This is a genomic window from Hydrogenophaga palleronii, assembly GCF_031457455.1.
Lineage (GTDB): Bacteria > Pseudomonadota > Gammaproteobacteria > Burkholderiales > Burkholderiaceae_C > Hydrogenophaga > Hydrogenophaga palleronii_A.
The window spans coordinates 56,584-114,254 of record NZ_JAVDWU010000013.1; the positions used below are offsets into that span (position 1 = coordinate 56,584).

Annotated in this window: 48 protein-coding genes (2 of these 48 only partly in view); 3 read left to right on the forward strand and 45 right to left on the reverse strand. The window is 63.1% G+C overall.

From position 1 onward, the window contains the following. The 26 genes from J2W49_RS23220 to J2W49_RS23345 form a co-directional block, all read right to left on the reverse strand. Positions 1-37 carry the start of an MmgE/PrpD family protein gene (locus J2W49_RS23220; protein ID WP_310321716.1) on the reverse strand. Its footprint begins 1,319 nt before the window's first position, so 37 of the gene's 1,356 nt are visible here — the first part of the coding sequence; its start codon is at positions 35-37; its stop codon lies off the left edge, out of view. A gap of 11 nt (positions 38-48) precedes the next feature. Next, complete coding sequence (locus J2W49_RS23225) at positions 49-1,227, reverse strand: CaiB/BaiF CoA transferase family protein (RefSeq protein ID WP_310321718.1); 1,179 nt, start codon at positions 1,225-1,227, stop codon at positions 49-51. Between the two features lie 447 nt (positions 1,228-1,674). Next, positions 1,675-2,835, reverse strand: coding sequence for an acyl-CoA dehydrogenase family protein (locus J2W49_RS23230; protein WP_310321721.1), 1,161 nt, complete (start codon positions 2,833-2,835; stop codon positions 1,675-1,677). A 182-nt stretch (positions 2,836-3,017) separates the two neighbouring features. Further along, complete coding sequence (locus tag J2W49_RS23235; protein ID WP_310321724.1) at positions 3,018-3,902, reverse strand: HTD2 family dehydratase; 885 nt, start codon at positions 3,900-3,902, stop codon at positions 3,018-3,020. 99 nt (positions 3,903-4,001) lie between these two features. Further along, positions 4,002-4,949 carry an NAD(P)H-dependent flavin oxidoreductase gene (locus tag J2W49_RS23240; protein WP_310321727.1) on the reverse strand — a complete coding sequence of 316 codons (948 nt, stop codon included), beginning with the start codon at positions 4,947-4,949 and terminating at the stop codon, positions 4,002-4,004. 22 nt (positions 4,950-4,971) lie between these two features. Beyond that, positions 4,972-5,427, reverse strand: coding sequence for a PaaI family thioesterase (locus tag J2W49_RS23245; protein ID WP_310321730.1), 456 nt, complete (start codon positions 5,425-5,427; stop codon positions 4,972-4,974). Beyond that, positions 5,424-6,956, reverse strand: a complete 1,533-nt coding sequence (locus J2W49_RS23250) for an AMP-binding protein (protein ID WP_310321733.1) — start codon at positions 6,954-6,956, stop codon at positions 5,424-5,426. Before J2W49_RS23250 ends, J2W49_RS23245 begins: the two co-directional genes overlap by 4 nt. A 19-nt stretch (positions 6,957-6,975) precedes the next feature. Next, positions 6,976-7,434 (reverse strand): PaaI family thioesterase, encoded by a 459-nt coding sequence (locus tag J2W49_RS23255; RefSeq protein ID WP_310321735.1) that lies wholly within the window; start codon positions 7,432-7,434, stop codon positions 6,976-6,978. A 20-nt stretch (positions 7,435-7,454) separates the two neighbouring features. After that, positions 7,455-8,462 (reverse strand): tripartite tricarboxylate transporter substrate binding protein, encoded by a 1,008-nt coding sequence (locus tag J2W49_RS23260; RefSeq protein ID WP_310321737.1) that lies wholly within the window; start codon positions 8,460-8,462, stop codon positions 7,455-7,457. A 161-nt stretch (positions 8,463-8,623) separates the two neighbouring features. Beyond that, positions 8,624-10,147, reverse strand: a complete 1,524-nt coding sequence (locus J2W49_RS23265; RefSeq protein WP_310321740.1) for a class I adenylate-forming enzyme family protein — start codon at positions 10,145-10,147, stop codon at positions 8,624-8,626. A 4-nt stretch (positions 10,148-10,151) separates the two neighbouring features. After that, positions 10,152-11,180, reverse strand: coding sequence for a Bug family tripartite tricarboxylate transporter substrate binding protein (locus J2W49_RS23270; protein WP_310321743.1), 1,029 nt, complete (start codon positions 11,178-11,180; stop codon positions 10,152-10,154). Between the two features lie 163 nt (positions 11,181-11,343). Next, positions 11,344-12,315 carry a Bug family tripartite tricarboxylate transporter substrate binding protein gene (locus J2W49_RS23275; protein WP_310321745.1) on the reverse strand — a complete coding sequence of 324 codons (972 nt, stop codon included), beginning with the start codon at positions 12,313-12,315 and terminating at the stop codon, positions 11,344-11,346. Between the two features lie 57 nt (positions 12,316-12,372). Then, positions 12,373-13,539: an acyl-CoA dehydrogenase family protein gene (locus tag J2W49_RS23280; protein WP_310321747.1), complete on the reverse strand. Its 1,167-nt coding sequence runs from the start codon at positions 13,537-13,539 to the stop codon at positions 12,373-12,375. A gap of 19 nt (positions 13,540-13,558) precedes the next feature. Then, positions 13,559-14,737, reverse strand: a complete 1,179-nt coding sequence (locus tag J2W49_RS23285) for a thiolase (RefSeq protein ID WP_310321749.1) — start codon at positions 14,735-14,737, stop codon at positions 13,559-13,561. After that, positions 14,734-15,123: a Zn-ribbon domain-containing OB-fold protein gene (locus J2W49_RS23290; protein ID WP_310321751.1), complete on the reverse strand. Its 390-nt coding sequence runs from the start codon at positions 15,121-15,123 to the stop codon at positions 14,734-14,736. The genes J2W49_RS23285 and J2W49_RS23290 overlap by 4 nt, the downstream gene beginning before the upstream one ends. 11 nt (positions 15,124-15,134) lie before the next feature. Beyond that, positions 15,135-16,040 (reverse strand): SDR family NAD(P)-dependent oxidoreductase, encoded by a 906-nt coding sequence (locus tag J2W49_RS23295; protein WP_310321826.1) that lies wholly within the window; start codon positions 16,038-16,040, stop codon positions 15,135-15,137. A gap of 766 nt (positions 16,041-16,806) precedes the next feature. Beyond that, positions 16,807-17,610 carry an enoyl-CoA hydratase/isomerase family protein gene (locus J2W49_RS23300; RefSeq protein WP_310321753.1) on the reverse strand — a complete coding sequence of 268 codons (804 nt, stop codon included), beginning with the start codon at positions 17,608-17,610 and terminating at the stop codon, positions 16,807-16,809. Continuing rightward, on the reverse strand, positions 17,607-18,401 hold the full coding sequence (locus tag J2W49_RS23305) for an SDR family oxidoreductase (protein ID WP_310321756.1): 795 nt from the start codon (positions 18,399-18,401) through the stop codon (positions 17,607-17,609). Before J2W49_RS23305 ends, J2W49_RS23300 begins: the two co-directional genes overlap by 4 nt. Beyond that, on the reverse strand, positions 18,398-20,125 hold the full coding sequence (locus J2W49_RS23310; protein WP_310321757.1) for a long-chain-fatty-acid--CoA ligase: 1,728 nt from the start codon (positions 20,123-20,125) through the stop codon (positions 18,398-18,400). Before J2W49_RS23310 ends, J2W49_RS23305 begins: the two co-directional genes overlap by 4 nt. A 29-nt stretch (positions 20,126-20,154) precedes the next feature. Then, entirely contained in the window at positions 20,155-21,291 is a 1,137-nt protein-coding gene (locus J2W49_RS23315) for an acyl-CoA dehydrogenase family protein (protein WP_310321759.1), read from the reverse strand. Positions 21,292-21,323: 32 nt separating this feature from the next. After that, positions 21,324-22,151 (reverse strand): SDR family NAD(P)-dependent oxidoreductase, encoded by an 828-nt coding sequence (locus J2W49_RS23320; RefSeq protein WP_310321761.1) that lies wholly within the window; start codon positions 22,149-22,151, stop codon positions 21,324-21,326. Between the two features lie 23 nt (positions 22,152-22,174). Beyond that, positions 22,175-22,594, reverse strand: coding sequence for a MaoC family dehydratase (locus J2W49_RS23325; RefSeq protein ID WP_310321763.1), 420 nt, complete (start codon positions 22,592-22,594; stop codon positions 22,175-22,177). A gap of 142 nt (positions 22,595-22,736) precedes the next feature. Continuing rightward, a complete protein-coding gene (locus tag J2W49_RS23330; protein WP_310321764.1) occupies positions 22,737-23,177 on the reverse strand; it encodes a MaoC family dehydratase N-terminal domain-containing protein in 441 nt (146 codons plus the stop codon). An 11-nt stretch (positions 23,178-23,188) separates the two neighbouring features. Beyond that, complete coding sequence (locus J2W49_RS23335; RefSeq protein ID WP_310321828.1) at positions 23,189-24,373, reverse strand: lipid-transfer protein; 1,185 nt, start codon at positions 24,371-24,373, stop codon at positions 23,189-23,191. A gap of 142 nt (positions 24,374-24,515) precedes the next feature. Beyond that, a complete protein-coding gene (locus tag J2W49_RS23340) occupies positions 24,516-25,586 on the reverse strand; it encodes an AraC family transcriptional regulator (RefSeq protein ID WP_310321767.1) in 1,071 nt (356 codons plus the stop codon). 40 nt (positions 25,587-25,626) lie between these two features. Further along, complete coding sequence (locus tag J2W49_RS23345) at positions 25,627-26,838, reverse strand: CaiB/BaiF CoA transferase family protein (protein WP_405001075.1); 1,212 nt, start codon at positions 26,836-26,838, stop codon at positions 25,627-25,629. 344 nt (positions 26,839-27,182) lie between these two features. Between J2W49_RS23345 and J2W49_RS23350 the strand changes: the two genes are divergently transcribed. After that, positions 27,183-27,770: a DUF4148 domain-containing protein gene (locus J2W49_RS23350; protein ID WP_310321770.1), complete on the forward strand. Its 588-nt coding sequence runs from the start codon at positions 27,183-27,185 to the stop codon at positions 27,768-27,770. Between the two features lie 125 nt (positions 27,771-27,895). Continuing rightward, the gene (locus J2W49_RS23355; RefSeq protein ID WP_310321772.1) at positions 27,896-28,894 is read left to right on the forward strand and encodes an aldo/keto reductase; all 999 of its coding nucleotides are present in this window, start codon (positions 27,896-27,898) and stop codon (positions 28,892-28,894) included. Between the two features lie 124 nt (positions 28,895-29,018). Here the strand turns inward: J2W49_RS23355 and J2W49_RS23360 are convergent, their stop codons facing one another. Then, entirely contained in the window at positions 29,019-29,441 is a 423-nt protein-coding gene (locus J2W49_RS23360) for a MarR family winged helix-turn-helix transcriptional regulator (RefSeq protein ID WP_310321774.1), read from the reverse strand. A gap of 128 nt (positions 29,442-29,569) precedes the next feature. Between J2W49_RS23360 and J2W49_RS23365 the strand changes: the two genes are divergently transcribed. Continuing rightward, positions 29,570-31,477: an FAD-dependent monooxygenase gene (locus J2W49_RS23365; protein WP_310321778.1), complete on the forward strand. Its 1,908-nt coding sequence runs from the start codon at positions 29,570-29,572 to the stop codon at positions 31,475-31,477. A 267-nt stretch (positions 31,478-31,744) separates the two neighbouring features. Here J2W49_RS23365 and J2W49_RS23370 read toward each other — a convergent pair whose 3' ends face one another. The 18 genes from J2W49_RS23370 to J2W49_RS23455 form a co-directional block, all read right to left on the reverse strand. After that, complete coding sequence (locus J2W49_RS23370) at positions 31,745-32,623, reverse strand: transglutaminase-like domain-containing protein (protein ID WP_310321779.1); 879 nt, start codon at positions 32,621-32,623, stop codon at positions 31,745-31,747. Positions 32,624-32,646: 23 nt separating this feature from the next. Beyond that, positions 32,647-33,609 carry a rhodanese-like domain-containing protein gene (locus tag J2W49_RS23375; RefSeq protein WP_310321782.1) on the reverse strand — a complete coding sequence of 321 codons (963 nt, stop codon included), beginning with the start codon at positions 33,607-33,609 and terminating at the stop codon, positions 32,647-32,649. Continuing rightward, the gene (locus J2W49_RS23380; protein ID WP_310321785.1) at positions 33,602-34,192 is read right to left on the reverse strand and encodes a type II secretion system protein; all 591 of its coding nucleotides are present in this window, start codon (positions 34,190-34,192) and stop codon (positions 33,602-33,604) included. The genes J2W49_RS23375 and J2W49_RS23380 overlap by 8 nt, the downstream gene beginning before the upstream one ends. Beyond that, a complete protein-coding gene (locus J2W49_RS23385; RefSeq protein ID WP_310321832.1) occupies positions 34,186-34,614 on the reverse strand; it encodes a type II secretion system protein in 429 nt (142 codons plus the stop codon). Before J2W49_RS23385 ends, J2W49_RS23380 begins: the two co-directional genes overlap by 7 nt. 39 nt (positions 34,615-34,653) lie before the next feature. Continuing rightward, positions 34,654-35,148 carry a prepilin-type N-terminal cleavage/methylation domain-containing protein gene (locus J2W49_RS23390; protein ID WP_310321788.1) on the reverse strand — a complete coding sequence of 165 codons (495 nt, stop codon included), beginning with the start codon at positions 35,146-35,148 and terminating at the stop codon, positions 34,654-34,656. Next, positions 35,145-37,475, reverse strand: a complete 2,331-nt coding sequence (locus tag J2W49_RS23395; protein WP_310321790.1) for a cohesin domain-containing protein — start codon at positions 37,473-37,475, stop codon at positions 35,145-35,147. The genes J2W49_RS23390 and J2W49_RS23395 overlap by 4 nt, the downstream gene beginning before the upstream one ends. A gap of 179 nt (positions 37,476-37,654) precedes the next feature. Beyond that, positions 37,655-38,188 carry a hypothetical protein gene (locus J2W49_RS23400; protein WP_310321793.1) on the reverse strand — a complete coding sequence of 178 codons (534 nt, stop codon included), beginning with the start codon at positions 38,186-38,188 and terminating at the stop codon, positions 37,655-37,657. Further along, positions 38,185-38,868: a hypothetical protein gene (locus J2W49_RS23405; RefSeq protein WP_310321795.1), complete on the reverse strand. Its 684-nt coding sequence runs from the start codon at positions 38,866-38,868 to the stop codon at positions 38,185-38,187. Before J2W49_RS23405 ends, J2W49_RS23400 begins: the two co-directional genes overlap by 4 nt. Continuing rightward, positions 38,856-40,313, reverse strand: coding sequence for a hypothetical protein (locus J2W49_RS23410; protein WP_310321797.1), 1,458 nt, complete (start codon positions 40,311-40,313; stop codon positions 38,856-38,858). Before J2W49_RS23410 ends, J2W49_RS23405 begins: the two co-directional genes overlap by 13 nt. Before the next feature lies 1 nt (position 40,314). Further along, entirely contained in the window at positions 40,315-42,021 is a 1,707-nt protein-coding gene (locus tag J2W49_RS23415; RefSeq protein WP_310321800.1) for a GspE/PulE family protein, read from the reverse strand. Next, positions 42,018-43,292, reverse strand: a complete 1,275-nt coding sequence (locus J2W49_RS23420; RefSeq protein ID WP_310321801.1) for a type II secretion system F family protein — start codon at positions 43,290-43,292, stop codon at positions 42,018-42,020. Before J2W49_RS23420 ends, J2W49_RS23415 begins: the two co-directional genes overlap by 4 nt. 19 nt (positions 43,293-43,311) lie before the next feature. Then, on the reverse strand, positions 43,312-43,746 hold the full coding sequence (gene gspG, locus J2W49_RS23425; protein WP_310321835.1) for a type II secretion system major pseudopilin GspG: 435 nt from the start codon (positions 43,744-43,746) through the stop codon (positions 43,312-43,314). 65 nt (positions 43,747-43,811) lie between these two features. Continuing rightward, positions 43,812-47,810, reverse strand: a complete 3,999-nt coding sequence (locus J2W49_RS23430; RefSeq protein WP_310321803.1) for an RHS repeat domain-containing protein — start codon at positions 47,808-47,810, stop codon at positions 43,812-43,814. A 68-nt stretch (positions 47,811-47,878) separates the two neighbouring features. After that, positions 47,879-48,175 carry a hypothetical protein gene (locus J2W49_RS23435; protein ID WP_310321805.1) on the reverse strand — a complete coding sequence of 99 codons (297 nt, stop codon included), beginning with the start codon at positions 48,173-48,175 and terminating at the stop codon, positions 47,879-47,881. A 194-nt stretch (positions 48,176-48,369) separates the two neighbouring features. Continuing rightward, positions 48,370-48,807, reverse strand: coding sequence for a hypothetical protein (locus J2W49_RS23440; RefSeq protein ID WP_310321808.1), 438 nt, complete (start codon positions 48,805-48,807; stop codon positions 48,370-48,372). Between the two features lie 20 nt (positions 48,808-48,827). Next, positions 48,828-53,312: an RHS repeat-associated core domain-containing protein gene (locus J2W49_RS23445; RefSeq protein ID WP_310321837.1), complete on the reverse strand. Its 4,485-nt coding sequence runs from the start codon at positions 53,310-53,312 to the stop codon at positions 48,828-48,830. 836 nt (positions 53,313-54,148) lie between these two features. Next, positions 54,149-54,703 (reverse strand): hypothetical protein, encoded by a 555-nt coding sequence (locus J2W49_RS23450; RefSeq protein WP_310321811.1) that lies wholly within the window; start codon positions 54,701-54,703, stop codon positions 54,149-54,151. A 5-nt stretch (positions 54,704-54,708) separates the two neighbouring features. Beyond that, positions 54,709-57,671 carry the 3' portion of an RHS repeat-associated core domain-containing protein gene (locus J2W49_RS23455; RefSeq protein ID WP_310321813.1) on the reverse strand. It continues 1,609 nt past the right edge of the window, so 2,963 of the gene's 4,572 nt are visible here — the last part of the coding sequence; the start codon falls outside the window, past its right edge; it ends in the stop codon at positions 54,709-54,711.

Below are 57,671 nucleotides of genomic sequence, written 5' to 3' on the forward strand. Positions count from 1 at the left end.
CGGCAAAGGTGGCCAAGGTGGCGGAGGGTGTGGTCATGTGGAGCAGGTTCAGATGGCGCCAGCGGCGCGCAGGGTGGCAATGTCGGCCTCGCTGCGGCCGAGCTGGCGCAGGATGGCCTGGGTGTGTTGGCCCACGGCGGGCACCGGGTCCATGCGGTAATCGAAACCGCTGTGGCGTCCCGGTGGCAGCAGGGCCGGTACCGTGCCGGCGGGCGTGTCCACTGGCTGCCAGCACCCGCGCGCGGCCAGCTGCGGGTGACTCCACACACCGGCCATGTCGTTCATGCGGGCGTTGGCGATCTGCGCACGGTCCAGTCGGGCCACCACGGCTTCCGTGTCCAGCATGGCAAACACGGCGAGGATGAGGGCACGCAACTCGCTGCGGTGCTGGTTGCGCTGCGCATTGCTGTGAAATCGTGGGTCGGTGGACAGGTCGGGCTGTTCCAGCACGGTGTCGCAGAACAGCTTCCATTCGCGTTCGTTCTGAAGGCCCAGCATCACCGTACCGCCATCGCCAGCAGCGAAGGGGCCATAGGGGTAGATGCTGGCATGCGAGGCTGCGGTGCGCGGCGGCGGGCTGGCACCTTCAAAGGCGTAGTACAGCGGGTAGCCCATCCATTCGGCCAGGCTCTCCAGCATGGACACATCGATGTGTGAACCTTCGCCGGTGCGACCACGCTGCAGCAACGCAGCGAGGATGGCGCTGTAGGCCACCATGCCGGCGGCAATGTCGGCGATCGAGTTGCCCGCCTTGGACGGTTCGTCGGGCGTGCCGGTGATGGAGAGCAAGCCGGCCTCGCTCTGGATCAACAGGTCGTAGGCCTTCTTGTCGCGGTAGGGGCCGTCTTCGCCGTAGCCGGAGATGTCGCACACGATCAGGCGCGGGCAGCGTTCCCGCAATGTCTCGTACGCCAGACCCATGCGCGCCGCCGCGCCGGGTGCGAGGTTCTGCACCAGCACATCCGCCCCCTGCAGCACCTCGTTCAACACGGCCAGGGCCTCGGGTTGCTTGAGATCCAGCGACAGGCTCTCCTTCGAACGGTTCGTCCAGATGAAATGCGAGGACTGGCCTTTCACACGCGTGTCGTAAGCCCGCGCAAAGTCGCCCACCCCCGGCCGCTCCACCTTGATCACCCGCGCGCCCAGATCGGCCAGCTGGCGTGTGCAGAAAGGCGCAGCGATCGCATGCTCCAGCGAGACCACGGTGATGCCGTCAAGTGGTCTCATTTCTCGGCCCTCTCTTTCCTTGTTCGGCGAGCAGTGGCGGCACCTCGCGGGCCACGGCGTGTGCGGGCCTGCCACAGCGCTTGGGTGAGGCGGTCGGTGCGCAGCACCGACTCCCCTGCGATGCTCGCGGCCGTGGCCTGTCGCACAACTCGCTGCGTTCGCTGCGCTCTCTCCGCTCAGACAAGTGCGACAAGTCAGAGAAGGAAGCGCGCTGCGCGCGCGGCCACGGCCCCTGCGCTTCTCGGCGCCTCACACGGCGCGCTGCGACAGGCCCGCACACGCCATGGCCAACAAGGGTATGGGTTAGCCAGCGATGGCAAACATCAAACATGCAAAACCTTCGGCAAGAAGTGTCCCATTCCAGAAATGCCGTGGAACCGGCTTTGCCGGGCCACAGGCATTGCCCCCTTGAGGGGGTGACGCCGAAGGCGGCGCAGGGGTGGGCCATCAGTAACTCCGGGGCAACCCCAGCACGTGCTCCGCCACGTACGACAGGATCATGTTGGTGGAGATGGGCGCCACCTGGTACAGGCGGGTCTCGCGGAACTTGCGCTCCACGTCGTATTCATTCGCGAAGCCGAAGCCTCCGTGTGTCTGCAGGCAGGCGTTGGCCGCCTCCCAGCTGGCCTTGGCGGCCAGGTACTTGGCCATGTTGGCTTCGGCGCCGCAGGGCTTGTGGGCGTCGATGAGTTCGCAGGCGCGCCAGCGCATCAGGTTGGCGGCTTCGATTTCGATGTAGCTCTCAGCGATGGGGAACTGCACGCCCTGGTTCTGACCGATCTTGCGGTTGAACACCACGCGCTCGCTGGCGTACTTCGTGGCGCGGTCGACGAACCAATAACCGTCGCCGATGCACTCGGCCGCGATCAGTGTGCGCTCGGCGTTCAGGCCGTCGAGGATGGTCTTGAACCCCTTGCCTTCCACGCCCAGCAGGTTCTCTTCGGGAATTTCCAGGTTGTCAAAGAACAGTTCGTTGGTCTCGTGGTTGACCATGTTGGGTATGGGGCGCACGGTGAGTCCCTTGCCTTCGGCCTGTTTGAGATCGATCAGGAAACAGGAAAGCCCGTCGGACTTCTTCTGCACTTCGGCCAGCGGTGTGGTGCGGGCCAGCAAGATCATCATGTCGCTGTGTTGCACGCGAGAGATCCAGACCTTCTGCCCGTTGATGACCCAGCGGCCGTCCTTCTTCACGGCCTGCGTCTTGAGCTTGGTGGTGTCGCTGCCGGTGGTGGGCTCGGTCACGCCCATGGCCTGGATGCGCAGCTCACCTGCAGCGATGCGCGGCAGGTAGCGGTCTTTCTGCGCCTCCGTGCCGCTGCGCACGATGGCGTTCATCACGTACATCTGGCCATGGCAGGCGCCGGAGTTGCCGCCGGATCGGTTGATCTCTTCCATGATCACCGAAGCTTCGGCCATGCTCAGGCCCGAGCCGCCATAGGCCTGCGGAATCAGCGCGGCCATCCAGCCGGCCTTGGTCAGGGCATCGACAAAGGCTTCGGGGTAAGCCCGCTGCTCATCGACCTTGCGGTGGTATTCGTCAGGGAACTCGGCACAGAGCGCGCGCACGGCGTCGCGGATGTCCTGGTAGGCGTCTGGAGTGTGGTGCATGGATGTCGATGGTTCAAAAAGAATTTGTGTTGTTCCTGGCGCCGGCGCGCGATCCGCACCGAATAAAGAGATCCAGTCCAAGGGCACCGAGGAACCGGCTTCGCCGGGCCTCTGGTGCCGTCCCCCTCCCGCCGAAGGCGAGAGAGGGGGAAGACGCGAAGCGGCGCAGGGGGTGATTCATTTCATTCGAGTTCGGCCGCTGCGGACATGGTCAGCCAGCCATCGGCGTCTTGCGCCCACAGCCGCACACTGCGCCCATCGGGCGATGGCTGACCATTCACGCGCAAGGGACGACCATCGAAGCTGGGGCGCAGCGCCTTGAAGCTGAACGCCTTGACGGTGGCCGTGGACAGGTGGCGGCGCAGCAGATCCATCAGCAGGGTGGCGATCAGCGGGCCGTGCACGACGAGGCCGGGGTAGCCTTCCGTTTCGGTCACGTAGCGGCGGTCGTAGTGGATGCGATGGCCATTGAAGGTGAGCGCGCTGTAGCGAAACAGCAGCACGTCGTCGGGCGTGAGTTCGCGTTGCCAGGCCGCACCGGTTTCCGCTGCCGTCGGCTCGGGCGCCGGGTCACCCGGGCGGGGCGCGTCGCGGTAGACGATGTCGTGCACTTCGTTCAGGGCAAGACCATGCTCATTGCGCAGCTCGTGCGCCACCTGCACGAACACCAGATCGCCGCTGCGGCCTTGTTTGTGCTGCACAGATGCAATGCGCGAGAGTCGCTCGACAGCGTCACCCACACGCAAGGGGTTGTCGGTGCTCCAAGCCAGGCGGCTGCCCGCCCACATGCGCCGGGGCAGTGGCACCGGCGGCAGGAAACCACCGCGCTGCGGGTGACCGTCCTGGCCAATCTCGCTTTGGCGGTGCGTGGGCAGAAAGTACAGCCAGTGCCACAACGGGGGGAGTGTGGTGCCGGTGGCCGGTGCCGGGTCGTCCCGGTCGAGGGTGGCGGAGAGTGCGCGCAGCGGGGCGGCCGTGATCTGGTCGTGCAAGGTCTCGGTTCGGCCCTGCCAGGTTTGCAATTGCGTGAGTGTCCCGGCGTCCAGGCCAGGCGGGGCGGTGCTCATGTGTCTCCTGTGCTGTTCCGGTTGGCCCCAATGATCGCGGCCACCCAGCTGGGAGGCAATCTCGGATTGCCAAACCCTCCCCTCGGGAATGGTGAAGGGCTACAGCGCCAGGCGTTCACGGGCCGCACGGTACTCGCGCTCCAGCAGGGCCACGCGTTCGGCCACCGGCTCCACCGCGTGCACCGCGCCAATGCCCTGGCCACAGCCCCAGATGTCTTTCCAGGGTTTGCGGGTGCTGCCGAAGTTCATGGCAGACGGGTCGCTCTGCGGCAGCTGGTCGGGGTCCATGCCGGCGGCGCGGATGGATGGCTTGAGGTAGTTGCCGTGCACGCCGGTGAACAGGTTGGAGTAGACGATGTCGTCGCTGCTGCCCTCCACGATCATGCGCTTGTAGGCCTCGTCGGCACGCGCCTCTTCGGTGGCGATGAAGGCCGATCCGATGTAGGCCAGGTCGGCACCCATGGCCTGAGCGGCCAGGATGGCATCACCCGTGGCGATGGCGCCCGAGAGCGCCAGCGGGCCGTCGAACCAGGCGCGGATTTCCTGGATCAGTGCCAGCGGATTCTTGGTGCCGGCATGACCGCCCGCACCGGCGGCCACGGCCACCAGGCCATCGGCGCCTTTATCCACCGCCTTGTGGGCGAAACTGTTGTTGATCACGTCGTGCAGCACAACGCCACCCCAGGCGTGCACGGCATCGTTCACTTCGGCGCGTGCACCCAGCGAGGTGATGACCAGTGGCACGCGGTATTTGGCGCACACGGCCATGTCGGCGTCGAGCCGGTCGTTGCTCTTGTGCACGATCTGGTTGATGGCAAAGGGCGCGGCAGGCTGTTCGGGGTGTGCCCGGTCGTGCGCGGCCAGGGTTTCTGTGATTTGCGCCAGCCAGTCGTCGAGCAAAGACTGCGGGCGCGCGTTGAGCGCCGGCATGGCGCCGACGATGCCGGCCTTGCATTGCGCAATGATCAGTTCGGGCACGCTGATGATGAACAGGGGCGACGCGATCACCGGCAGGCGCAGGTGTTGCAGGCAGGTGGGCAAGGACATGGTGGAGCGAAGGAGATGAGGCTCAGGCAGCTTCAGGCAGGGGCAGGTAGCGAAAGCTGCCCATGCCACGGGCAATCACCTCTTCCGTTTCGTCCCGCACCTCGGCCTGGCACAGGATCACGCCGTCGAGCGTCTGCAGCACTTCGCCGTCCGCCACCAGGCGGCCGCGCCCGGGACGCACGAAACTGGCATTGAGATTGAGCGTGACGGCGGTCTTCTGGAAGTCCACCAACGATACGGCCGCGCTGGCCATGACCACGTCCATCAGGGTGAGCACCACACCGCCGTGGATGGCGTGGATCACGTTTTCCAGCTCGGGGCGGCTCTCAATGGTCAGGCGCGCTTGGCCGTCTTTCGAATACGCCCGCTGCACGCCCAGCCAGCGGGTGAAGGCCACGCGCGCATAGGCATGGCGGCGCGCTTCGGCCTGCGCCTCTGCGTTCGCTGCATCGTCGTTCGCGGAGTGCATTGTGATCATGCGCGCAAGCTGTCGCGCAGCACGGTCTTGAGCACCTTGCCCGCCGCGCTCATGGGCAAGGTCCCGACAAAGTGCATGCCGCGCGGGCACTTGTAGCCGGCCAGTTCGCGGCGGCACCATGCCGTGAGTTCGGCCTGCAACGCAGCGGTGTGGGCGTTGTCGCCGCGCAGGGCCGGGTCGCGCGCCACCACCACGGCATGCACCGCTTCACCCCACCTCAGGTCGGGCAGGCCGATGACGGCCGCATCCACCACCTGCGGGTGGCTGCGCAGCACGGCTTCCACTTCGGCGGAGTACACGTTCTCGCCACCGGAGATGATCATGTCTTTCAACCGATCGGCGATGAAGAGGTAGCCGTGTTCGTCCATGCGCGCACCATCGCCGGTGCGGAACCAGCCGTCGACGAAAGCGTGTGCGGTGGTTTCGGGCAGGTTCCAGTAACCGCGCGTGACCATGGGGCCGCGCACCTGGATTTCGCCCACTTCGCCACGCGGGACTTCCTCGCCCAGCGGGTCGACGATGCGCACCTCAGCCCCCAGGCCAGGCCGCCCCACCGCGCGCCAGCGGCCATTGCGCCGGCCCTCGCCGCGGTGGTTGGCGGGCGGGTTGATGCAGACCGCGCCCGCGGTCTCGGTCAGGCCGTAGGCCTGGAAGAATTCGGCATCGGGCCAGGTCTGTAGCGCGCGGTCCAGCAGATCGGGCGGCATGGGGGCCGCGCCAAAGGCAATGCGCGTGAGCGACTGCATGCGGCGGGCGTCGAAGCCCGACAGGTCGAGCATGGCCTGCAGCATGCTGGGCACCATGATGGTGTCGGTGATGCCCAGGCGCTCCACGGCGGCCATCACCTGGTCGGGACGGAAGCTCGGCATGGTGATGCAGGTACCGCCCACGCTGGCCTGCCCCACCAGACGGCCCAGCCCGGCCACGTGGAACAGCGGCGCCACCAGCAGGGACACGCCATCGGGCGGGTTGGGCAGCTCGGCCGCACGGGTGATGGACGCGGTCCAGAAGTTCGCGTGCGACAGCATCACGCCCTTGGACTTGCCCGTGGTGCCACCGGTGTAGAGCAAGGCGGCCAGGGCGTCGCCGCCGGTGCGGCTGTCCGGCATTGGCGTGCAGGCGGTGGCCTCGACGGCGAATGCATCGGTGGACAGCACCGTGGTCTGGTCGGCCAGTTCGGCGGCGGGCCCGGCCAGCGAAGGGTCGACCACCAGCAGGCGTGCGCCCGAATCCGCCAACGCGTGGCGCAGTTCGACCAGGCTCCAGCGCGTGTTCAGCGGGCAGGCCACGGCGCCCAGCCACCAGCACGACCACAGCAGGATGATCAAGGCGTCGTTGTTGGGTGCGAGCAAGGCCACACGGTCGCCGGGCGACACGCCGCGTCCACGCAAGGCGGCGGCGTGGCGGGCGGCGCGATCGGCCAGCTCGGTGAAGCTCAGGGTGCGGTCACCGTCTTCGGCGACGTGGCGCACAGCGATCTTCTGAGGATGGGTTTGCAGTGCACGCTGCAGGCCCTGGGTGAGGTACATGGTGGATTCCGTGGACAGGTCAGGGCGTGCCCTGGTCAGCATCGGGCGATGCGTTCACCGGCGCGCGGTAGCGAAAGGTGCCCATGGCCTTGGCCACCACGGCGCCGGTGCCATCGACCAGCTCGGCTTCGCAAAAGCACACCGATCGACCGCCACCCGTGGTGCGGCCCGTGGCCACAAGGCGGCCCGACGCCGGGCGCATGAAGCCCACGTGCATGTCGATGGTGACGACCTCGCGTGCGAAGTCCACCAGGCCCAGTGCGGCATTGGCCATGGCGCTGTCGAGCAGGGTCATGACCACGCCGCCGTGGCCACCGCCGTGGTTGTTGAGCAGGTCCGGGCGCAGTTCCACTGCCACCACGGCCACCCCCTTGCCCACCGATTCGCGGCGCGCCGAAATCAGTTCCAGGAACGGGATGTGGCGATCGGGGCCCGCCACAGGCTTGCCCTGGTTCGGGGCGGATGGGGATTCTGTCATGGTGAGGGGACTGCGCGCATTCATGAGGGTTTGAATCCGATCTCGTCGAGCATCTGTTTTTCACGCACGAACTGCTTGGTAGCGTACTGCTGGTAGGCGGCACCGTCGAGCAACCAGGGGACCAGGTCGTATTCGGCGCTCAGGCGCTGGTAGTCCGGGTCTTTCGTGGCCTTCTGCAAGGCATTCTGCAGGCGCAGGGCGATGGCAGGGTCCAGGCCCTTGGGGGCCACAATGCCCACGGGCGACTCGATCACCAGGTCGTGGCCCAGCTCTTTCACCGTGGGCACTTGTTGCCAGCGGGGCAGGCGCTGATCGGTGAAGGTGGCCAGCAGACGCAGCTTGCCGCTCAGGGCCATGGCGCCAAATCCCGGGTCGCCGTACACATGGAGGTGTCCGCCCAGCACCGCAGCCACCTGTTCGGCGCCGCCCTTGTAGGGAATGAAGTTGATTTCCACGCCGGCGGCTTTGGCCAGGCGCTGGCCATAGATGCGGTTGGCACTGGTGGCGCCCACGTTGCCCCAGGTGATCTGGCCCGGGCGGGCCTTGGCGTCGGCCAACAGGTCTTCCAGGCTCTTCCATGGCGCATCGGCCGCCACGGCAATACCGGTGGTGAGACTGGCCAGGCCGGTGATGTAGGTGAAGTCCTTGACCGGATCCCAGCTGACCTTGGTGATGTGCGGATGACGGATGACCGAGTTGTGCATGACGCTCAAGGTGTAGCCGTCGGCCTCGTTCATCATGGCCAGACCGGCCGTGCCCGAGACGCCACCGGCACCGGGCTTGTGGTTGAGCACGACGGGCTGCCCCAGATCCTGAGCAGCCGCATTGCCCATGGCGCGCAGCACGGCATCGAACATGCCACCGCCCGGGAACGGCAGCACCAGGGTGATGTGCCGGTCCGGGAAAGGGCTGGCCGCGAAAGCCGGCACGGCGTTCAGCCCGAGAGCCCCCAGGCCGGCGGCCAGCAGGGTGCGGCGATCGAGGCCGCGCGGGCCTTGGGGCGGTTGTGGGGAATCGGCTTTGTGCATGTCTGTCTCCTCTTTGGGGTGGTGTCGGGCTCGCTCCACCTGTCCATTGCAAATACGCTGCAACGCGAGAGATGGTTTGGCCAGTCTAGAAACTTCACCCAGCTGCGCCCATTGCCAAAAGCATGCAGGCCGTTGGCGATTTCGATCAATCCGACGGCGCTTCAAGCTGCTGTGGCTGCCGCTGCACGAGACCAGGCGGCCAACAGTTCGCGCTTGAGCACCTTGCCGCTGAGCGTCATCGGCAGGGCATCAACCACCACCACGTGTGAGGGGCGCTTGTAGGGCGCCAGTTGGCCTGCCGCGTGGGCCCGCAACGCGTCGGTGTCGATGGTGGCGCCAGGTTGGGTTTCGATGAAGGCAATGATCTCTTCATTGCCGTCGGGCAGTGTGTGACCCGCCACCGCCACGCGCGCCACACCAGGCCAGATGGACAGCACGGATTCCACTTCCACCGGGTACACATTGAAGCCGGAACGGATGATCATGTCCTTGAGGCGCCCCACCACGAACAGTGCACCGTCGTCGCCCAGCCGCCCCAGATCACCGCTGGCGTACCAGCCGCCCGGTCGCATCACCTCGGCGGTGACGTCGGGATCGCCGAAATAGCCCGGCATGAGGCCGGTGCCACGCATCCAGATTTCGCCGGTCTGCCCGGACGGCAGGTCGTGGCCCTGTGCATCAACGATGCGCAGTTCGGCACCCTCCACCAGGTAGCCGGCCGACGTGTCATCGCGCCGTTCGCCCAGCCGCCCAACGCACAAGGCGCCGGCGTATTCCGAAAGGCCATAGCCGTGGTGCAGTGGCAGGCCAAAGCGCTGTTCGACCGCCTGCTTGAGTGGCAAGGTCATGGGCGCCGCACCGGTGTACACATAGCGCAGTGCGGGCGTGGCGGGTCGCTCAATGCCTTGTTCGTCCAGCCACGACAGCAGGCGCTGGAACAGCGTGGGTGGGCCCTGCAACTGGGTTACGCCGTGACGGGCCAGGGCGTCGAACACGTCGGCCGGGTCGAATCGGCTGCGCATTACCAGCCCGGCACCGGCGTGCAACGAGGCCATGAGGACCGTGCCCAGACCGAAGATGTGGGTCATGGGCAGGTAGGCGTAAGACCGGTCTTGTGGCCCCAGCGCGCGCGAAGCGCTGGACGCCTTGGCAAATTGCAGCAGGCCAGCGTGGCTGACCATCACGCCTTTGGGTTGACCGGTGGTGCCGGAGGTGAAGATCACCGCCGCCACGTCGTTGGCCAGTGCACCCCTCTGTGCAACTGATGCTGGGCGCGGCCCGGTGTGCCACAGCCCGGGCAGCACGCCCGGTCGGGCCTGCGCGGCGCGGGCATGGCTGGCTGTCGCTTCCGAGATGCCGGCGGTGAAATACACCACGCGCGGATCGGCCTTGTGGATGAACGCCGCCAACTCGCCCGCCGACATGCGGGCGTTCACACCACAGGCCCAGGCACCCACCCGGCTGCAGGCCAGGATCAATGCCACGTGTTCCGGGCAGTTCTCCGCCGCCACCAGCACGCGGTCACCTGCGCGCACGCCCAGACCCAGCAGCTCGGCCTGCAGCTGGTCGACCCACACTGCCAGCTGACCCAGGCTCATCGACCCTTCCGGGGTGAACAGGAAAGGCTGGCTCGGGGCTTGCGCCACCTTTTCGTCAAACAGTTGATGGATGCGGGTGTGGGCCATGGGTTCACTCGAAGGTCATGCCTTTGGTGACATCGGCCCACAGCGCGTGTTCGCGCGCGGTGCGTTCGCCCAGTTCGGCGGCGGTGCCTTCCCACACCACGTAGCCCTGCTCGGCCCATCGCTTGCGCAGGTCCGGGTCCTGCAATGCCTTGCCGGTGGCGGCGCCGAGCCGGCTCAGCACATCGGGTTTCATGCCCAGCGGTCCGAACAGGCCGAACCAGCCACCCACGTCGTAGTCCTTCACACCGAGCTCGGCCATGGTGGGCAGCTGCGGCAGCGCCGGATTGCGTTCGAGCGAGGTCACCGCCAGCGGGCGCACGCGTGCGCCATCGATGTAGCCGCGCGCGCTGCCGATGATGTCGAACATCATGTGGATCTGGCCGCCCATGACGTCGGCCATGGCCGGCGCGTTGCCCCGGTAGGGCACATGCGTGAGGCGGGTACCGCTGCGGCGCGCAAACAGTTCGCCGCTGAGGTGGTTGGACGCGCCCATGCCGGCCGAGCCATAGGTGATCTGGCCGGGATGGGCCTTGGCATGCGCGATGAGTTCGGGCACCGTCTTGAAGGGCTGGTCGTTGTTGACCACCAGCACGTTGGCGTAGCTGAGGATGGGTGCAATAGGTGCCAGATCCTTGCGGGGATCGAAGCTCATGGCCTTGAGCACGTGCGGCGAGATGGTGAGCGTGGGGCTGGCCGCAAAGAACAGCTCGTGACCGGTGGGCGCGGCCTTCACCACCGAGGCACCGGCCACGGAACCGGCGGCACCGGCGCGGTTTTCCACAATGACGGTCTGGCCCAGTTCGCGGGCCAGCACGGGTGCGAACACGCGTGCCGCACCGTCCACCGGCCCGCCAGCGGCGTAGCCCACGATCAGCTTGACCACTGCCGTATCCGGTGTGGTCTGTGCAGATGCAAAGGGACTGGTGAGTGCCAGCAGGCCGCTGGCCATCGCCGTGAGCCAGGTGCGGCGCTTGTGTGTTGCGGTCGTCGGGTGGGACTGGTTCAACGCCAAGGGAACATGGGTGTCGCGCATGAGATGTCTCCGTTCTGGGTGGATCCTGGGATGCAGACACGCCCTGACGCCACGCACCCGAAGGGATGGGCGTTCACGGCGGGGTGGTGTCCACGACAGCCGTCTGCCGTGGGTGCGGATGGGGCGGACGGCATCTGGGTAGAGGCGAAGTCCGGCGGAGCGATCACTTCAAGGTGATCCTGGCTTCCTTGATGATGCGGGCGTAGATTTCGGCATCGCTGCGCATGACCTTGGCGAACTCCTCCGGCGTTTCACCACCAACGAACAGGCCCAGGCCTTCGATGCGTTCGCGCACATCCGGCAGCTTGAGCACGCGCGCGGCCTCGGCGGCGAACTTGTCCAGCACCGGCTTGGGCACGCCCGCCGGCATCAACAGGCCGAACCAGCCCAGGGGCTCGTAGGAGTGCAGGCCTTGCTCGGCAAAGGTGGGCACGTCGGGCAGGGCGGGCATGCGGCTGGGGCCGGTCACAGCCAGCACCTTGAAGGACTTGAGGTGGGGCCGGGCGGTGGCGCTGTCGATGAAGGCCGCCGGCAGTTGACCGCCCAGCATGGCCGCCACCAGCGGTGCCGCGCCCTGGTACGGCACGTGCACCATGTCCAGACCGGCCTGCGTGTTGAGCAACTCGCCCTGGATGTGCGACGAGGTGCCGGCGCCGTAGCTGCCGAAGTTGTATTTGCCGGGGGTGGCCTTGACCTGGGCGATGAAGCCCTTGAGGTCCTTGGCCGGATCGCTGGGTTGCACCGCGAGCAGGCTGGGGCTGATCGCCACGCGGGTGATGGGCTGGAAGTCCTTGACCGGGTCGTAGGGCAGTTGCATCAGCGGCGGCTGCTGGATGAGAGCCGTGATGGCCAGCAGCACGGTGTGCCCGTCCGGTGCGGCCTTGGCCACGAAGTTGTTGCCGATGGTGCCACCCGCACCCGCGCGGTTTTCCACCACCACGGGGTTGTTCCAGTTCTCCTGGATCTTCTGGGCGATCAGCCGGCCCAGCGTGTCGGTGGCGCCACCGGCCGGATAGGGAATGACCAGCTTGATGGGCTGATTGGGGTACGCGGTCTGCGCCCAGGCAGGGGCGCCGGCCAGCAGCCCGATGGCGGCCAGGGTGGCCAGGGTGGTGCGGCGGGTGGTGAGTTTCATGGCTTGTCTCCTGTTGTAATGGTCGGGTGAACGGTGGGTCTTGTCGCTGCCGGATCGTCAGCGGGTGGCGTCTCTGACGAGATTGCGCGCGATGACGATTTGCTGAATCTGTGTGGTGCCTTCGTAGATGCGGAACAGCCGAACGTCGCGGTAGAAGCGCTCGATGCCGTACTCGCTCATGTAGCCGGCACCGCCGAAGATCTGCACCGCACGGTCGGCCACGCGACCGCACATTTCGGAGGCAAACATCTTGCAGCACGAGGCCTCGGTGGCCACGTTCTGGCCCAGGTCGCGGCGGCGGGCGGCGTCGAGCACCATGCAGCGCGCGGCGTAGATCTCGGCCTGGCTGTCGGCCAGCATGGCCTGCACCAGCTGGAATTCGGCGATGGGCTGGCCAAACTGCTTGCGCTCGATGGCGTAGTTCAGGGCGTCGCGCTGCATGCGCTCGGCCACGCCCACGCAGATGGCGCCGATGTGGATGCGCCCTTTCTCGAGCACCTTCATGGCGGTCTTGAAGCCCTGGCCTTCCTGGCCACCGATCAGCTGGCTGGCGGGCACGCGACAGTTCTCGAAGATCACGTCGGCGGTGTGGGCGCCGCGCTGCCCCATCTTCTTGTCCTTCTTGCCGATGCTGATGCCCGGGGTGTTGGCCTCCACGATGAAGGCAGAGACACCGCCTGCGCCCTTGTCTTCAGGGTTCGTGCGCGCCATCAAGGTGAAGATGCCGGCCTGCGGGGAGTTGGTGATGAAACGCTTGGTGCCGTTCACCACGTAGTGGTCGCCGTCGCCATCGCTTGCCCGTATCGCGGTGGTGCGCAGCGAAGCCGCGTCCGATCCGGCCTCGGGCTCGGTCAGCGCAAACGAAGCGATCAGCTCGCCCGTGGCCAGCGGTGGCAGGTATTTCGCCTTCTGCTCCGGCGTTCCATCGAACACGATGCCTTGTGAGCCGATGCCAACGGTGGTGCCGAACAGCGAGCGGAAGCACGGCGAGGTCTGACCCATCGCCAGCATCACCTCCACCTCCTCTTCCATGGTCAGGGCCAGGCCGCCGAACTCTTCGGGCACGGTCAGACCGAACAGGCCCATCGCCTTCATCTCGCGCACGATGTCGGCCGGGATTTGATCGGTTTCAGACACCAGGGCCTCGGCTGGCACCAGGCGTTCGCGCACGAAGCGATTGACGGTATCGAGCAAGGCATTGAGGGTTTCGGGGTCGCGGATCATGAGGACGTGGTTTCGTATTTCAAAGTGCGGCAGCGGTGCCGAGAATGGCCGTGGACTGGCTGGAGAGCGTGCCGCCGTTGCCGTGAGCAATGGCTGTGGTGGCACCCGCCACCTGGCGGTTGCCACCCTCGCCGCGCAATTGGCGCACCGCTTCAATAAGCGCGAAGATGCCGTACATGCCGGGATGCACACACGACAGGCCGCCGCCGTTGGTGTTCACCGGCAGGCGTCCGCCCGGGGCGATGGCACCGTCGCGCACGAAGGCACCGCCCTCGCCCTTGGCGCAAAAGCCCAGGTCCTCCAGGAACAACAGGGTGTTGATGGTGAAGGCGTCATAGAGCTGCACCACGTCGATGTCCTTCGCCTGCAGGCCGGCCATGGCGTAGGCATCCGCGCCGGACTGGCTGGCAGCGGTCACGGTGAGGTCGGGCATGCTGGAGATCTGCCGGTTCCACACCGCCGTGCCGTTGCCCAGCACGTAGACCGGTTGCCTGGCCAGGTCGCGAGCGCGGTCTGCGCGCACCAGCACATAGGCGCCACCGCCGTCGGTCACCAGACAGCAGTCGCGCACCGAGAGCGGATCACTCACCATGCGGCTGGCCAGCACGTCGTCGATCGACAGCGGGTCGCGCGTGAAGGCTTCGGGGTTGAGACGGGCCCATGCGCGCGCGGCCACCGCCACTTCGGCCAGGTCGCGGCGGGTGGTGCCGTACTGGTGCATGTGGCGTGAGGCGGCCAGCGCGTAGGCCGATGGCGGGAGCATCGGCTCATAAGGCGTTTCATAGGGCTGTGGGTCCAGGAACTTGCGGGCGCGCGCGATCTCGGCGCGGCTGAAAGCCCCCGAACGCTGTGCGCTGCCGTAGCAGACCAGCACCGCGTTGCACTGACCCGATTGCAGCGCATGCATGGCGGGCAGCAGGTGCGCAATGAAGCTGGAGCCGCCGAGCATGGTGCCGTCGATGTAGCGCGGGTTGATGCCGAGGTGCTCGATCACCGGCATGGGCCACATGGTGGCGGCCACACTGGCCGTGCACAGGCCGTCGATGTCGCTCATCTTCAGGCCGGCGTCTGCCACAGCCGCGCGGGCCGAACGGGCCAGCAGCTCCATGTCGGTGAAGCCTGGCGCTTCACCGCAACCGAAGGTGGCCACACCTGCGATGGCGGCGCTGCCGCGCAGGGCTTTGAGGGTTACGTTCATGCGCCTTCTCCGGCAACAGCATCGAACACCACCAGGCCCACGCCATCTTTCACCACCACGCGGGCCTGCACCCGCTGGCCAATGATCACGTCGGCAGGCGCCACGCCTTCGACCCGGCTCATCAGGCGAACGCCTTCGTCCAGGTCGATCAGCACCACGTTGTAATCGCCCCCGGCCTCGGCCTTGCGGCGCACGGTGGTGGTGGCGTAAACGGTGCCGGTGCCCCGGGGCTGCACCAGTTGCAACGCACCGCTGCCGCAATGCGGGCAGACTTCGCGCGGGTAGTAGATGTGGCGATTGCAGTCATCGCAATGCTGGATCAGGAAGTGGCCGGCGTTGAGCTCGGCCTGGTGGCGGGCCTGGATGCCTTGTTCAGCGGTATTCATCGTCGCTTCGCTCACACTGGGTCCCAGGAGAACACGTCGCCCGAGCGGTCCAGGTCGAAATAGCTGGCCTGCATCGCCGGCAGCGCGTGGCTGGCCACCGACTGCGGCGTCCAGCCTTCGCCACGGTGCACCGAACGGATCGGGCGTGGCTGGCTGAACAGAAAGATCTCGTTGTTGCGCACCCCAAAAATCTGGCCATTGGTCTGCACTGATGCGTCGCTGGCCAGGGCCACCGCCAGCGGCGCGATCTTGGCCGGCGTCATCTGCTTGATGCGTTCCACCCGCGCCTGTTCCTCGGGCGTGTCGGTGGGGATGGAGCCGATCATGCGGCTCCAGGCAAACGGCGAGATGCAGTTGGAGCGCACGTTGAACTTCTGCATGTCCAGAGCGATGGACTTGGACAGCGCGGCCACACCCATCTTGGCTGCCGCGTAGTTGGCCTGACCGAAGTTGCCGATCAGCCCTGAGGTAGAGGTCATGTGGATGTAGTTGCCCGAGGTCTGTTCCTTGAAGTGCGGGGCAGCGGCGCGGCTGACGTGAAAGGCGCCGTACAGGTGCACCTTGATCACCGCGTCCCACTCGTCCAGGCTCATCTTGTGGAAGAAGCGGTCGCGCAGGATGCCGGCGTTGTTGACAATCACGTCGATGCGGCCAAAGGCGTCGAGCGCGGTCTGCACGATGCGACCGGCACTGGTGGCGTCGGACACGCTGTCGGTGTTGGCCACGGCTTCGCCGCCGAGGTCCTTGATCTCGTTGACCACGGCCTGGGCCGGGCCGGCGTCGTTGCCCTCGCCGGACACGGAAGCACCAATGTCGTTGACCACGACCTTGGCGCCCTCGCGTGCCATGGCCAGCGCGATGTCGCGGCCGATGCCACCGCCCGCGCCGGTCACCACGACGACCTTGCCTTCGACCATGCGGGGGATGTTGTTGTTTGTCTCGCTCAAAACGAAGCTCCTGTTTGCGTCTGGGTTGTATGGTGTGGGTTGGGGGGGCTGCGCACAATCTGCCATTGCCAAAGGTGGCCTTTCGTGGGGGTGAAGACTGGGGTTGACCCTTATGTGTTTCGGGTGGAGGGTCTTGCCTTTGTTGGTGGGTTTTTGCTTTCGTGGCGTGCCGGGATGTGCCCCCGGCGGCGCACCTACTTTCTTTGTGTCGACAAAGAAAGTAGGCAAAGAAAACGACCCCTGCTGCGCGAGACCCTCCGCTGCGCTACGGGCACCCTGCGGTGCTCAGCTTGGGCGGGGTCTGCGCAAACTCGCCTTCGGCTCAAACATGCGCAGCCCTTGTTCCGCCCAAGCCTGCGCTCCTCGGCTCGCGCAGAAGGGGCTTTCTCCGGATGGCCGAGTCCTGTGCACGCGAGGAAGCCCGATCCCGATCCCGCGTTCGGGCCCCTTCTGCCGGTGCCGAGGAGCGCAGCAGCGGGCGGGAAAAGGGCCGTGCATGTTTGAGCGAAGCGAGTTTGCACGGACCCCGCCCGCTGCGAGCACCGCAGGTTGCCCCGAAGCGCAGCGTAGGGGTCACCGGCAGCAGGGTCGCCTTTCTTTGGGTTACGTTTCTTTGGCGACGCAAAGAAAGGTAACTCGCCCGCCGGGGCGAGACCCGGCACGCCACGAAAGAAACAACGCAACAAAGAAGAAAACAAGCGCCACACCATGGAATACACCCTGAAAGCAGTGGTGCTTACGACTTCGCAGCCGCCGGCCAACTAAAAGGCAACGCCTGCTTATCCAGAAAACACCGCACCGCCTCCCGATGCTCCGGCGTAGCCGCCGCCAACGCCTGCGCATTGACCTCCGCATCCACCAACGCCGCCAGACTCGCACCAGGCGCCTGCTCCAGCGCCCGCTTGATCAGACTCACAGCCGTGGGCGAAGCACCCACAAAGCTGGTGGCCAGCGCCTGGGCACGGTCCAGCAAGACCTCGGGAGCATGCAACTCCATCACCAGCCCCAATCGCAAGGCTTCCTCTGCACCCACGTCGCGCGCAGACAGCATCAGCTCCTTGGCGCGCTGCACGCCCACAATGCGAGGCAGTGTGTAAAAAGCCGCCATGTCGGGCACCAGGCCCACCTTCAAAAACGACATGCAGAACTTCGCGCGCGGCGTGGCCAGCACGAAGTCCGCCATCATGGCCAGGCTGAAGCCGGCGCCTGCGGCGGCACCGTCCACCGCGGCGATCACCGGGCGGTCCAGCGTGATCAGATCGTGCAGCCATTCGTGCAGGCTGCGCATGCGGTGGCGCCAGCCGGCTGTGTCCAGCCCGGCCGCGGCAATGTTGCGCAGGTCACCGCCCGAACAGAAATGGCCGCCGGCACCGGTGAGCACCAGGGCGCGGATGCCTGCGTCGCGTCGCACCTGGCCCACCACGTCGGCCAGGCGCTCGCGCACTTCGGCGTCGAACACATTGCGTTTGGCCGGGTTGTTGAAAGTGATGGTGGCGACCTGGTCACGCACCTCGAACAGCAGCGCAGAATCTCCGCTCATGACTGGCTCCCTGAAAGGTCGCGGCCACCGCCGAGCGAGCTGCCGCCGTCCACCGGAATGACAGCACCGGTGACGAACTGGGCGCGTGACGAGGCGAGGAACAGCGCCATGTGGGCGATTTCTTCCACCCGGCCCATGCGGCGCAGCGGAATGCTCTGCTCCATGCGCTGCAAGGCTTCTGGGGTGGGCGCGAGGCGGCGCACGCCTTCGGTGTCGCCGATCGGGCCGGGCACGATGGAGTTCACCCTCACACCGTCAGGCCCCCACTCCATGGCCAGCACGCGGGTGAGCATGTCCACCCCCGCCTTGGCGGCACACACATGCGCCTGCAACGCCGTCGGGTTGAAGGCCTGCGGGGCGGAGATGTTGAGCACGCAGGCGCCTGGCTTCTTCAGGTGCTCGTGGCCGGCGCGCAGCACGTGGAAGGTGCCGTTGAGGTCGATGTCGACCACCGTTCGAAAGCCCTTGGCCGACATGCCCAGGGCCGGTGCCACGAAGTTCCCCGCCGCGCCGGAGACCAGCACATCGAAAGGCCCGATGGCGGCGCGCGCCTGAGCCAGCACATCGGCAATGGCTTCGGCGTCGCGCACGTCGGCGCTGTAGCCGCGCACCTGGGTGCCGTGCGCCTGCAGCTCGGCCACGGCGCCGGCCACACGCTCCGCATTGCGGCTGGCAATGGCCACGTTCGCGCCCGCTGCGGCGAAGGCGTGGGCGATGCCCAGGTTGATGCCGCTGCTGCCGCCGGCCACAAAAACCGATCGGCCGGAAAAATAAAAGGGGTCGTTGCTCATGAGCCGCTTTCTTCAGGGGAAGGTTCAGTAATGGGTGAAGCGCTGCCCTGCTCGGCCGCCTGCAGCTCGCGCCACAAAATCTTGCCGGTGCCCGACTTGGGCAGACTTTCCATGAAGCGCACCAGGCGTGGCGCCTTGTAGACGGCCATGCGCTGGCGGCTCCAGTCGATGATGTCCTGTTCGCTCACGTGGCCACGGTGTTCGGGTTTGAGCACGATCAGGGCCTTCACCGTCTCGCCGCGACGCTCGTCGGGCACGCCCACGATGCAGGCCTCGTGAATGGCGGGGTGTTCGTACAACGCACTCTCCACCTCGGCCGGCCACACCTTGAAGCCCGATGCGTTGACCATGCGCTTCAAACGGTCACGCATGAAGAAATAGCCCTCTTCGTCCACATGGGCCAGGTCGCCGGTGCGGAAATAGCGCCGGCCATCCAGTTCGATGAAAGCGGCCGCGTCAGCTTGCGGGTTGCACCAGTAGCTGCTCATCACCTGTTCGCCGCGCGTGACCAGTTCGCCCACTTCACCGGGCGGCAGCTCCTGCAAGCTCACCGGGTCCACAATGCGCGAGTCCACGCCCTGCGTGGGCATGCCCAGGCACTGGCGCTTGCCACGTGCCACCGGGTTGGCGTGCAGGAAGGCGGCAGTTTCCGACAGCCCGTAGGCTTCGTTGTATTGCAGACCAAATCGTTCGCTCAACAAGGTGGCCACGGCCTCGGGCATGGCCGCGCCGCCGCCGGAGAGCAGCGCCAGGCTGGAGAGATCGCGGGTCTGCGCGTCCGGTTGGGCAAAAAAATCGATCACCATGGCCGGCGGTGCGGTCCACACCGTCACACGGTGGCGCTCCACCAGCTCCACCGCCTGCGCGGCGTTCCAGCGCGGCATCATGACGATCGTGGCGCCCAGTGTGAGCGGCATGTTCATGCCGTTCTGCATGCCCAGCATGTGGAACAGCGGCGCCACGCACAGGAACACCGCGTCGCCATGCAAGCCGCGCCATACCTGTGAGGCGAGGTTGGACGCGAGCAGCGTGCGGTGGCTGTGGCAACAACCCTTGGGGTGACCTGTGGTGCCTGAGGTGTAGGGCAGCACGGCCAGGTCATCGGGGCTGCTCTCGCCCGCAAGCGGTGCGTGCGCAGCGGCCAGCGCGTCGGCAAAGCGGTGCACGCCCGCAGGCAATGCGACCGGCACCTCGCCGCGCATGGCCTCGGGAAGGCTGTCGTCTGGGCCCTGTGACAGACCATCGGCGTAGCTGTGCACCAGCAGATGCTTCAACGATGCGTCGCCTTCCTGGCCCAGCAGCGGCAACACCTGGGTCAACAGGTCGCACGCCACCATCGCCACACGGGCACCGCTGTCGCGCACATAGAAGCCCAGTTCCGGCGTGGTGCTCATGGGGTTGACCGGCACGATGGCCGCGCCCGAACGCAAGGCGGCGTAGTAGGCCACCACAAACTGCGGGCCGTTCTGGCTCATCAGCAGCACGCGGTCGCCGCGCGCCACGCCCAGCGTGTGCTGCAAATAGCCTGCCAGCACGTTCACCTGACGCAGCAGTTCGGCGTAGCTGAGCGTCTGGCCGCAGAACACGATGGCCGGCTTGTCCGGGTAACGTACGGCGTTGACCTCCAGGTAGTGGTTCAGCGTGACCTGTGGCACGCGCAAGGCGTGCGGCACGCCGCGGGGCCAGTACCGGTGGTGGGCGAGTGTCGGGGTGTCTTGTCTCATGTGATTTTGTGTGGGGTCCCGGCCATCCGCTACCGGCCACGCTCCACCGCCCGCGCGATGATTTCCTTCATCACCTCGTTGGTGCCGCCGTAGATCTTGCTCACCCGCACGTCGGCGTACAGGCGTGCGATGGGGTATTCGGTCATATAGCCGTAGCCGCCGAAGAGCTGCAGGCATTCGTCCACGATGCGCACATTGGTGTCGGTGGTCCACCACTTGGCCATGGCCGCGGTGGTGGCGTCCAGCTGGCCGCGCAACAGCCGGCCAATGCAGTCGTCCACAAAGCTGCGCGCCACGGTGGCCTGGGTCACACACTCGGCGAGCTTGAAGCGGGTGTTCTGCATCGACATCAGCGGCTGGCCAAACACCTGGCGTTCGCGCACGTACTGGGTGGTCTCTTGCAGCGCGCGGTGCATGGTGGCCACCGCGCCCACGGCGATGATCAGGCGCTCCTGTGGCAGTTGCTGCATCAGCTGGCCAAAGCCCTTGCCTTCTTCATCGCCCAGCAAGTGCTCGACCGGTACGCGCACCTCGTCGAAGAACAGCTCGGCGGTGTCCTGCGTCTTCTGGCCCAGCTTCTCCAGCAGCTTGCCGCGTCGAAAGCCTGCCGACCCTTCGGTCTCCAGCATCAGCAGCGACACGCCCTTGGCGCCAGCGGCCGGGTCGGTCTTCACGGCCAGGCAGATCAGGTTGGCGTGCAGGCCGTTGGTGATGAAGGTCTTGGAGCCGCTGACGACGTAGTGATCGCCGTCCCGGCGGGCGTGGGTCCTCATGCGCTGCAGGTCGGAGCCGATGCCCGGTTCGCTCAGCGCAATGGCCGCCACCAGCTCACCGGTGGCCATGCGCGGCAGCCAGCGCTGCTTCTGCGCTTCGCTGCCGTAGGCCAGCAGGTAGTGCGCGACGATGCCGCTGTGCACGTTGTTGCTGAAGGCGTTCACCATGGCGCCGGCCTGCTCTTCGCAGATCACGGCCTCGTGCCGGAAGTCGCCACCGCCGCCGCCGTATTGCTCTGGAATACCGGCACAGAGAAGACCCGCTGCACCGGCCTTGAGCCAGATCTCGCGGTCGGCGTGCTGCTGCTCGGTCCAGCGCTTCTCATTCGGCACGCATTCGCGTTCGTAGAAACGGCGCGCGGTGTCGCGCAGCTGTTCCAGGTCCGCATCCATCCAGGGGCGTGGTGAATGCAGCACCTCGCCGGTCACGGGCGCCCCCCGCCACACACCAGCACCTGGCCGCTGACGTAGTTGCTCTCAGGGATGCAGAACATGTAGACCGCGCCCGCAGCTTCTTCGGGCGTGCCGCCTCGGCCCAGCGGGATCAGCGCCTCGGCGTTCTTCAGCACCTGCGGGTTCACGCCCACTTTGATCTGCTGTCCGGCGATATCGATCTTTGCGTCGGCGTCGGCCGCGGCTTCGGTCAGGCGCGTCATGATCAGGCCGAAGGCCACGCTGTTCACGTTGACCTTGTAGCGACCCCATTCCTTGGCCATGGCCTTGGTCAGGCCGTTGATACCGGCCTTGGCCGCGGCATAGTTGGCCTGACCGGCGTTGCCGTACACGCCCGAGGTGGACGAGATGTTCACCACCTTGCGGAACACCGGTGTGCCGGCCTCGGCCTCGCGCTTGGCGGCGTCGCGAATGAAACCGGACGCCGCACGCAGGATGCGGAACGGCGCCGTCAGGTGCACGGCGAGCATGGCTTCCCATTGTTCGTCGCTCATCTTCTGCACCACGTTGTCCCAGGTGTAGCCGGCGTTGTTGACGATGATGTCGACGCCACCGAACGCGTCCAGCGCGGTCTTGACGAACTTGTCGCCGAAGTCGACTTCCGTCACGCTGCCGACGCAGGCCACGGCCTGACCGTCGCGCGCGACGATGTCGGCCACAGTCTGTTCGGCCGGTGCGGCGTCCAGGTCGTTGATGACGACGCGCGCGCCTTCGCTGGCGAGCTTGAGCGCGATCTCACGGCCAATGCCACGGCCGGAGCCGGAGACGAGCGCCACTTTGCCTGCGAGTTTTTGAGTCATGTCGGGTTTCCTTTGTGTGGGTTTCAGGGCAGGCTCAGAACGGCCTCGCCCAGCAGCTTCTGCACGCCAGCTTCGTTGGCAGTGGCCAGGCTCACGCGCACGCGGCGCTCGCCGTCGTACTCGAATTTTTCGGTCACCGTGCCAGTGCAGCGGATGCTTTCGCCCACATGGGTGATGGCGGCGAAGCGCACGTTGAAGTCGAGCAAGGCAGACTGGGGCACCCAGTCGGTCAGCGCACGCCCCAGCCAGGCCATGGACAACATGCCGTGCGCGAACACGTCGGGCATGCCGGCTTCTTTGGCGAAGTCGATGTCCACGTGAATGGGGTTGTGGTCGCCCGAAGCGCCGCAGTAGAGCGCCAGGGTCAGGCGGCTCAGGGGTGGCAGCTCCAACACCGGCAACTCGTCGCCGATCTCCAAGCCATCGAATCTGATGTGGTTCAAATCTCTCTCCTTTGTGTTCCGTCGCGCCACCAACAATCCGCAGCGCACGAGAGGGCTCGATCATGGGCGCCGCCGGGCCGGCTTTGCCGGACGGCTGGTGCCGCCCCCTTGAGGGGGTGGCGCGAAGCGACGCGAGGGTGTTTCACCATCGCATCACCGTGACACTGCGCAGATCGGCCACGTGTTTGCCCCGATGGTTGGTCACGCGCGTCTTGCGGACCACGAACTCCAGCGCCCCGCCCTTCTTGTCGTAGATGTCTTCAATGCGCTGCTCGAAGGTCAGCAGGTCGCCGGCGTAGGCCAGGTGGTGGTAGCTGAAACCCTGCTCGCCATGCAGCAGGCGCTTGTAGTCCAGCCCCAGCAGGTCGCGCATGGCGGCCGGGTCGGGCGATTCCATCTCCAGGCAAAAAAGAAAGGTGGGCGGAACTGGCAAGGCGGGGTGGCCTGCGGCGCGCGCGGCTTTCTCGTCGCTGTAGACCGGGTCGGTCTGGCCAGTGGCCTTGGCGAAGAAGCGCAGGCGCCCCTCCTCCACGGCAACCGGAAAGGGTGGCATGGTGTGGCCGATGTACTTTCGATCGATCATGGATCGCGTCCTCAGGCTTTGGCGTAGAGCGTGACCACGCAGGCCCCACCCAGACCCAGGTTGTGCTGCAGCGCCAGCCGCGCACCTTCCACCTGCCGCTGTTCGGCCTGTCCGCGCAGCTGCCACACCAGCTCGGCGCACTGCGCCAGTCCGGTGGCGCCCAGCGGGTGACCCTTGGACAACAGCCCGCCCGAAGGGTTGGTGACGATGCGACCGCCGTAGGTGTTGTCGCCTTCCACAATGAAGCGCTCGGCCGTGCCTTCGGGCGTAAGGCCCAGGGCTTCGTAGGTGATGAGTTCGTTGGCGGTGAAGCAGTCGTGCAGTTCCACCACGTCCAGGTCTTCGGGACCGATGCCAGCCGCTTCGTACACCTGCCGGGCTGCGGCCGCGGTCATGTCGTAGCCCACCACCTTGCGCATGTCGCCGGTCTCGAAGGTGCTGGGGGTGTCGGTGGTCATGGCCTGGGCGGCGATCACCACGCTGGCGTCCAGTTCGTGCTTCTTGGCGAATTCGGCCGAGCACACGACGGCCGCGGCGGCGCCGCAGGTGGGCGGGCAGCACTGAAAGCGCGTCATGGGCTCGAACACGGTGGGCGCGGCCATGACCTCATCCAGCGTGAGGGTCTGACGGAACACTGCCAAGGGGTTGCGCGCGGCGTGTTGGCGCGCCTTGACCGAGATGCGGCCGAAGGTGTCGGCGCGGATGCCGTACTGCGCCATGTAGTCGCGCCCGGCGCCACCGAAGAATTGCGCGGCGCGCGGCACACCGGCCTCAAAGCCCTGGTGCTCGGTCATCACATCGGCGAAGCGCGCCATGGGCGAAGGCCGGTCATCGTAAGCGCCCTTGAGCGCGCCCGGCACCATCTGCTCGAAACCCAAGGCAATGGCGCATTCGACCATGCCGCTCTCCACCGCCTGGCGCGCCAGGAACAGCGCGCTGGAACCGGTGGAGCAGTTGTTGTTGACGTTGAAGACCGGGATGCCGCTCAGGCCCAAACCGTAGATGGCGGCCTGGCCAGCGGTGGAGTCCCCGTACACGTAGCCCACATAGGCCTGCTGCACCTCGGCGTAGTCCACGCCGGCGTCGGCCAGCGCCGCCTGCGCGGCGCGCGCACCCATGACGGTGTAGGGTTCGCTGGCGCCGGGTTTGGTGAAGGGAATCATGCCCACGCCCACGACGTGAACGGGTCTGCGCATCTGGCTCATCGGGTGTCCTCATGTCAAAAACAATGACCCGAGTTTGGGCGCCACGGGTGCCTCGGCCAATAACGGATAGACCCAAAATGATTGGCAGAAACGCTCAGTCTGCAGGCGACCTGCAGCCCCGTCCCGGCGCGCTTCAGTCGCCTGCCTTGGCGTCTGCGCGCAGAGGGGACTGCGCTTGCAGGCGGCGCTGCCGGTACACACCCGGGGCCAGCCCGGTCCAGCCCTTGAAGGCCCGGTGAAAGGTGCTGGCTTCGGAGAACCCGAGCCGGTTGGCGATGTCGAGCAGCGTGAGCTCGGGCTGCGACAGGTACTCCACCGCCACGTCGCGGCGCAGGCTGTCCTTGATGGCCTGGTAGCCTTGGCCCTCGCGCTGCAGGTGGCGGCGCAGGGTCTGCGGTGTCATGGCCAGCGACTGGCTCACTTCGTCGAGCGAGGGCATGTCTTCCGCCAGGTAGCGCCTGAGCAGGCGGCGGATGCGCTCGGTCAGGCTGGTCTGGTCGCGGTACTTCACCAGCAGGCTGGTGGGCGCCTGTTGCAGGAATTCGCGCAAGCTCTCCGGGTTCTGCACCACCGGCAGCTCGAGCCATCGCGCATCGAAGCGGTAACCCATCCAGTCGGGCTGAAAGCGCACGGGTGCCTGGAACAGGCGTGAGGCTTCGCTGCGAAGGCCGGCTTCAGGGTGGGTGTAGATCACCTCGCGCAGCGGAATGCGCCGCGCCACCAGCCAGCACGCCAGGCCAAAACTGAAAAACATGAATGCGCGCTGCGCGTAGATCAGACCGGCATCGGCCGGGCCGCGCGCGCTGAGGCGACAGGTGGCCAGACCGTCGCTCACCTGCAGGCGCGGGGCAAAGTCTTGCAGTTGCTGGTGGTAGTAGCGCAGGCCGGTGTGCATGGCGTCGCCCAGGGTCTTGCAATGCACCAACAGTTCGCACCCCAGTGCAAAACTGCCCACCGGCAAGGGGTGCTCGCACAGACCCCAGAGTTCATCACGCGTGAGGCGGCGCAGCTCGAAGATCAGCCGCGCGTACTGCGCCTGGGTGACCCGGGACAAGGGCGACTCCAGCAAAGCCGGCGCGATGCCTGCCCGCCGCAGCACCCGTTCCCAGTCCATGCCACGCGAACGCACGCCTTGCAGGATCTGGATCACCTGCGGAATGGCGATGGTGTGCTGGACAGAAGAGGGGTAGGTTTTGGGTGCCATGAGGCGAAACGCTGGCGTGCGCAGGCCGGGTGGCCCGGTTTTATCCGAGCACGCCTAGCGCACGCAAGTCTGCCACGCGCTGCTTGTTCCAGCCTGCCTCCTGCAGGACTTCGTCCGTGTGCTCGCCGGGGCGCGGTGCAGGGCGAACCACGCGGAATTCAAAGTTGCTCATGCGCACCGGGCAGGCCAGTTGCCTCATGACCTCACCATCGGCGGTGTGCACTTCCACCGACATGCCGCGTGCCACGAAATGCGGGTGCTCCAAAGCCTCGTCCAGCCTGAGCACCGGCGTCACGCAGCACTGGGCATGTTCGAACAGGGCCTGCCAGTGCGTCAGGGGACGTGCGCGCAGAATCGCGGCCACCTCGGCCCGCAGGCGCAGGGAATCTTTGGGCGACGCGGGCACATGCTGATCTTGCAGGTCTTCGCGGCCCAGGCATTGGCAGAACGCGTCCCAGAACTTGCGCTCCAGCGCGCCCACCGCCAGGAAGCGGCCATCGGCCGTTTCGTAGAAGGCATAACAGGGCAACAGGCCGGTGAGGCGATCGGTGCTGGCCGCGCGGGGGCGGCCTTCGCGGTGCACGGCGGCCATGGGCAGCACGGCGTGCGCCAGCAGGCCGTCGGCAATGGCCACGTCCACATGCCGGCCTCGGCCCGTGCGCGTGGCGTCGAACAGGGCCGCGAGAATGCCCATGACGGCCGTCATGGTGCCGCCCAGCAGATCCGCCACCGGCACGTTCGACAAGGCCAGCTCACCCGACGGGCTGCCCATCTGGTCGGCCACGCCCACGAGTGCGCTGTAGTTCATGTCGTGGCCGGGCTCATCTCGCAGCGGGCCGTTCTGGCCGTAGCCACTGATGCTGGCGAACACCAGCCGGGGGTTGCGCGCGTGCACCGCGTTCCAGCCCACACCCAGCCGCTCCATCACGCCAGGACGAAAGCCTTCCACCAACACATCGGCGCTCTCGCACAGCGCCAGCAACGCGGCCACGCCTTCGGGATGCTTCAGATCCAGCCGCATGCCGCGTTTGTTGCGGTTGACCATGTCACGCACCGGTGCAGAGGCGTAGTCGCCCGCGCCGGTGTCCTCGATCTTGATCACGTCGGCACCCAGGTCGGCGAGGTGCAGCGTGCACATGGGGCCGGGCAACAGGCGGGTGAGATCGAGCACCCTCACGCCCGCCAGCGGTGCCCCGCTTGCAGAAGTGGCTGAAGCGGTCAGGTCGGGTGTGTCGGGATCGGGGTGGCGCATGGCATGCACTTGTGTGGCTTGAGTCGGCATGGGAGGTACGGTAGTGCAGCCCACTGGTGCGCTCAATGGCCGGGCGAGCCGATTGCATTGGCAGAAAGTGACATGTCGGTCGCTGACGCTTCGCGGCGGCAGGCCCATGGCCGTGTGCCCTGCCGCAGACTTCACTTGGGATTGATTGTTTCCGAATCAGCAATGCAGTTATGGAATTTTGGTTGTTTTTCTTCTGATTCAGAAACTTTACAGTTCAACCCATCGACGCAAAACACTTCAGTTCAGGCGTCGAAGCCGAGCCCACCAACCCGCGGTTGACCGGCATCTTCAACACACTGAAAGGAAACTCTGTCATGAAAAACGCCCGCATCTCCGTTATCGCCCTTGCCCTCTCCACCCTGGTGGCTGGCCAAGCCCTGGCCGCCGATCCTGCTGCTGCCAAGACCCGTGAGCAGGTTCGCGCCGAATACATCCAGGCCCAGCGCAATGGCGACGTGATCGTCAACGGCGAAATCGGCCTGACCGCCAAGCAACTGAACCCTGATCTCTACCCCGCCCAGGCTTCCGCACAGGGCAAGAGCCGCGCCGACGTGCAGGCCGAACTGCGCGAAGCCGTGCGCACCGGTGCCGTGGTGGCGGTGGCCGAGAGCGGCCAGACCCGCAGCGAGCTGGATCCCCAGCGCTACGCCAGCGCCCATACCGTGGCCGGCAAGAGCCGCGCTGAAGTGAAGGCCGAGCTGGCCGAAGCCCGGCGCAACGGTGATGTGGTGGCCAATGGTGAAATCGGCCTGACAGCCAAGCAGATCAACCCCGATCTGTACCCGAGCGAAGTGACCGCCCAGGGCAAGACCCGCGCAGAAGTGCGTGCCGAACTGGCCCAGGCGCGCCGCGACGGCAGCCTGAACGTCAACGGCAACCAGTACCCCGCATCGGTTAACTGAACGAAGCCAGGCCAGCGTGCCTCAAGCCCGGCAGCCCGCAAAGGCCGCCGGGCCTTTTGTCGTGTAGGGCGCGACCTGTATAAAGTGGTGGCAGTCACAGTTCATCCATGCATCGAAAGGCATCCATGAAACAACGCAGACTGGGCGCCTCCGGCCCTTTGACATCGACCCTGGGGCTGGGTTGCATGGGCATGAGCGAGTTCTATGGCGAGACCAACGACGCCAACTCGCTGCGCACACTGGAGAAAGCGCTGACGCTCGGGATCACCCACTTCGATTCGGCAGACACTTACGGCCTTGGGCACAACGAGTCGCTGTTGGGTCGTTTCATCGCGCAAGGCGGATCGGCGCGCCGGCAGCAAATGGTGATCGCGACCAAGTTCGGCATCGTGCGGGCGACCGGCCAGTACGAGCGGCGCATCGACAACTCCCCCGCCTACATTCGAGAGGCCTGCGAGGCTTCGCTGCGGCGGCTGGGTGTGGATCGCATCGACCTCTATTACTGCCACCGCCGCGATCCGGCCGTTCCCATCGAGGAGGTGGTGGGCGTCATGGGTGAACTGGTGAGCTCGGGCAAAGTCGGTGCCATTGGCCTGTCGGAGGTGTCCGTGGATTCGCTGCGTCGAGCCCATGCCGTCGCGCCGATTGCGGCCGTGCAAAGCGAGTATTCGCTGTGGAGCCGAGAGCCCGAGGCTGGCATGCTGGCCGCCTGCGCGGAACTGGGGACGGCGTTTGTGGCGTACAGCCCGCTAGGCCGCGCCTTCCTCACCGGCACCCTCGACGTGAGCCAGTTGGCCGACAACGATTTCCGCAAGCACAACCCGCGGTTTGTGGGCGAGGCACAGGCCACGAACCAGCGTCTGGTGGCCTCGCTGGCGGCGTTCGCGGCCGAGCGCCAGCTGAGCAATGCACAGGTCGCCCTGGCCTGGATGCTCAACAAACATCCGCATGTGATACCGATTCCCGGCACCCGCCGGATCGCCCATTTGGAGAGCAATGTGAGCGCGGCCGATATCGTGCTCACGCCTGGTGAGATCGCGCAACTGGATCTGCTGTTCGACCCGACGGTGGTGGCCGGCGCGCGCTACCCCGATGCGGGCCTCGTGGGGATGGAGACCCGATAAAGACCCAGGAGGCTGCGTCAGGCTCTCCTCACGCCACCGAACAGCAACACGCCAACATGCACTCTGCGCTAGCCTGGGCGCAAGACGAACACACTCTGGGCACCAATGGCCGCGATCCCCGACCTCAACCCAGCCCGAGTGCCTTTTTTGCCAGCGCAATGAAGGCGGCCTCTTCAGCGGGTGACAGCGGTTTGAGGATGTCGGCCTGCAAGGCCTCGACCACCGGCCGGCAGGCGCTCAGCAACTGCTTGCCCTCGCGCGTGAGGTGCAGCTGGCGCGCCCGGCGATCCTGTGCGCTGATTTCGCGCCGCACCAGGCCCTTGTTCTCCAGGCGATCGATCACCCCGCCTATCGTGGCGCGGTCAAAGCTGATGGTCGCGGCCAGACTGGCCTGGTCAATGCCGGGCTGCTGCGCGATGGCGTCAAGCGCAGCGAATTGCACCGATGTCATGTCGAAACCCGCTGCCGTCATCTGCGCCTGAAAAACCTGTGTCGACTGCTGGTGCAGCCGCCGGATCAAATGACCGGCCATCGCCCTGGTGTCCATCCTGCCTCCGTTGATGCCGACAGGCGCACGACGCGCCTTCGTCCGATGAGCTTGACGATTCTAAGTATGCGAACATATGATATGCATACTTATTATTTTTGGAGCAGCAGTCGCTCCTAGGAGTCCGCATGCAATACCACCTCAACGGCTTCCATCCCGGCGATCCCGATGTCCTGCCGGCGGCACCCGATCACCGCCGCGCGGACGATCCATTGCCGGCTGTGGTGGATGTGCTGATCGCCGGTTCCGGACCGGCTGGCCTGTGCCTGGCCGCCCAGCTGGCCAGGGTGCCGCAAATCCGCACCTTGCTCGTGGAGCCCAAACCGGGTCCGACGGAGAAGGGGCAAGCCGATGGCATCAGCGTGCGCACCATGGAAATGTTCCAGGCCTTCGGCTTTGCCGAAAAGGTCTTGCGCGAATCGGTGTGGATCAACGAGACCACCTTCTGGTCGCCCGGTGACAGCGCCTCCCTGTGCCGCGTCGCCCGCGTGCAGGACGTGCCCGATGGTGTCTCCGAGATGCCGCATGTGCTGATCAACCAGGCCCGGGTGCACGACCTGTTTCTCGATGTGATGCACAACGCACCCACCCGGCTGGCGCCGGACTACGGCTTGAAGGTGGCCACGCTGTCGATCGACCCGACCACCGCCGACTACCCCGTCACGGTCACCCTGGCGCACACCGCGCCGGGTCGCGAAGGGCAAACCGAGACCGTGCGGGCCAACTATGTGATTGGCTGCGATGGCGCACGCTCCAACGTGCGCAGCGCCATCGGCGGAGCGCTGCACGGCGATGCGGCGCACCAGGCCTGGGGCGTGATCGACCTGCTGGCCGTCACCGATTTTCCCGACTGGCGCAAGAAGTCCTTCGTGCGCTCGCAGGACGACGGCATCCTCATGGTCTTGCCGCGAGAAGGCGGCCACCTGGTGCGCCTGTATGTCGAGCTCGACCAGCTGGGCGCGCACGAACGCGCCGCAGACCGGGGCATGAACGCGGACGACATCATCGCCAAGGCGCAGCGCATCTTTCAACCCTTCAAGCTTGAGGTGAAGGAAGTGGTCTGGTGGTCGATCTACGAGATCGGTCACCGGCTGACCGACAAGTTCGACGATGTGCCCCCCGCCGAGGTGGCCACCCGAACCCCTCGCGTGATGCTGGCTGGCGACGCCTGCCACACCCACAGCCCCAAGGCCGGCCAGGGCATGAACGTGTCGATGGGTGACACCTTCAACCTGGGGTGGAAGCTCATCTCTGTGCTGACCGGACGCGCCGACCCTGCCCTGCTGCACAGCTATTCCGGAGAGCGGCGCGCAGCGGCCCAGGGCCTGGTGGAATTCGATCACAAGTGGGCTCGCGTGGTGGGTGCGCGTGCAGACAACGACACCGTCGACGGCCTGCCCCGCGTGGCCCGCGAGTTCGTCAACAACCTGCCTTTCACCTGCGGCCTGACGATCCAGTACGAGCCCGGCGCCCTGACCGGCATGCCGACCCATCAGCATCTCGCGCCCGGTTTCGATATTGGCAAACGCTTCCACTCCGCACCCGTGGTCCGGCTGGCCGACGCCAAACCCATGCAGTTGGGTCACACCATCGAGGCAGACGCCCGCTTCCGCCTGTTTGTTTTTGCGCCGACCAGCGACACGGGTGCGCCAGGGGGTGCGACCGCCTCGCTGTGCGACTGGCTTGAGCACGATGCAACGTCGCCGCTGCGTCGCCACACCGCACCGGGCGAGGACGTGGATGCCGTCATCGACGCCCGCGCCGTGTTCCAGCAGGGTTTTCGCGAGCTGGACCACGCCGCCATGCCCACGCTGCTGCGCCCGCACGTGGGCCGATTCGGGCTGTGCGACTATGAAAAAGTCTTCTGTGCTGACCTGAAGCGGGGCGAAGACATCTTCGAGATGCGCGGCATCGACCGAGGAACCGGCTGCGTCGTCATCGTGCGCCCGGATCAGTACGTGGGCCACATCCTGCCGCTGCAGGCGCGAGAGGAGCTGGCCGCGTACTTCGCGGGCATCCTGCGGGTGCGCGGCTGAGCCTCGGGAGGTGGAGCGAGCCGGCGTGACTTGACTGGACAGAACAAAACCAATCACCGTCACTTGGTGTCCAGTTTATTCAGAGCAGCTCACTTTGCCGACGCATGCGGCTCTTGCGTGGAGTGACCATTGGTCTGCAGCTTTGGGTCAAGTCGTTGTGCCAAAGCTGATCAAGAGTTTGATGTCTGCATGCACGATGCTGAACGACCCTGTACCGGCCAAGAGGTGATCTTGCGGATCAAGTCCCCGTGGCTCTGCTGGACTCGATCAAAACTGCACCTCAAGATCACCATCCATCCTGTACCTGGCCAGGTGCCCCATTTCGTTTGTGGCTTTGTCCCCATAGATCTGAAAGGGAAGGTAGTGCTGATCAGAAGGTAGCCACCTCCTCTTCTGTGCATCGATCGTTTGCCAGCATCCGTTCAATAGCACCTGTGCCCAATCGTGGTATTCGTCAACACGCAGCAAGAGGTCCTTATCCACCACGTAGCCACCGACCATTCGCGACGGAATGGCGTTCGCTCGGGCCAGAGCGACAACCAATGCGGCATATTCGGTGCAGTCCCCCGCTCGTGTCCTCAGCGCATTGAGCGCCCCCTTGCCCTGTGGCACATAGCCTTCGTATGTCAAAGCCGCCTGTACCCACTCATAGATGGCCTTCACCGTTTCACGCTCGGAAGGCCTGCGCAGTTGCCGTGCAAGGGTTTGTATTTCTTGGGCATGTGACTCGATATGCGTTTCTGCCTCAAGCCAGGAAGGTGAGCCCGACATTTGTGAGGCACATACGGTTCCGTCCAACCGCACCCTCATCGAAATCTCCACGGGGATGCTCGCGTAGGCGGGAAAGCGATCAAAGGCGACTGACAACACCTGATGCCCAAATGGGTCTGTGGCCGCATGGTGAGGCCTTGACACAACAAGGCTTGACAAGGTCTGTCCCGCCAAATGCATGGGCAGGTAGCACCAAAAGCGCTGATCCATCAGGACGTTGCGGGACGGGTTGTGGAAGAGAATCCGCATCCGCAACAGCCGCTCAATTGGCGCCGGTTGATCATTGGGGACACGGGTCGCACAGTTGCCACAACCGGCAGCGAACAATGGGTGCGAAAAAGCCAGGCCAAGACCGACCGCAGATGCTTTCAGCAAGCGTCGTCGTTGGCCAGTCATGCTCACCCCAAGCAGGCGGTTTTCTTCGGCCCTCGTTCACGAGCCTTCCACACAGCATCTTGCCTGGCCATCTCTCGCCCGAATTCAGTATGTGTACCTGTAAACACAAACAAGGGAGAAGGGCTGGCGGCCGCCAGCAGCTTGTTCAATTCATCTTCACCAGGTGACGATGACACCAGAAGCACCACGGCAGCCGGTGCGACTCGCTGGCTCTTTCCCGTTCCGGCTCGGGATTGCATGGCCTTCTTCAGGCCTTGCTCGTCCACCTGACTGAGCTGCATCGCATCAGGCATGGTCTTCAAGAAATCGCTTCGAGTGGCATCCGTCAGCACCAACGCACCAGGTTGTTGGGTGAGAAACCACACATCTGCCGCTGACAGCTGGACCAGTTCGTCCAGTCGGACAGGAACCCCCACCAACTTGATCCCCTCTCGAACCAGCCCAATCACACCCCCCTGCAGCACGGACACCCGCTTGTAACCCGACTTCTTTAGTCTCGTGCACACAGATGAGAGATGCAGATCATCCACGCCTCGCCCCATCAGGATGACTTGCTGTTCTTTCCAGTACGGCTTGACAACCAACTCTGACTCGCTGGACGAAATGGCTTCGCGGACTCGAAACCGATCAAACTGTGCGCGCGGGCGCAGATCAATCAACGCAGCGTCCTGTTTTCCAATTTGCGACAAAAGCTCGCCAGGCGGACGAATGCATGCGGGATCGACGTCAGAGGCCGATCCACCTGCTGCCGGCATGCCCGCGCTAGCTCCATCATCTCGTCTGCACATCGAACCCGCCCTAGGGAGTTCCTTGAGAATGTTGGGCAGCTCACTGGGATCAAGAGCCTGTCCCCATGCAGGCAAAGAAAACACATGCAGGCAGAACGCAACGGCCCCGGCGACCAAGGCGCTAGACCACAGCCCCCCCACGAACCGTCGAAGGGTAGAAAAAGTCACGTCAATCATTCAGATCCTTCCGTTGGTCTGTGTTACCCACTGCCTGATCTCCTTGGCCTCCTTGGCCGGCGGGCAAAGCGGGATCTACTGTGGTGATTTCATGAATGAACAACCATTCGGCATAGCTGCTCTTTCCCGCCAGCAAGCGCAAATCGGGCTCAAACCCATCCTTCTTGATGACAGGCTCCTCAGAAAGTGAGTGAACACCAATGATCCTGTCGCCTATTCGAACCAGACCCCATTCGGCTTTGCCGGTCATGGGATCCACAAAAATCTTGCGCAGGTGCCTGACGGTTCCGGGTGATCTCGGGTCCAGGAGCAAATCCTCCAAAGAGGCAGGAAACTCCCGCTTCGCCCCCGCAGGTCGAAATGCGTAGTACCTCCCGATCGCCTCCTGAAATTGCCGCCCCACAGCCATCAACGCCTTCTCACGGTCACGCTTGGCAACGGTGCTGTAAACATCACTCGCCGCAGACAGGCCCAGCCCCATCAATGCGATCAGAAACAGAAGCCACAGATAGGCAAATCCGGACTGATCGAGACCCTTCGGTAGTGCCGCCTGCCTGAAGGAGGCCTCTTCTCGGATCACCATTCTGCAAACACCTCACCTCTGCGAGATGCCCCCTCCGCGCCGCTTCTTACGTCTGCAACGCCGCCTGTCTCAACATCGTCGGCAGGCACAACAATCCACGTCTGCGATGACTCCGTGATGGGATCTGACGGAATGGCCCTCAGGTAGCGCTCGCCCACCAGTTCATCCAACGACTCGGGGTACCTCCCTTTGTCAGCAAGGAACCTGTCGATATTGATGCGCATGACCTTGAGGTTTTCCTTCAAGGCCACCTCCTTGGCGTTGTCAATCGATCCCATGTACCTGGGCGCAACGATGGTCAACAACAAGGCCACGATGGCCAGGACGACCAGCAGCTCGATCAAGGTGAACCCTCTGCTCCGTACAACCAATCGACCCTCCCCTGCGCCAGGACGGCTCAGGCGACACACCAACTTACCCATGAGGTTTTTCAACGGCATTTGCTTTTGCATCTGCGCCCCTCACCAATCCCGATAGGGCACGCCATTGAGCCCCACCTTGTCTGACTTTGAATAGATATCGAAGACGTCGTCTCCTTCCTGGGGATCATCAGGAGGAGATTGGTAGCTTCGCAGGTTCCAGGTTTGTTCTGCGCTGAGTCCCTGCGTAGCACTCATCGGATCACTTGGCAGGCGGCGTAGAAAGTACAGCTTCGCGGCCGTCGGGCTGCGTTGATCCTCCACCCCTTCCACCAGAGCTTCCAGCGTTTTCGGGTAGCCGGACTCTCCAATATTGGCCGGTATGCGCCCTTGTTCAGTGGCTCGCTTGTAGGCATCCAGCGCATCGCGAATCTGCGTCAAGGCCGTGCGCAACTCCCGCTCCTTTTCACGCTGCACGGAAACCTGAACCAAGGGCACTGCCACCGTGACCAAGATCGCCATGATGGCCAGCGTCAACATGAGCTCCACCAGTGTGAAACCCGATGCCTGCCAACGTGCAGCGCGAGCACGCGTCACGGCGTGACCCGAATGCTTGGGACTGCAGGCAAAACCGCCGCGCCTGCGGCAGGCTCTGGCGACGCCGACAACACTTGAACCTTCGGCTCTGAACCAGCCTTGAGCGTTTTGAATGTCACCAGCACCAGACTGCCCGTGCCGTTGATACCCGGGTCCACTCCACCGCTGCCCTGTCGAACCATGGATGTAAACACCTTCCCCTGCGCCGGGTCTACCCTGTGGCTGAAGCTTGTCTTCGCGCCCCCCTGCTTGAAGTAGTCCCCTTCCTTGACGCTCACCACCTGCAGAAGGGAGGGTTCATAGGCCAGCAGGAGAGGCATGCCCCGAACAGGCGCCTGACTGGTCATCTGGAGCACCATGCTGAACTGCTCGCCCACGCGAACTTGGCCTGGCGCCTGCCAACTCAGTTTCGGGCCCGCGACGGGTGCAACGGATGCGGTGGTGTCTGGTGAGGCCGCAGGCCTGGATTGAGGAACAGCAGGCGGCGCATCCACCGCAGGCGTCGCAGCGGGACTCGCTGCGGGCTGCTGAGTGCTGCCGGCTTGCGGGGTGGGCGTGACCGTCGATGTCTCTGGGTGGGTGGGTGCCTTGGTCAGATCACGCGCGGGGACTGGCTCGGTCGTTTTGGATGCTTGCGCAGCCGCAGGGGGTGGTGATGCGGCGCGATCAGCCTCGCCTTTGTCGATCGCATTCAGTCGAATCGCCCTGGCTCCAGCGCTGGCTTCGGTGCCACTCTCAAACTGTGCGTCCAGCAGGTCCGGTCGCCGAATCGAACGAACCACACGCGGCGTGATGGAAAGCAGAATCTCACTTCTCTGCGTGTCGTCCTTCTTGCTGCCGAACAGGCGCCCAGCGATGGGCAACTCGCCAAGTCCCGGCACCTTGTTGGCCGAGCTTCGGTCCTCGTCGCTGATCAAGCCGGCAAGCACTTGCGTCTCTCCGTCCTTGAGCCGAAGCACCGTGTTGGCCCCTCGAGTGCCGATTTGGTAAGAAAGTGAACCGCCAGGGCTGGTGATCTCACGCACGAGGTTGGAGACTTCCAGGCTGACCTTGATCGCCACTTCGCTGTCCAGGTGGATGGTGGGCTCCACCTCCAGCTTCAAACCCACATCGACGTAACTGACCGATTCGGACGCAAAGCCCGTCGTTGTCGAAGTGGTCGTGATGATAGGCACACGATCGCCCACCTGCACCTTGGCCTTTTCCTTGTTGCGCACCCGGATTCGTGGGTTGGCCAGGATGCGGCCATCCTGATCCTCCTTGCGGGCATTGACCAAGCCTCTGCCCACACCCACCTCAATGGTAGATGGCCGGATTCTTGCCAAGTCTGTCAATCGCAATGGCAGATCATCCACCAACACGGGCGTCAGAGAAAACTGACTCGGCCATTGCACCCCCAGCTCCAGCAGACGGGAACGCTTGACCTCCAGGATTTCCACATCCAGGACGACTTCCGGGTCGGTCATGTCCTGCAAGGCCACGATCCGTTCGGCCAACCGAATCGCCTCAGGCGTGTCCCGCATGATGATGATCCCCAGCCGCTCGTCCACCACCATGTCCTTGGTCTTGACAATGGTCTTGATCGAGTTGGACACAGCCTTGACATCTGCATTCGTGAGATAGAAAGACCGCACCGACAGCGCCTGGTAGTCCTTGAGTTTCTGCGGCGTATTGGGATAGATCAGAACCGTGTTTTCATTGAGCACGTTCATCTCAAGCTGGTTGGTCAGAAGCACCATGCGAACCGCATCTTCAACCGAGGTGTTCTTGGCAATAATCGTCACCTTGATGTCAGGGCGAATGTCCCGGTCGTAGAAAAAGTTCAAACCTGAAACCTTGGCCACCACGTCCAGAACATTTCGCAAGGGTGCATCTCGAAATTCCAGCGATATGGGCTTTCGAAACGCATCCGCCAGTGCACTCTCGGGAGGTGCTGACTTTGCACGCTGTTCATCGATCCGCGCCTTCAATGCCAGCGCATCTTTTTGTGCCGGGTTGGCAGCAAGCACCACCCTCAGTTTCTCCAGCGCATCCGCCAGGGAGTCTGCTGAACCTTGGCGAAACAGCAACTCCGCTTCCTGCACCGCCTGCCGATGCTGCCGCTCCTTGACCAAGGTCTCCAGACCCTGACGGATGCGGTCATTTCGAGGATCGAGATCCTGCGCCCGGCGCAACAGCTTTTCGCCGTCACTGATCTGCCCGGTGCGCACCGCGCTGTCGGCCGCATCGATCAAGCGGTTGATCGCCGAGTAGCGGCTGTTGGCCAAGTGGATTCGGTACTCAGCATTCTTCGGATCCAGTTGAACGGCCTCTTCGAGTTTGTTCAAGCCCTCCTCGATCCGCCCCTCGGAGACCAAGGCTTTGCCCTCCTTGAACGAAGCCGTGCCAGCACAGGCGCTGAGCACCAGCGTCGCAGCGAGAAGCAAGCATCTGCCCGTCCATCGTGAGTTGACGCGGCGGCATGCGCTCACAGAAAAAATTGCATTCATTCGAAACATCTCTGACTTCAAGGCTGGCGAGCCAACTCCAGGGTTTGCAAAACGTCCATCGGCAGGTAGCGCAGCAGCAGACGATCGCTTTCGACACTCTCAACCTTGTACTGTTCGAGCAAGGTATCGCCGACGCGAGCGACAAAACTCTGATCGGCGTATTGCAAGAAGTACGCGCGCTTCCCGCCCTCTTCCATACTGCCCATGATGCTGAACGGAACAGGGGGCGCAGAAGGTGCTGGCGGCTCTGGGGCCACTTCCGGTGCGACGGCCTTGATCGGCGCGACTGGTCGAGCGGGTTTCGTCCAGGGCGGAGCGGCAAACAGATCGCTGAGGGCATCGGCGTCATCTTCATCGCGGCGCGATCGGATCGAAAGCACCTGCGGGTTTTGAGAGTCCGATACCGAAACGCGTGCCCCGACTTGCGGCTCCGGCGCTCTGCGAGCAGGGACGAGGGCCACACCCTCTTCAGATGCGGGCTCAGGAGCGAACCACGCAGCCGTCAGCGTGGCCAGCAATGCCAACAGCAGAATCCAGCGCGTGCGACTCATGGACGCCCCTTCGGATCAGCAGCCTGCGCAGACACATTGCGGTGCGCACCAGGGAGCTCGCTCAACAGCACCCAGATGAGTTGCGCTTCGATCACACCCTGATCGTCCACATTCCTTTTGAAGCGGATGCCATCCAAGGCCAACTGGGGCTGCGTCAGCAACGCCGCCTTCACAAAGCCATGTATCGCTTGCGTGGGACCCTTGACAGGCAGATTCATGCGGAACCGAAGAAACCGTCCGCTGGCATCCGCCTGTGACACGTAGTCGCCTTGCTCCAGCACCAGCCCATGATCTTCAGCCAGCCGAAGCAGATCGCGAATGGCCTGGGCGATCGCATCATGTGCCAGCAAGTGGTCGTCAAATGCTTGCATGCGAGCACGCGCAGCATGGGCTCCATCGAGTTCCACAGGCTTTGACGCGCGATCCGACGCAAGCACAGGAGACCGGGTGGTGGTCAGCTCCGCCAGACTCCGCTGCAAATGGATCAAGCTTGCACGCTGCCATGCCAGATATCCACCGGCTGACAGCAACAACAAGATCAACAGCAGGTTGATCCATCCCATGCGACCCCAGCGTCCAGTGAAACCTCGGCCGTACCGCCGCAGCTCCCACCAGATCTGGCGAACGCCGCCTGATCGGGTCACACCTTCCCAGGCATGCGCTGGCTTCAGTCGTTCCACGTGGCCTCCACGGTGAAGCGCAACAGCTTCTGCTGCGGCCCATCCACCCACTCATGCCTGCGCAGATAAGCCCCAGTGAAGGGCTTGCGATCTGCCACAAAGGCCACATACCGCGTCATGTCGGCACTGTGGGGCGCCTGCGCCACAATGCGCACGCTCGAAGCACCTCCACTGGCCGAGCTTGAGCTTTGCCCCACACTGTCCACACTCAATACCGCCACCATCAAGTCTCTCGGTGGCTCCAGCGAGCGCAACAAGGCGTGCACCGGCAGGTTGAGCTGACGAATTGCGTGATTGATGGCCGGCACACGCTGCAGTTCCTGTTTTGTCAACGGCGGCGCATCCGTGTGCTGGGGTGGCGGGCTGCGGTATTGGGCGATGGCGCTGGACAGTGCACGCTCTGCACGGATGTTTTTCCCTACCTGCCAAGTCACCAGCGTCAGCGCAAGAATGCCAATCAAGGCCATCGGCACCAACACGCGCTTCCTGGCCTTGTGGTCACACACCGCATCCAGGGCATGGTGTTGAGACCGTCCACTCAAGGCAACCAAGACTTCGCCCAGCGTTCCCAGTTTCTCATCGTCAACAGCACCTGCCCCACCTTCTGCTCGCACAAATGGTGCCGGAAGTTCGCTTGCCATCGGTGCTTCGGACGTGATGTTCACAACCGGCACCGAGTTCACTGAGGACCACACAGGCGAGCGCAGCACCTGTCTGCGCCAGCAGGCCGCCAAACCATCTTTCAACGGTGCAACAGCGACCGTCCTTGAACCTCCGTGTACCCCGGATTGCCACGTCAGCGGCAAGACATGCCGCTCCGTCATGCCTCGTTTGCGTGTCTTTGTGCCCGGGGCGCCCAAGAGCACCAGCGCATCGTTCCGTAGCAGGGCCAGAACAGGTGACGCCGAACGCGAAAAACTGGCGGCCCAGACCGCCAGCGATGCGCTCCTGACCGAAGACAGGCGGAGAGACCATGCGTGGGCGCGCTCTTTGACCCACGTCAGAATTTCTGCCGGGTACACAAGCGCCAGGCGTGGTTGTCCATAGGGCATGTCGTCCAGTCGAAGTAGATCCGACGGATCCAACTCATGGCCTTGCGCCTTCAGTTGCGCGCGGACTTGAAGCCCGGCTTCATCTTCGCGCACCAGCGCATCGCTCCAGAGTATCGCGCCCACGGACACCCAAGCGTCATCCAGCCAAATGTGAAGTCCAGCGGTCGATGAAGACAGCCCCTCAAATGGGTTCGCTGGCACGCTAGAGGCCAGCTGCATCAGCGCGTCCAGCGACACACGACCTCGGGCCGGATCATCAGGAATTTCAACAGACCCCAGTGGCACCCATTGCGCAGCCCCGCCTTTGGCAGCCACCACACCCCAGGCGATGGCCTGACTGCGAACAATCAACCAGAATGCCTGCACTTGACCAGCGGCCAAATCGATATTCACCTCAGCCTGCGACACGCAGCACCTCTTCCAATGTCGTCTCGCCGTTGGCTACCCAGTCAAGCGCCGTGTCCAGCAAAGGCCGCAAGCCGCTTTGCGCGGCATGGCTTTTGAGCACAGAGATGGGCGCCCGCTGCGCAATCTGTTCGCGCAAGGCATCGTTCAGGATCAGCACCTCTGCCGCAGCCTTTCTGCCCTTGTAGCCAACCCCTCTGCAATGACCGCAGCCCTTGCCGGTCTTGAAAGTCCAGCCTTGCACTTGCTGCCTCGTCAGCCCGGCAGCGGCCAGTGTTTCATCGCTGACGGGCTCGTCGACCGCGCAATGGCTGCAGTTCATTCTCAGCAGCCGCTGCGCGACGATGCCATTGAGTGCCGAAGCGAAGCTGTAAGGGTCAACGCCCATGTGCAGAAAGCGTCCTAGCACGTCAAACACGCTGTTGGCGTGCACGGTGGTAAACACCAGGTGCCCGGTCAGTGCGGCCTGAACGGCAATCTGTGCGGTTTCATCGTCGCGAATCTCACCCACCATGATCTTGTCCGGGTCGTGGCGCAGAATGGAACGCAGACCACGGGCAAAGGTCAGGCCCTTTTTCTCATTGACCGGAATCTGCAACACCCTGGGCAGGCGATACTCCACAGGGTCTTCAATCGTGACGATCTTCTCCCTGCCGCTGTGAATCTCGGTGATGGCCGCGTACAGCGTGGTGGTCTTGCCCGATCCAGTGGGCCCGGTCACCAGCAGCATGCCGTGGGGTTTGGCCGCCAGGCGACGGATTGCCGTCATGGCGCCAGCGTCCAGCCCCAGGTTGTCCAGTCGCAGGGCCTTGGCCTCTTCCGTCAAGGATTGGCGATCCAGCAACCGAAGCACCGCATCTTCGCCAAAGATGTTGGGCATCACCGACACCCGAAAGTCGATCTCGCGCCCTGCGACACGCACCTTGAACCGGCCATCCTGCGGAATGCGGCGTTCAGCGATGTCCAGCTCGGCCATCACCTTGATGCGGGAGATCACCTGTTCCGCCATCTCCTGGCCCATGACTTGTGTGATCGGCACCAGCACGCCATCGATCCGGTACTGCACATGCAGGCAACCCGCGTCACACTCCAGGTGGATATCGCTGGCCTGGAGCTTCAGCGCGTCGTAGATGGTCGAGTTCACCAGGCGCACCACCGGACTGGTCTCGTCACTGATGGACATCAGCGAGATGTTGGCCGCCACCTCTTCGTCGGGGTGAAGATCCACTTGCGGCTCGAACCCATCCATGGCCCGCAAGCGCTGTTCCATCCGGGCCATGCAGGCCTTCAGGTCATCCGGATGCGCCAGCACAGGCTGGCAGCTTCCCATGAAACCCTGGGCTCGCATCAAGGCCCACGCTTCTGTCGCCCCATCAAAGGGATCGCCCATGACCAGCATGCCCTCCCCAGATGGACCCTGGATCAGCAGCACCTCTCTCTGCTGACAGTCGGTGAAGGAAATGGCGTCAAAGTTGGCCTGTACCTCCTGCAGGTCCACCATGGAGAGCACGGGGTAGCCAAACATCGCCCCCAGCACCGCCATCAGTTGCGCGGCCTCCCAGCCGGTGACCCCTTGCAGTGCCTGCACCATGGAAACATCTTGGGTGGCACACGCAGCTCGTGCCTGCGCCAGCACCTGCGGCGACAGGGCGTCTTCGCTGACGGCTCTCTGCTCGGCCATGTCCAGGGCGCTCATTGCAAACTCCCGGCCAAGTCAAAAATGGGCAAATACATCAACACCACCACCACACCAATCACCACACCAATCACGGTCATCAGAACGGGTTCGAGCAGCCGGGAGGTCCAGTCCACCCAGCGCGCAAAGTCATCGTCCACAAACTGGGCCGTGCGCTCCAGCATCTCGGCCATCTGCCCTGATCGCTCCCCCACCCGTATCAAGGACTCGGCAACCGGATTGGCCAGCGACGCCGCAATCAATGCCACAGACAAACTTTGGCCCTGCTCCACCGCCAAACGGCACTGTGTGAGTCGCGACTGCTGCGCGCGGCTCAAGAGCCCCGTCACCATGCCCATGGCGCGATGCAGCGAAATGCCTGCCGCGAGCAGCAGACTCACAGCGCGGTAAAAGCGGGCCAGCCGGAACTCATCCGCGCGGTGCGCGAAGAACGGCAACCTCAGTACCTGGTCCAGCAGCCACTGCCTGCCCAAGGGACGCAGCACGAGCATGCCCAGCGTGCCCACCACGGCGAACAATCCGGCAAGGGCGATCTGCCAATGGTGGTAAATGGCTCGTCCGAAGCCCAGCAAGGCGGCCGACATCCAGGGCAGATCCCGCCCGGACGACTCGTACACCACCGCAAAGCGTGGCACCACATAACCCAGAAGAAACAGCGTCACAAAGCCGCCCACCACCAGCAGCATGGCCGGGTAGATGGCCGCTGAAATCAGCTTTTTTCGGATGGTCTCGAACTGGGTCTGGTAGGCGATGTATCTGGCCAGGGCCTGAGGCAGATCGCCGGTTCGTTCAGACGCTCGCACCGTGGCCACGTACACCTGCGGAAAATGCTGCGGCATCAACTCCAGCACGTCCGAGAAGCTGCGCCCTTCCCGCAGTGCCTGCAACAGATCACTCAACACCCTGCGCGCCGCCTCCTGCCGCTCCTTGGCCAGCAGGGTCTCCAGCGCTTCGGTGAGGTTCAGGCCCGCATCCAGCAAGGCCAGCAACTCCTGGCTGAACAACTGCAGGGCAAAGCGCTCACGGCCCAGGGGTGCCTCACGGGCGCCGGCTGTCGCACCGGATTCCAGTGCCAACACCCTAAACCCGCGCGCGACCAGCTTGCGCACCACCTCGGCTTCCGACAGCCCGCGCCATTCGGATGTCTGCAAGGAGCCGTCGGGTGCCTGCACCTTGGCGCGCACAAGTGTCTGGGCCGTGGCTGCGCGCGCACTGCCATTGACAGTGCCCTGCGTGCCGGGCGGCACCGGTGCATGCGTCGCGGTCGTCATTGGAGAGTGCTGTTGCCGTTCACCGGTAGCTGATGTCGGCGGCGTCCCCGTCGCCGCCCACCTGGCCGTCCTTGCCCATCGAAGACAGATCGAAGTCGTCGCTTTGGCCTGGCGAGCGGTACACGTAAGGCCTGCCCCATGGATCCAGGGGCACAGCCTTCTGCAGATACGGCCCCGTCCATTTCGCTTCATCGGGTGGTTGAACCATCAGCGCGTTCAGCCCCTGTTCGGTCGTCGGGTAGCGCCCCGTGTCCAGGCGGTAGGCGTCCAGCGCCTTGCCCAAGCCTTCGATCTGCGCCTTGGCGGCACCTCGCTCTGATTTGCCCACCTGAGAAAAGTACCGGGGCCCCACATAGGCTGCCAGCAGGCCGATGATGACGATCACCACCAGCAACTCAAGCAGGGTGAAGCCGCGATCTGTGCAGGCGCGTGCCCGTGGGGCGCGAAGGGGCATGGCCCCATCAAGCGGATTGAACATGGCAAGAGAGCGTGATTGGCCAGCGGTGCGGTGTGTCTGGGTCATGGATTCGTGATCCGGACGTGCCAGCGGAAGCCCTCGCCGGTATTGATGACCGAGGGCTTGAGCTTGCCCTCCGACTGGATGGTGACGGTGTCGTTGGTGCGACCCACGGCGTACTGGCTCACGGCGCCGAACCGCAGCACGATCTCGATCGGGTAAACCTTGGGCGGGTAGCCTATCAGGGAGGTGTCGATGCGCCCCGCATCCGGGCCCATATTGTTCACCTCCGCCCGCAGCACGTACTCCCAGATTTTTTTGCTCACCTGCCTCTCACTCACCACCGTTATCCCGCACATGTACACATTGGGGTGATCGGTCGTGCTCCGGTTCTCAGGCCCCTTCTCCCTGTTTTCCATCAGGAAAGGCTCGCCCGCAATCCCGAAGTAGTTCGGGTCCAGACTGTCCACCAGGCCCACATTGATCTGGTATTCAGTGGTGGGGTCGGGTGCGCAATCACTGACCCCAGTGACGGTGGCCTCTTGCATCACGTTCCAGTTCTCGGGCGTGAAGGTCAGCGAAGCGGGCTCCACCACCCCTTCGCTCGGGCGGCTGGACGAGAGCGGGACCACCACGTCAGATGTCGGGGCAGAACCCAGGCGCATCGCGATCTTGACGCTCTTGCCCTTCTCGGTGGTGACCCGCACACGATCCGGGCGCCGCTGCACGATCGAACCGGTCTGCTCGGCGGGGCGAACCACCACAGCTCCCGGGGCATACGCTTGCGCACTGCCCTTGGCGTCGTACACCACGGCGTACACATAGTGCGTGCCCACCGGCAGGTTCGTGACATCCCAGTCGTAGTGACCGGCTTGCACCCCCGCCTGGGCAGGGATACCACTGACGATCGGCTGGCCGTTGAAGGTGGTTCTGTCCGTGCTGTGGTAGAGCGACACCGTGGGTGGAATGTTCGGGTCGTTGCTCTCCCAGGCCACGCGCACCACACGGCGCTCACCCACCAGTTCGCCCTGCGTGGCCGCAGACGGCGACAGCATGGTGATGGAAGGCGGCACGTAAGGCGCCGTGCTCACATGCAACACACTGGCCGCAGACCATTCGCTGGCCTCGTTCAAGGCATCGATCGCCCGGGCGCGCCAGTAGTAGATGCTGCGGTCCGTCAACGCCGGTGTCACGATCCACCCGGTGTTGGGCGATTCGCCTTGCGTCACCAACTGCGTCAACGCGGCGTCCCTGAACACCTGGAATCCGTAGCGCACGGTATCGCCATCGGGGTCGGTCACGGCATGAATCAGCAGGCTCGGCTGCAAGGTTTCGGTCCAGGCACCATCGCCCGGGTTGTTGATCGTGGGCACGGGTGGACGCTCGTTCACCGCGTTCAACACAAAGTCGCCCATCACCCAGGCCGACTCGGCACGCCCGTCCTGCGCCTTCACACGCCACCAGTAGCGCTGGTTCTCCACCAGCGTGGGCGTTGTCCAGTGGGTCTGCCCGCTGCCAGAAGCAATCACCTGCCCGGAACTGCGCTTGTCGGCCGAGTCAAAGGTATTGACCGTGTCCACCTCAAACACATAGGTGATCAGGTCGTCATCGGCATCCGTGCTGTTCTGAATGCTCAGGGTGGTGTTGGGCGATGTGCTCTGGCCACCCACGGGTGGGCTTAGCAGCACCGGCGCCGTCGGTGCCACGTTGCCGGTGTTGACCGTGAACGAACGCGCAGCCGTTTGCGTGGTGGCGCCATGGGTATCGCGTGCCACCACACGCCAGTAGTACCGCGCATGGTTGTTCAGTTCCACGCCCACGGCCCAACTCGTGCTGCCACTCGCATCCGCCGGCAGTCCCTCCACCTGTGTCACCAGTTCGCTCAGGGCGGCGTTGGAATAAACCCGCACGCTGTAGGTGATGACGTCTTCGTCGCGGTCCGTGCTGTTGGTCCAGCTCAGCACGGGTGTGAGCGTGCTCACCTCACTGCCCGGGGTGGGGCTGGTCAGATTGAAGGCATCCGGTGGGTCGTTGAAGGTATTGACCCTGAAGCGACCATTGACCCAGGCGCTGTACACCGTGCCGTCAAAGCTGCGAGCGCGCCACCAGTAGTTCGTGTTGTCGCTCAGGTCGTCAGGCACTTGCCAGGTGGTGGGCTGCGCCACGCCACCGATGCGTGGCGCCTTGGCCACCGTGCTGGTAACCACCATCTGCGTCTCCGCCGCATCGGCAAACACCTCGTACTGCACCTGAGTCGCCGGGTCGTTCTGCTGGGTCGAGGTCATCACCGACAGGGTGGGCCTGAGCGAAGTGACCTGTGTCCCAGCCAGCGGCGACACGATGACGGGCACACCCGGGCCAGGTGCTGGCGTGTTCTCTGAATTGACCTGGATGGTGGCCGTGCGCGTGGCCGAGAGCACGCCATCGCTCGCGGTATAGACGATCACGTAGGTGCCGGCCGAACCCTGGGGCGGCGTCCAGTTGAACACCGCTGTGGCCAGCCCCGGTGTGGCCGGGTTGGCGGGTTGCTGCGTGAAGGTGGCACCGGAAGGCAAGGGCGCGGCTGTCAGCACCAGAGGTGCGCCCTGCGGGCTGCTGGCTTCCACCAGGAACGACACGGGCGAAAGTTCATCCGTCACCCGGTTTGCCACGAACTGGATCACCGGGGGCAGTGCCTGCACGGGTGGCGCCTGGAACTCGGTGGTGTACTCGCCCGTGCTGTTCGCATCAAGCAGGTTGATCCAGTATTCGGTCTGCCGGGTGTCCCGGTTGCGCGTCTTGGAAAGCCACACGTTCTCGCTCAGAATCTCCTTGGCGTCTGAGCGCAGCACGCGGCCCAGCGCCTTGGTGCCGTTGTACGGGTCGCGCAGGCGCACGTACACAAAGCCTGCCGTTGGCGGCATGCTCAAGGCAAAGTTCGCGGTTTCGCCAGAGCCACCGGTGGCGCTCAGCGTGGCCAGCGCGGTCTGATCGGTCACGATGGTGTCTGGCCCGTCGGATTCGTACAGGCGAATCACGTCGCCATCACGGGCCAGGAAGTCGCGCACCGTGTCGCGCCCGGGCAGGTCCACGCGCACGTCGCGAATCAAAAAGTGGGCATTGGTCGCCTGCATGATGGAGGTCAGCGCCCCACCCAGTTCGTCCGCGTGGGTGAACTTGGCGGTGAACTCCACGAACTTGCCCGCCAGCGAGGTCTCCATCACCCAGCGGCCCATCTTGGCGCTCTGCGGGGCAATGTCGCCAAAGTTGATCAGCAGGCTGTTTTGTACCGGCGCGTCATCGAGGTAGCTGCCTGTCAACAGGAAATTGATCAACAAACCCTGGTTGTTCTCGACGATCCGGGGTTGTGCCGAATCGATCTTGAGGTTGCGAGCCACGGCCTGGCCGGTGTTGTGCACTCGCACGCCCAACGTGAACGGTTCTATCGGCTCAATGGGGTCCGTCAGCGGATCGTCTCCCCACACATCTTCAGGCAGGAAGTAATCCAGCGTCAGCAGCGGCAGCGGCTTGACGGTGATCACATCGGGCGTCACGTCCAGCACCGTGTCTTCACCACCAAAACGGTAGGTCAGGCGCGCGCCCACCAGGTATTTTTTTCCCTGCGGGTTGATGCCTGCCGAGCCGGGCGCCGGAATCAGCAGCCAGTTCATCACGGCCGTGCTCTGCGCGCTGACCGATCCCGTGCCGTTCACATCCGAAATGTTCTGCGTGTTCGACAGGCGAATGAAGAACTTGGCCGACAGGTTGTTCGGGTCTGAGGTGATCGCCACCGGCGTGCCGTCTTCCTCCGTGACCTTCACCTCCACCCGGACGTTTTCTACAACACCCGCATCGGTGGTGTTGTTGATCTTCATCTCGGCATCAAAGGCCTGGCGCTCCAGCGTGAGCTCCTGCTTGATCTCGATCTTGACCCGCGCGCACACCGTCTCCTGAGCCTGGGCAGGCATGGCCAGCCAGGCCAGGCCCATGGCCAGCCCCACCGACTTCGTGAACAGACGCCGCAACGGCTGGCGCCAGCTGCTACACGTGTTCTCACGCTTCAATTGTTGGTTGCCCTCCATGGCAGGCCCTCTCGTTCTGTTTGTATGCATGGGTATGAATGCGCGGATGAATAAAACGCTCTGCGCCGTCAAATGAAACTGGCTGTCTTGCTGCCGCTGGGCCCGATCACCGTCTTGCCCACCACGCCGTAGTTGGCTTCCACGTTCACATGCAGCTTTGTTTCCAAGTAGCTGCCCTCGTCGGCCACCCAGGTGTAGATCGTGATGTCGTTTCCATCAGCGCGCGAGCTGCTGGGCTCCTGGCCAATGACGGTCTTGAGTTGCGTCAGGGACATACCTTCGGTCACCACTTCGTAGGTGGCGTAGAGGTCTTTGGAGCGGGGCTCGTCATTGCCACCGCCACAGGCGGTCAACTGAATTGCCAATGCAAGTGTGATGGCGAAACTTCGCCTGTTCTGAAAAAACATTTAGAAAACTCAAAAGGTTTCAATAAAAACCAACCCAAGGAAAATCAACCACTCAGTTATCCAAAATATTCAAACCCCCATGCTCGCCATTCCGGTGCATCACTCCATTAGCCAAATTCTGCCTCTAGAGCTCTACCGCTGCACACAACAATTTACTCGTCACAAATTTTATCCAGCGTAGTTATCAAGCCCTGCAGGCTCCGTGCCACATGATTTCTAGAGGCCTCATGCCTATAATTAATTGGCAACACTCCTCCCTCAATCAATCCCCAAAAATTTCGCAACTGAGGAAGTCGATTGCACATACCTCCTTTTAGATGTCTAACGCCCCTTTCGTGCATCAGCTCTGCATCGAGGAAGTACGCAGCATCCGCAAAAGTAAGCATTACTTTCTCATTGATTTTCTCATCGGGAGACAATCCCTTTGGATCAGCCACCTCCATCATGAAATCAAGAGTTTGGGAGGTGAAGGCATACCACAATCGTATGTCCTCACTATTATCGGATTTTGCTCTTGAGGTAGAGCATCCTGCCATTCCGCTTATGCACCCAACCAACAATACAACCACGATTGTCTTAATATTTTTCATGCTGCATATACATATAAAAATTAAAGACTTGCCGTACACACGGGGTCGTTAGTAGGCTCCAAAGAAATGTTGTACTTCCTATAGCAAGTCTCACTACATATGCTTCCGCCACCAACCCCTCCTGGGCTACGACTTCTTCCTTGAACTGAGGCGCAGCACCCCATACACGCACCCAATGAAGGTTGAATATCTGGACAACCACAACCCCCGTACGCTTTTTCCATCCATTCAGGGCACTCACCTTTTTGCCAACGTGGGTCTTTCATTGGATCCGGAAGAGGGCCTGGCGCTGGCACCGGGCCGTTAGGGGATGGATCAAACGCGGGTTTCGAACAATTAGTGCCCGTGCAGATATCTGGGCCTCTTGAGTTTCCTGGCCCTCCAATACTGGGCGATTGAATCACTGACAACCCCTCTGGATCAAGTAAGCGCAAAGGACTGCCTTCAGCGTAAGCATAGAAATTAACCCCACCCGAAAGACCAATCGGATCCTCAGTCACATAGCGCCCAATAGCAGGGTCGTAATACCGATTCCAGTTGTAATGCAGGTCCGTCTCTTCGTCCTCATACTGCCCGGGTAGCCTTAGGTTGCTGGTGATGGTTGGGTTCTCAGCCATGGCCTGCGGCGTGACAATACTGGCCTTGCCGAAGGGTTCGTACCGCGCAGCCCAGACCACCCTACCGTTTTTGTCAGTCGCCTGAATCGGCGCCCCCAAATGGTCGTGGTGGTAATAGGCAATGATGTCTCCGCCGTTGCTGTCAATCCCGTTGTAGCTTTTGGTCTTGATGAACAGCACTCCGGTGGTGAAGGCGTTGCCCGGCTTCGGGCCGTACTGCGCGGTGATCTGTGGGGTGGCTTGGCTGCTGAGGCTGCCGTTCGGATTGAGCGTGACCAACTCGGTGCTTTCAGCGACTAACCCCGCATCGCTGTAGAGATAGAAGGTCCGCTTTGCCTGTGCCAGCGATTGCCCAGCCTTGTCTCTGATCTGCAGTTTCCACAGCCTGCGATTCATAGGGTCGTAGCCGTACTGGGCGATCACGGCTTCGCTCCCTGCCGTACCTGCGCTGACCTCGATCAACCGGTTCTGGCTGTCATAGCGGAATTGCGTGCTCTTGTTCTGCTCCGTCTTGCTGATCAGGTTGCCCGCGTCGTCGTAGCCGTAGCAGACCGTACCGCTGCTGCCACAGCTTCCGCTGCCAATCTTCGTGAGCCGGTTATTGGCGTCGTACTGCCAGGCGCCTGTGGTTGGTGAATGCGCCGTGCGGTTGGCCACTGCGTCCAGCGTGAAGGCTTCGCTGCTGCTGCCCAGCAGGCCGCCGGTTTCTTTGTTCGCCTTGATTAAGCGGATCTCTGCGTCGTACTCGAATTCCTCATTCACGCTGCTGCTCACGTTGCCTGCGGTGTCGGTGCGGCTGCGCTCCTGGAGCTCCTGCACTCGGCCATATTGGTTGGTGAGGCTGAGCGTGCTCTGCTGGCCTGCCGTCCTGACGGTCTGGCTTACCAGATTGAGAAGACCGTCGTATCCCTTGTTCTGCGTGCCTCCACCAGGCAGGGTCACGGTCTTGGGTTGCAGCCAGCTGTATTCATTGACACTGATCGTGCCCTCGCCAGGGATAGCTACGCTCTGCAACTCGCCGTGCGCGCTGTAGCCGTAGTCGATCTTGGTTCCATCGGGCCAGGTGAGGCTGGTCTGTTTGCCTGCCGCGCTGTGGGTGACTCCATAGCCCAGGCTGTGTCCACCGGGGTAGGTCACGGTTTCGCCGGTTTTTCGGTTGGCGTTGTCGTAGCTCAGCACGGCACTGGTCGTTTCGTCGCTTCTGGTGTGGTCTGTGTCGGTCCAACCGAGGATGTTGTTGTGCTGATCCCAGGTATTAACCATAGTGCGCAACAGGTTGTTAGCACTGTCTTTGTGTTCGATCTGGATGACCCGGCCTGCGGCATCCCAAACGTAGAGATGCTCGTGGCCATTGGGGTTGGTTCTCTTATTCAGGCGACCGGAGTCATCGTATTCAAAGAGGATGATTTGACCCAGCGGGCGGGTTTCCTTCACGAGCCGGTCGTTGCGGTCGTACTCAAAGCTGTGTGTGTTGCCCTTGGCATCCTTAACCTCGATGAGGTTGCCCCGCACGTCATAGCCCATGGTGGTCTTGCCACCCAGTGCGTCGGTGGCCTCTGTGGGCTGGCCATGTGCATCCCATGCGTAGCGTCGAATGCTGCCGTTGGGGTCGGTTTCGGTGAGCACCAGACCGCGCTTATCGTAGGTCACTCCAGCGTTGACGCTTTGTTCACCTTGCGCGTTGAGATACTTGAAGCTTTGGCTGGTGGGGCGCTCCATAGCGTCAAACCGAGTGAGCTGCGTGAAGCTGGGGTAGTTGATCTCCGTGGGAGAGAACAGACTGCCCAGCACCCCCGTGGTGGTGCCATCAGCGATCTGATAGTCCACGCCGTAGCGGTTGTTCAGCCCGTCAAGGTAGCTGACCACCCGCAGGAAGTTGTCGTATTCGATCTGGCTACTGCGTCCGTCGGCGTCCGTCTTCCGAACAACCAGTCCCTGGGCGTTGAATTCACTGCTGCTGACACCGCCTACCGGGTTGGTGCTTTGGATGACCCGATTCATGGCGTCGTAAGCCACGTGCCAAGTGTAGGTGCCGGGGCCAGTCACACTCAACAGGTTGCCAACTCTGTCGTAGCCTAGGCTGCGGCTGTGCCCCATTGCGTTGGTTTCTAGGGTCTTGCGTCCGACGGCATCGACTTCGTAACGGATGGCATGGCCCAGGGGGTTGGTGTAGCGCAGCAAATGGCCCGCTCGGTTGATGCGAAGCTGATGGACGTGGCCTTCGGGGTCGGTGATGCGGCTCAACTGACCCAGGGGGTCGTACTCACCGATCCAGACCGCGTTGGGCGTGATGGTGCCATTGGCTTCGGTGCGCCCAACGAACTCCACCCGGACGATCTGGCCCAGGACGTTGCGTTGGATGTTGATCTGGCGCTGCTGCGCGGTTCCGGCTGCTTTCACGATGCCCAGCAAGTTACCCACATCGTCATAGGTGTAAGTCGTCCGGAAGCCTTCCTGATCGACGCGCTCTGTCGGTTGCAGGTGAATGGCCGAGAAACTGGTTCGATAGCTCGCGCCAGCGGTGTCAGTGACCCGAGTGACCTGCTCAAACTCGTTGCGCTGCACATAGCTGGTGAAGCCTCTGGCGTTGGTACTGGCTTCGATGCGGGCACCCGAGTCGTACTTCATCTCCAGGTCGGTGCGCCCGTTGACCACCTGCCTGACGAGTTTGCCGATGCGGTTGTGGGTCTGCTCTTCGACCCGGCGCCCCGCTGCGGTTTGCGGTCCGGTGATCTTGCTGTTGAACTGTTTGTTGACTTCGTCGTAGCTGAAGGCGTAGTCGGTCACGCCACCATCGGCCGCCGTGTGCTGACTCACCAGACCGTCTTTGTAGGCCAGGGTTTCAATGCGCTCTTCGGCGTCTGTGACTCGGTTGATGCGCCCGGAGCGGTCGTAGCCGTAGCGGGTGACGTGGCCACGCACATCGGTGACTTCGCTCAGGCGGTTGCCGGCGTTGTACTGGTAGCGCACGCTGCGCGCAGGCAGGTCGCCCTCCAGGCCACTGACGGGGTAGTCGCGCACTTCGGTGATGAGTTCACCGCTGTAGTGCAGGCTGTAGATTACGCGCCCGTTGGCATCGACCACGCCGCGCACCACGCCGGCTTCGTTGCGCACCAGCCAGACGGGGATGTTGTTGCGCTCACCGTAGGCCACCACCTGGCCCTGGGTGTTGTAGTCAATCCAGGCGCCGCTGCGGTCGATCCAGCGGTAACCTTTGGGGTTATCCAGAGGAACAGCGCTGACCTGGCCGGTCGTGAGCTGGGCCACTGCGGTGGTGGGCATTTCCCTGACTGCTCTGCGTTCGAGCACCGAGCGGTTGCTGAAGGCGTAGCGCCCGCCCTCGCCCAGGTAGAGTTCGTTGATGCGGCGAATGCCTTCGAGTTCCTGGCCCTGGCTGTAGGCCGCAGAGGCGCTGCCGCCCCCACCACCCGGGCACAGCGCGAGCCAGTCGGCGTTGACCCAGGTACCGCTGCCGTACTCGCTGGCGGAGGCATCACCCCCGATGATCTTGTTGAAAGGGGTGCCGCGAATGGGTGGCACCGGTTCGGCCACGAATTCGTAGCTGGCCGAGGTACCGCCGCCACCGAGCAGCACACGTTCGCCACTGGGCTGCCAGTCTTCATCCACCCAGACCCAGCAGCTGTTGTCATTGGGTGGCTCTTTGCAGTCGGGGTCCGTCAGGCGGTCACAGCCTGCTCTTCCGATCAGGAGATCGTCGCCACCACTCATGCGCCCTGCGGTGAGGTTGCTCCAGCTGACCGAGAGGCTTTCCCAGTGGGGGTTGAATTTCCATTCGCGCCCGTCCCAGTAGCGCGCCCAATTCACCGCCCCGCCCACGCTGGCCACGCTCATGTCGGTCTGCGCGATGGTGGCAAAGCCGTTGGGCATCGTCACCTTGATGCCGGTGCTTTGGGCTGTGCCGGCTCGGATGCCGGGGGGCGGTTCTGTGCCTTGCGCTTGGGCAAGGGGGGGGAGCAGGGTCAGGATGACAAAGGCTAGAAGAGCGAACAGCACAGACGAGGCTCGAGGCATCAGCCGGGCGCGCATGGGCGCAGCCGGGCTGATTGCCGGCTGGGCGCTTGGGGCGTCTGGTTGATGGGGCATGGCCATGCGAGTCATTTATGATTTAATTGCGTTTATGAATTTATTTAGAGGAGCAACAGAGGAATAAGAGATCTTTAGAGGGAGCACGAAATACTATTAAACCAATGGAAAACTCAACCAATTAGACAGCAAGAGATAGAACTTGATTCAAAATATCACTCTTGCATTCATCAAGATATGCAGCAATCACTCAAAGAACCACAACCTCATCCGCCCAAAATTCAATCAGCCCTTGAACTCGAATGGGAGCTGGTATCTCAGGGAGATATTGCCTCAGATTAAATATCTCCAAACTCACGGACGTGTAAATAGTATTAGGCTGCAACAAAAATCCATCAACCTCAGAAAACCTAAGCTTGACATACCTCTCATGACTAGAGAGATCGATATCCAAGGTTGGATTTCCCAACCCATTGCACGCCCACTCAAGTCGCAAAAACCGAAGGTCATAGACCCACGACTTCGGCAAGATATCGTGATGCGGCGCATTGAATATCTTTAATTAGGTAAATTTGTCCACTTTCTTTTAAGGAGTTAACAGCCACGACATCCGCACCCAGCCCTTGACACATCAACAGCGGAATATCATGACCTAAAACCCCGGTCAACCTAATAGGACTTCAGGAATCTTTGCCACAATCAAACTCCTTTAACAACAACAGCGCCCACTCTTTTCCTTCCGCATAATCCCATGCGTTTGGCCCATCAAACTCCGTTGACGGCACACAAGGATCCGCCCCATTTTCCAGAAAAAATCGAACGAATTCAGGCAGATCATGCACTATAGATAGCTGCAATGGAGTATATGTTGATAGTGCTGCTTGATTTACATTCGCACCCTTAGAAAGAAGAACCCTCAAGTTATCAAAAGTACTCCTCCTAAAATGAAAAAATCCCATAACAGCACTTCCTATCGGCGTCACCCCAACGTCGCCGTCAAAGAGTCTTATTATCGCAAGCTTATCGCAACCTGAATGATAGGAATCAAAAGACGGATCAGCGCCAAAGTCAATAAGCCTCTCAACCAGATGAGGAACATTTTCATAACCACAAATCGACGTAAGCAGCAATGACTTTTCATTATCACCCAGCTCGACCAACAAGTCATCCAAATACTCTTCGAATTCAAGCCAGCGCTCATTTCGAACATCATCTAATGGCCACATTTTGCTCATATTCTTCAACCACGTTGACAGATGGATTTGCACCTATTTAACTTATCTCTAGCCTTATGTATTTCTTCATCATGTTTGGGATCGCGCGCACCCGAAAAACAAACCGATCGAACCATTAATCTCAAACCCAAGCATGCAGAGGCCGCTTTCGTTGCAGCATCTCGACCGATCGAAGATGTCATCCGATCGCATCCCGGAAAATCACAAAATGGATGATAGAGGGTTTTACTCCTCATGATTTTGCAGAATCGCTGCTTGCAGCTAGGGGGATTTTTTGCACACCTGTAAATCTCTCTACATAATTTAGGATTTTTTGCACAAAATGCAGCGCCTGTCGCCAATATTCGTCCAAGAACAACTATTACTGGAAACACTTCCCCAGTGGGGTCCATTAAAATCGTTGGACTCCCATTAACATAGACAAACAAATTCGAACCGCCTTCAAGCCCAATCGGATCCTCCGTCACATACCGCCCAGAATCAGGGTCGAAGAAGCGCCGGAAGTTGTAGTGCAGTCCCGTCTCCTGGTCTTCATATTGGCCAGGCAGGCGCAGTTGGCTGGAGATGGTGGGGGTTTCTGTTGTCGCTGCCGGCGTGATGATCGCTGCCCTACCGAAAGCGTCGTAGGCTGCCGCCCAAATGACATTGCCCTGCTTGTCCGTGGCTTGAATCGGCGTGCCCAAGTGGTCATGGTGGTAGTACCCGTAAACCACATGCCCATTGCTGTTGGTGGTTTTTACAAACAGCATGCCTGTGGTGAACTCGCTGTCTGGCCGAGGTCCGTATTGGCTGGTGATCTGTGGCTCTCCCACTTCTTCCACGCTGCCGTTTGCATTGAGTTCGATCAGTTGCCGCGCCTCCGCGATCAGACCCTCGTCGCTGTAAAAGTAGTAGGTTCTTGTGGCCTGCGCCAGTGCAGCGCCGCTCTTGTCGCGGAACTGCTCTTTCCAGATGCGCCGGTCCATGGGGTCGTAGCCGTAACGCGCCACAAGGAGGTCCACACCGCCGACTTCATGCGCCACGTCCGTCAGCCGGTTGTGGCTGTCGTAGCGATACAGTGTCGTCAACGTAGACTGAATCTTCTTGCTCAAGTTGCCGTTGACATCCCATTCGTGGCAGATCACTCCGGCGGTCGCGCAAGCGCCGCTGCCGATCTTGATCAAACGGTTGTTGGCGTCGTACTGCCACTCACCCGAGACCTGGCTGTCGGCGGTGCGGTTAGCCACAGCGTCCAGCGTGTAGGACTGGGTCGACGTACCAAACAGGCCGCCTGCGTCCCGCTGCACCTGTGTCAGTCGCAGTTCGGCGTCGTAGCTGAACTGCTCGTTGCGTGTGCTGCTCTGTCCGCCCGCCGTGTCGGTACGGTTGCGGCTGGTGATTTCTTGCTGCTTGCCGAAACGGTGGTCAAGGCTCAGTGTGCTTTGCTGACCCGGCGTCCTGACGTCGAACGACTCGGTGTTGAGCAGGCCGTCATGTACCCAATTTTGAGTGACACCGCCGGGCAGCGTGGCCTTCTTGGGTGCGCCCCAGGCAAACTCGTTGATGGCGAGAACCCCCTCCCCAGGAATGGTGACAGAGTCCAGATCCCCGGAGGCGTTGTAGCCGTAGTCGATGGTCGTTCCGTCGGCCCACACCAGCCGGGTTTTCTTGCCGGCCAGGCTGTAACCGTACGAGAAGCTCAATGAATAGCCGTTCGGGTAGGTCAGGGTTTCGCTGATTTTGCGGTTCACATCATCGTAGATCAGCGCCGCGCTGCTCGTTTGATTGCGAGCTTCGTCCCTGTCTTCCCAGGCGACGAGGTTGTTGTTTGCATCCCAAGCTTGTGTGACGCTGCGCATCAAGGACTCATCAGAGCGCTTGTGCTCAATATTGATCAGGCGGTTGGCCGCATCAAACGTGAATTGGTATTGCACACCACTCGGTTCGATGCGCTTGACCATGTTGCCCGAGGCGTCGTACTCGAACTGCCGCACCTGCCCTAATGGACGGGTTTCCTTGACCAAACGGTCATTGCGGTCGTACTCAAAGCGGTGCGAGTTGCCATTGGCATCGGTCATCTGCAGCAGGTTGCCACGTACATCGAACTGGTACCTCGTGACGCCGTTCAAGGCATCCACCACCTCGGTTCTTTGACCCAAAGCGTCGTATATGAATCTGCGCATGCTTCCGCTGGGATCGGTTTCGGTCAGAACCTGTCCGCGCCTGTCGTACGTGGCAGCGGAGGGCTCCGCCTGCTCGCCCTGGCTGTTGCGGTATTTCAGGGTCTGAAGCGTCGGCCTTTCTCTTGCGTCGAAACGGTTGGACTGACTGAAGGTGGGGTAGTCCACCTGTACGGGTTCCAGCAGGCTGCCCAGTTGCCCGGTGCTGGTGCCGTCATTGATCTGGTAGCCAAACTGGGTGACGTTGTCCGAGCCATCCACGTGCTTGATCAGACGCTGAAAGTTGTCGTACTCCAAACGGGTCGCCCGCCCGTCCTCATCAGTATCAGAGACCAGGGTGTTTGCAGCGTCGTGGGTGGAGCGGCTGACCCCTTCCAACGCGTGGGTTCGCGCACTCAGGCGGTTCATGGCGTCGTACGCCATCAAGGTGGCCTTGCCGCGTGCGTCCAGCTCACTGACCAGATTGCCCACGCGGTCGTAGGTGTACTGTTGGCTGTGCCCCAGCGCATTGGTTTGCTTTGTCAACTCCCCCGCTGCGTTGGCCTCATAGGTCGTCGCATGGCCTCGTGGGTCGGTCGCTTTGAGCAGGTTTCCCATTCGCCCGACCACGTAGGTCCGAACAGCGCCCTCTGGATCTGTGGTTCTGCTCAATTGCCCCTGACTGTCATATTCCAGCTGCCAAATGGCATCTGGACTCACAGTACCGTTGCTTTCCGTGCGGCCTTTGCGAATGATCTGTGTGACTTGGCCCAGTTCATTGACGTTGTATTCGGTCGTTCGCTGTTCGACTGTACCCACAGCTTCGACCT

What these genes read in the sequence shown, in the direction of transcription:
- J2W49_RS23270 (WP_310321743.1), bottom strand. Translation starts at nt 11,180, where the DNA reads ATGCGCGACACCCATGTTCCCTTGGCGTTGAACCAGTCCCACCCGACG.
- J2W49_RS23415 (WP_310321800.1), bottom strand. Translation starts at nt 42,021, where the DNA reads ATGAGCGCCCTGGACATGGCCGAGCAGAGAGCCGTCAGCGAAGACGCC.
- J2W49_RS23420 (WP_310321801.1), bottom strand. Translation starts at nt 43,292, where the DNA reads ATGACGACCGCGACGCATGCACCGGTGCCGCCCGGCACGCAGGGCACT.
- J2W49_RS23245 (WP_310321730.1), bottom strand. Translation starts at nt 5,427, where the DNA reads ATGATCACAATGCACTCCGCGAACGACGATGCAGCGAACGCAGAGGCG.
- J2W49_RS23285 (WP_310321749.1), bottom strand. Translation starts at nt 14,737, where the DNA reads ATGAACGTAACCCTCAAAGCCCTGCGCGGCAGCGCCGCCATCGCAGGT.
- J2W49_RS23360 (WP_310321774.1), bottom strand. Translation starts at nt 29,441, where the DNA reads ATGGACACCAGGGCGATGGCCGGTCATTTGATCCGGCGGCTGCACCAG.
- J2W49_RS23320 (WP_310321761.1), bottom strand. Translation starts at nt 22,151, where the DNA reads ATGACTCAAAAACTCGCAGGCAAAGTGGCGCTCGTCTCCGGCTCCGGC.
- J2W49_RS23355 (WP_310321772.1), top strand. Translation starts at nt 27,896, where the DNA reads ATGAAACAACGCAGACTGGGCGCCTCCGGCCCTTTGACATCGACCCTG.
- J2W49_RS23365 (WP_310321778.1), top strand. Translation starts at nt 29,570, where the DNA reads ATGCAATACCACCTCAACGGCTTCCATCCCGGCGATCCCGATGTCCTG.
- J2W49_RS23340 (WP_310321767.1), bottom strand. Translation starts at nt 25,586, where the DNA reads ATGGCACCCAAAACCTACCCCTCTTCTGTCCAGCACACCATCGCCATT.
- J2W49_RS23445 (WP_310321837.1), bottom strand. Translation starts at nt 53,312, where the DNA reads ATGCCCAACGGCTTTGCCACCATCGCGCAGACCGACATGAGCGTGGCC.
- J2W49_RS23225 (WP_310321718.1), bottom strand. Translation starts at nt 1,227, where the DNA reads ATGAGACCACTTGACGGCATCACCGTGGTCTCGCTGGAGCATGCGATC.
- J2W49_RS23265 (WP_310321740.1), bottom strand. Translation starts at nt 10,147, where the DNA reads ATGGCCCACACCCGCATCCATCAACTGTTTGACGAAAAGGTGGCGCAA.
- J2W49_RS23275 (WP_310321745.1), bottom strand. Translation starts at nt 12,315, where the DNA reads ATGAAACTCACCACCCGCCGCACCACCCTGGCCACCCTGGCCGCCATC.
- J2W49_RS23315 (WP_310321759.1), bottom strand. Translation starts at nt 21,291, where the DNA reads ATGGATGCGGACCTGGAACAGCTGCGCGACACCGCGCGCCGTTTCTAC.
- J2W49_RS23305 (WP_310321756.1), bottom strand. Translation starts at nt 18,401, where the DNA reads ATGAGCAACGACCCCTTTTATTTTTCCGGCCGATCGGTTTTTGTGGCC.
- J2W49_RS23400 (WP_310321793.1), bottom strand. Translation starts at nt 38,188, where the DNA reads ATGAGTCGCACGCGCTGGATTCTGCTGTTGGCATTGCTGGCCACGCTG.
- J2W49_RS23310 (WP_310321757.1), bottom strand. Translation starts at nt 20,125, where the DNA reads ATGAGACAAGACACCCCGACACTCGCCCACCACCGGTACTGGCCCCGC.
- J2W49_RS23290 (WP_310321751.1), bottom strand. Translation starts at nt 15,123, where the DNA reads ATGAATACCGCTGAACAAGGCATCCAGGCCCGCCACCAGGCCGAGCTC.
- J2W49_RS23250 (WP_310321733.1), bottom strand. Translation starts at nt 6,956, where the DNA reads ATGTACCTCACCCAGGGCCTGCAGCGTGCACTGCAAACCCATCCTCAG.
- gspG (WP_310321835.1), bottom strand. Translation starts at nt 43,746, where the DNA reads ATGCCCCTTCGCGCCCCACGGGCACGCGCCTGCACAGATCGCGGCTTC.
- J2W49_RS23440 (WP_310321808.1), bottom strand. Translation starts at nt 48,807, where the DNA reads ATGAAAAATATTAAGACAATCGTGGTTGTATTGTTGGTTGGGTGCATA.
- J2W49_RS23450 (WP_310321811.1), bottom strand. Translation starts at nt 54,703, where the DNA reads ATGAGCAAAATGTGGCCATTAGATGATGTTCGAAATGAGCGCTGGCTT.
- J2W49_RS23255 (WP_310321735.1), bottom strand. Translation starts at nt 7,434, where the DNA reads ATGACAGAATCCCCATCCGCCCCGAACCAGGGCAAGCCTGTGGCGGGC.
- J2W49_RS23380 (WP_310321785.1), bottom strand. Translation starts at nt 34,192, where the DNA reads ATGGTGATCCGAGAAGAGGCCTCCTTCAGGCAGGCGGCACTACCGAAG.
- J2W49_RS23235 (WP_310321724.1), bottom strand. Translation starts at nt 3,902, where the DNA reads ATGAGCACCGCCCCGCCTGGCCTGGACGCCGGGACACTCACGCAATTG.
- J2W49_RS23375 (WP_310321782.1), bottom strand. Translation starts at nt 33,609, where the DNA reads ATGATTGACGTGACTTTTTCTACCCTTCGACGGTTCGTGGGGGGGCTG.
- J2W49_RS23300 (WP_310321753.1), bottom strand. Translation starts at nt 17,610, where the DNA reads ATGAGCGGAGATTCTGCGCTGCTGTTCGAGGTGCGTGACCAGGTCGCC.
- J2W49_RS23230 (WP_310321721.1), bottom strand. Translation starts at nt 2,835, where the DNA reads ATGCACCACACTCCAGACGCCTACCAGGACATCCGCGACGCCGTGCGC.
- J2W49_RS23260 (WP_310321737.1), bottom strand. Translation starts at nt 8,462, where the DNA reads ATGCACAAAGCCGATTCCCCACAACCGCCCCAAGGCCCGCGCGGCCTC.
- J2W49_RS23330 (WP_310321764.1), bottom strand. Translation starts at nt 23,177, where the DNA reads ATGATCGATCGAAAGTACATCGGCCACACCATGCCACCCTTTCCGGTT.
- J2W49_RS23335 (WP_310321828.1), bottom strand. Translation starts at nt 24,373, where the DNA reads ATGCGCAGACCCGTTCACGTCGTGGGCGTGGGCATGATTCCCTTCACC.
- J2W49_RS23240 (WP_310321727.1), bottom strand. Translation starts at nt 4,949, where the DNA reads ATGTCCTTGCCCACCTGCCTGCAACACCTGCGCCTGCCGGTGATCGCG.
- J2W49_RS23430 (WP_310321803.1), bottom strand. Translation starts at nt 47,810, where the DNA reads ATGGAGGGCAACCAACAATTGAAGCGTGAGAACACGTGTAGCAGCTGG.
- J2W49_RS23295 (WP_310321826.1), bottom strand. Translation starts at nt 16,040, where the DNA reads ATGGTCGAAGGCAAGGTCGTCGTGGTGACCGGCGCGGGCGGTGGCATC.
- J2W49_RS23385 (WP_310321832.1), bottom strand. Translation starts at nt 34,614, where the DNA reads ATGGGTAAGTTGGTGTGTCGCCTGAGCCGTCCTGGCGCAGGGGAGGGT.
- J2W49_RS23350 (WP_310321770.1), top strand. Translation starts at nt 27,183, where the DNA reads ATGAAAAACGCCCGCATCTCCGTTATCGCCCTTGCCCTCTCCACCCTG.
- J2W49_RS23345 (WP_405001075.1), bottom strand. Translation starts at nt 26,838, where the DNA reads ATGCGCCACCCCGATCCCGACACACCCGACCTGACCGCTTCAGCCACT.
- J2W49_RS23280 (WP_310321747.1), bottom strand. Translation starts at nt 13,539, where the DNA reads ATGATCCGCGACCCCGAAACCCTCAATGCCTTGCTCGATACCGTCAAT.